Source organism: Ostreiculturibacter nitratireducens (genome assembly GCF_032670585.1).
Taxonomy (GTDB): Bacteria; Pseudomonadota; Alphaproteobacteria; order Rhodobacterales; family Rhodobacteraceae; genus Ostreiculturibacter; species Ostreiculturibacter nitratireducens.
Genome location: NZ_JAVQHL010000002.1, coordinates 388,294 through 444,645, shown reverse-complemented (window position 1 = coordinate 444,645; position 56,352 = coordinate 388,294). Strand labels below are relative to the sequence as shown.

The window sequence follows — 56,352 nt, the reverse complement described above, 5'->3', positions numbered from 1 at the left end:
AAGGACGCGATCGCGCTTCTCTACCTCGACAATGCGATCAGCCCCGAGATCGTGAAGAAACTGGAGGCGACGGGCCTGTTCAGCCAGGTCCGGCCGCTGAAGTTCGACGTGGCCTGAGCCCAGCCAAAACTGCACGAATGCTCCTGCAGCCCCCGCCGGCGATCCGGCGGGGGTTTTCTTGGCGGCTCCGCCTGAAAAACGACCATTCCCGGTCGCGGATGGCACAGCCCGCCTGACCGCCAGGGAAAATGCTGCGTTCGTCTACCTTCGCTGAAAGGACGCCGCCGATGTATCCGCCCGCCTTCGACGCGCTGCTCGCGGCGCTTGCCGATATCTACCGCACGGAAGGGCGCGAGGCGGCCGACCGGACGGCGCAGGCCCTGACCACTACGCCCGCACCAGAGAGCTTTCTGCCGCAGCCGCCCTGCGAACTCGACGCGATGATGCGCGCCCTACTCGTCACGTCCCCTCACCCGGCTGCCGGCGCGATCCTCGCCGCCCAGGAGTTCATCCCCTGGGGCACGAACCCGGTCGCCGACCGGATGAGCGAGGCCGCCGCCGCGATCTGCGCCGTGACGACGCTGATGAGCCCGGAGGGCCCGATCCCCGCGCCCGACCTGCGCCTCGGTCTCTTCTACCAGAGGCCGGACAGCTACTATGCGCTCCACAACCACGACGCGGACGAAACCTATGTCATCCTCGCGGGCGAGGCGCTCTGGACCGCGGGCGACGACACGCGGATCCGCCGCCCGGGAGACATGATCCACCATCCGAGCCTCATGCCGCATGCCTTCCGCACCGGGCCGGAAGGGCTCCTCGCGCTCTGGCGGTGGAGCGGGGACGTCAACACCCATTCCTACGCCTTCCTCGACGATCCGCAGGCCATCGCCGTCTGACGCAAACGCGATCCGCGCCCCCTGTCGCAAGCCCCCCCGGGGAGTATAGGGTGCGCCCGAATCTCCCTGGGGGCCCATTCATGCGCAGCTACGCCATCGGCGACATTCACGGCCATCTCGACAAGCTCCGCGCGGCGCATGACCTTGTCGCGGCCGACCGCCGCGCCGTGGGCGACGACACGGCGCCGGTCGTGCATGTGGGCGACCTCGTCGACCGCGGGCCGGATGCCTGCGGGGTGATCGAACATCTGATCGGGGGGATTGCCTCGGGGCTGAACTGGGTCGTCCTCAAGGGCAACCATGACCGCATGTTCAGCCTCTTCCTCGATGAGGAGCCGCGCCACGATACCGGCCTCCGCGCCGGGCTCGCCTGGCTCGACCCGCGCCTCGGCGGGGGCATTACGCTTGCGTCCTACGGCGTGACCAGCGCGGACGAACGCCCGATCGCGGAGGTTCACGCCGAAGCCCGCGCCCGGGTGCCGAAGGGCCACGCCGACTTCCTGGCAAACCTGCCCGCCTGGCACCTCGTTGGTGAGGCTCTCTTCGTCCACGCCGGTATCCGGCCAGGCGTCGACCTCTGCCACCAGAGCGAGGACGACCTTCTCTGGATCCGCGGTGATTTTCTCGACGACCCGCACGACCACGGCCCGCTCGTCGTTCACGGCCACACGCCGGTTTCCGCCGTCACGCATTACGGCAACCGCCTGAACATCGACACCGGCGCGGCCTACGGTGGCCCGCTCTCCGCCGTAGTGATCGAAGGGCGCGCGGTCTGGCTGCTGACCGACGCCGGCCGCGTTCCGATCCTGCCCGCGGCCTAGCCCTTCCCCTTACGGGCCAGCATCAGCGCCTCGTCGAGCACCTCCCGATCGCCGATATGGTTGGCGAGGATCAGGATCAGTTCCGCATCGAGCGCGAGGCTCTGCGCCTCGGTCAGGCCACGATGCGCGGCCAGAAGCGCGGCATAGAACCCGTCGGCGTCAGCGATGTTGGGCTTGGTGTTCAGGCTCATGGCTTTCCCTCCCACATGGCGGCGATGGCGTCCGACACCTCCCCGGCTTCGGGGTCGACCCAGCGCGCGGCCACGACCTGGTCGGGCCGGATCAGGTAGAGCGCCCGCTCCGCCCGGCCCAGGTATCTACTGCGTAGCGTATCCGTCATTTCGGGCGCGACAACCTTCGCCGCCACGCCCTCCGGCGCATGGAGGCCCAGCGCCAGCAGCACCGGCTCGCGGCCGAGCGCGTTCAGGAGCCAACCGTCATCCAAGGGCGCATCGGGCGCCACGGCGCCGGGGCGCGAGACCTTCGGCAGTCTCTCGTCGTCCGCGCCCGAGCTCGGGTAGACGCAGGGCACCGAAAGCCGCCCGCCGTTCACCATCCCCCGCGCGAATTCCGTCTTCCCGGCAAGCGACAGGACCGCGTCGCGGAACCGCCGCTCCATCCCCGCCGCAGGCGTCATGAAACGCGTGGTGCGCGACGAGTTCAGGATGTTCTCGTCCGCCGCGAAGGTCCTTTCGCGGTCGTAGGCCGCGAGAAGGTTATCACCACCGCGCCCTTCGAGCACTGCCGCGAGCCGCCAGCCCAGCGCATCGACGTCCTGCAGCCCGCTGTTGCCGCCCCGCGCGCCGAAGGGCGACACGACATGCGCGCTGTCGCCGGCGAAGATCACCCGCCCATGCAGGAAACGCTCGAGCCTCCGGCACTGGAATGTGTAGATCGACACCCAGTCCAGCCGGAAATCCTTGTGCCCCACGACCCGCTCGATCCGGGGGATGACCTTCTCGGGCTTCCTCTCCTCCTCCGGGTCCGCCTCCCAGCCGAGCTGAAGATCGATGCGGTAGATGTTGTCGGGCTGCTTGTGCAGCAGCGCCGACTGGCCGGGATGGAAGGTGGGTTCGAACCAGAACCGCCGTTCGGCCGGGAAATCCGCCTCCATCTCGATATCGGCGATGAGAAACCGCTCTTCGAAAAGCTCGCCCTCGAAGTCGAGGCCCAGCATCGCGCGCGTGTCCGATTTCGCCCCGTCGCAGGCGATCAGGTATTCGGCCGTCAGCGTATAGTCGCCATCCGGCGTCTCAACCGTGATGAACACGGCGTCATCCGCCTGCTCCAGCGCCTTGACCTGGTTGCGGAACCGCAGGTCCACCAGCGGATGTTCCAGCGCCTTCGCCGCGAGCATCTCCTCGATATGGTATTGCTGGAGGTTCACGAAGGCCGGCATCTTGTGACCCTTCTCGGGCAACAGGTCGAAGCTGAAGACCTCCCTGTCGCGGTGGAAGGTGCGCCCGACCTTCCAGGTCACGCCCATCTCCACCGCCTTCTCGCCCAGCCCGATACGGTCGAGAACCTCAAGCGCCCGCTTCGACCAGCAGATCGCGCGCGAACCGACCGAGACGACGTTGTTGTCGTCCAGCACGACGGAGGCGACGCCGTAGTTGGCAAGCTCCAGCGCGGCGGCGAGCCCGATCGGCCCCGCGCCGACGATGATCACCTTGTGACGCGGCTCCGTTTCCGTCAGCCCCGGCGGCTTGATGTAGGGGAAGGGCTTGTATTCATAAGGCATGGTGTCCTCCCCTCACTCCTGCAGCGCATCCCACATCTGCCGGTCGCGTTCGGCCGTCCAGACGCGGGGCGTGTCGATGCCCATCGCCTCGTCATAGGCGCGCGAGACGTTGAAGGGCAGGCAATGTTCGTAGATCGCGTAGTCCGAGAATTTCGGATCGCATTCCGCGCGGACGGCGTTCCAGGCCTCCTTCAGCGTCCCGCCCCGCGCCGCGACGCGGGCTGCCGGTCGGTAGGTGCTTTCGAGGAAGTCCGCCGTCGAGGCCAAGGCCTTCGCCACCATTTCCCGCCCCTGCAGCGCGTCTCCGCGCCCCGGCGCGATCGCCACCGGATCGAAGGCCGCGATGTTGGAAAGCGTCTCGCCCCAATCCGCGAAATGGCCGTCGCCGCAGTAGCAGGCCGAGCGGTATTCGACGATGTCGCCCGTGAACATCACCTCCGCATCCGGCACCCAGACCACCGCGTCGCCGGCCGTGTGCGCCCTGCCTAGGTGCATGATCTCCACCCGCCGCTTGCCGAGGTAGACGGTCATGCTGTCGGAGAAGGTCGTCGTGGGCCAGGTCAGGCCGGGAATTTCCTCGTGCCCCTGGAAGAGCCGGGGAAAACGCGCGAATTCGCTGTCCCAGTCCTCCTTGCCGCGCTCGGCCACCATGCCGCGCGCCGCGTCGGACATGATGACCTGCGGCGCGCCGTAGGCCGAGGCGCCGAGAACGCGGACGGCGTGGTAATGCGTCAGCACCAGATGCGTGATCGGCTTGTCGGTGACCTCGCGGACGCAGTCGATCACCTTCCGGGCGAGCCTCGGCGTCGCCTGCGCCTCCACCACCATCACCCCGTCATCGCCGATGATGACGCCCGAGTTGGGGTCCCCCTCGGCGGTGAAGGCGTAAAGCCCGTCGCCGATCTCGGTGAAGCTCGTCTTCTTTTCCGTCAGGTCGCCCGCCGACGCGAAAGCCTTGGCCATCCTCTTCCCCCTCAAATCGCTGGACGCACATGGCGCCCCATGATTCCATCCACGCCATGTTTTCGAAACGCGCCATTGCGTACTGGCTTACCGCCGCAGTCGTGTCCGTCCAGGCCATCTACCTCCTCTGGGCCGGGCGCGAGCCCTACTGCAAGTGCGGCTACGTGAAGCTCTGGCACGGAGACAACTGGAGCCCGGAGAACTCGCAGCACATCTCGGACTGGTACACGCCCTCGCACATCCTGCATGGCCTGATCTTCTACGCAGCTATCTGGCTGATCCTGCCGCGCCTGGCCTTCGGCTGGCGCCTTGCGCTCGGCACGGCCGTCGAGGCCGCCTGGGAGATGATCGAGAACTCCAACGCGGTGATCGAGCGCTACCGCGAAGTGACCATCTCGCTCGACTACTACGGCGACTCGGTCCTGAATTCGGTTTGCGACACGCTCGCGATGGTCGCGGGCTTCTACCTCGCGCGCGTCATCCCGGTCTGGGCAAGCGTGGCGATCATCGTCGGGTTCGAAGCCCTGACGACCTACCTGATCCGCGACGGGCTCGCGCTCAACATCATCATGCTGCTCTGGCCGAGCCAGGCGATCCTCGACTGGCAGTCGGCCATCTACAGCGGGCCCTGACCTCATCGCCCGGCCCCCACCGGGTCCTTGTGGGCGGGCAGGATCTTGCCCGCGCATTCGCCGAAGCCCACGCGGAACCCGTCGCCCTGCGCGTGGCCCCGCAGCGTCAGGGTGTCACCATCCTCGAGGAAGCTCCGCGTCGCGCCGTCCGGAAGCGACAGAGGCTCCTTCCCGCCCCAGGAGAGTTCCAGAAGGCTCCCCCGGCTCTCCTTCGCCGCGCCGGAGATCGTGCCCGATCCCAGAAGGTCCCCCACGTTCATCGGGCATCCGGAGGTCGTGTGGTGGCACAACTGCTGGGCCGCCGAATAATACATCTCGCTGTAGTTGGTGCGGGTGAGGACGGCCTCCTCCCCGCCCTCGGGCCTGAGAGACGCGGTCAGGTCGATCTCGTAGAGCATCGGCCCCGGCTCTTCGAGATACGGCAGAAGCGGCCGCTCCCGTTCGGGCGTGGGCACCCGGAACGGCTCAAGTGCCGCCCTGGTGACGATCCAGGGGCTGATCGTCGTCGCCGTGGCCTTGGCCTGGAAGGGTCCGAGCGGCTGGTATTCCCAGCCCTGGATGTCCCGCGCCGACCAGTCGTTCAGAAGGACATAGCCGAAGATCATCTCGTCGGCCTCCGCCACGCCGACCATGCCCTCGGAGGCCCGGCCCACGATCGCGCCCATTTCCAGTTCGAAGTCGAACCGCCGGCAGGGCGCGAAATGCGGCAGCTCGGCGTCGGCGGGCTTGAGCTGCCCCCAGGGCCGGCGCACCGGCGAGCCCGAGACGACGACGGAGGACGCGCGTCCGTTGTAGCCGATCGGGATCGACAGCCAGTTCGGCGGAAGCGCGTTTTCCGGCCCGCGGAACATCGAGCCCACGTTGAATGCGTGGTTCTTGCCCGCGTAGAAGTCGGTGTATTCCGAGATCAGGATCGGCAGGTGCAGCTCCGCATGCGCCATTGGCACGAGAAACGGCTCCACGGCCTGCCGGTGCAGCGAACCCTCGTCCAGCAGTTCGACAAGGCGTTCCCGGAACGGACCCCAGGCCGCCGGCCCGAGTTCCATGAACTCGTTCCAGAAGGGCACGTCGAACACCGGGTCGGCCGCAGGCGCCACGAGCCCCGCCTCCTCGGCCGCCATCAGGTCGAGGATCATGTCCCCGATCGCCACGCCGCAGCGCGGCTCCTCGCCTTCGGTCGAGAAGACGCCACAGGGCAGGTTGTTCAGCGGAAAGTCCGTGGTCGCGGTATTGGCGCTGGCCACCCAGCTTCTCATCAGGGGCATTCTCTGTCCTCTTGCCGGCGGTACGTGGGCTCACGCCGCCTTCGAATGGTTTGCGTCCGGGCGGCCGGGTCAATCGCCGACGTTCGGCCCCGCCCCACTGGGCCACATGCCCGCGTTGCCGCGGTTCGGGTCCGGCGGCGTGTCGGGGACTTCGTCATCCTCCGACGCCTTCGGCGGATTGCGCCATACCGCCCAGCCCACGATGCCGAGAAGAAACAGAAGGGCAAGTGCCGTCTTCATCTCACTTGGTGCCCGGCGTGCCGTCGAACTTCTTCTCGAGGTCCTTCCAGCAGTCGATGTAGTCGTCCTGCAGGGGCGCCTCCTGGGCGGCGAAGCGGGTGAGGTGCTGCGGAAAGCGGGTCTCGAACATGAAGGACATGGTATTGTCGAGCTTCTCCGGCTCAAGCTCCATGTTCGACGCGCCTTCGAAGGCGTTCCGGTCCGGCCCGTGCGGCAGCATCATGTTGTGGAGCGACAGCCCGCCGGGGATGAAGCCCTTCGGCTTCGCGTCGTAGATCCCGTAGATGTTGCCCATCAGCTCCGACATGATGTTCCGGTGATACCATGGCGGGCGGAACGTGTGCTCGGCCACCATCCAGCGTTCGCGGAAGAGGACGAAGTCGATGTTCGCCGTGCCTTCCACGCCCGAGGGCGCGGTGAGGACGGTGAAGATCGACGGGTCCGGGTGGTCGAAAAGGATCGCCCCGACGGGGCAATAGGTGCGCATATCGTATTTGCATGGCGCGTAGTTGCCGTGCCAGGCGACGACGTCGAGCGGCGAATGCCCGATCTTCGTCTCATGGAACTCCCCGCACCACTTGACCGTCAGGGTCGAGGGCACCTCGCGGTCCTCGAAGGCGGCGACCGGCGTCTTGAAGTCGCGCCGGTTCGCCATGCAGTTCGCGCCGATCGGGCCCCTGCCCGGAAGCTGGAACTTCTGCCCGTAGTTCTCGCAGACGAAGCCGCGGCACGGGCCCTCCAGCACCTCGACACGGTAGACGAGCCCGCGCGGCAGGATCGCGATCTCCTTCGGTTCGAGGTCGATGATCCCGAGTTCCGTGCAGAACCTCAGCCGCCCTTCCTGCGGCACGACCAGAAGCTCGGAGTCCGCCGAGAAGAAGTATTCGTCACGCATGTTATCGGTGACGAGGTAGATGTGGCTGGCCATCCCGACCTGCGTGTTCACATCCCCCGCCGTGGTCATCGTGCGCATCCCCGAAAGCCAGGTCAGGGGCTTTTCGGAGTGCGGCACAGGGTCCCACCTGTATTGACCGAGGGAGATCACGTCGCGCTCCACGTTCGGCGCGGTCTTCCAGTAGGGAAGGTCGATCTTCGTGAAGCGGTGCGTGTGCTTCACCGAGGGGCGGATTCGGTAGCACCAGGTGCGTTCGTTCTGATGCGAGGGCGCGGTGAAGGCGGTGCCGGAAAGTTGTTCGCCATAAAGGCCGTAGTTGCATTTCTGCGGGCTGTTCTGCCCCTGCGGCAGGGCGTCCGGCAGCGCCTCGGTTTCGAAGTCGTTCCCGAAGCCCGGCATGTAGCCTTCATGCGTCCCGACGGTGGACGGGGCGCGGATCATTCCTTTCGGCAGTTCGTGGCGGGTCATTGCGTTTCCTCCTGTCGGCCGCGACGCGAAACGGTATCGTTGCATTTGCAACGATGTCAAGCTGGCCCTTGTGTGGCGGGCGTGACACCATATCTCCACTGAGGAATGTGGGACGAGGAGTGTGACGTGGGCGGGTTCGACCTTGCGAAGTTTCTACCATACCGGATTTCGGTGGCTGCCGCCCGGGTCAGCCGTGGGTTTGCGAAACGCTACCGGACGGAATTCGGTATCTCGATCCCCGAATGGCGCGTACTGGCGCACCTTTCCGCCGCAGGCGGTCCGGTGAGCGTGCGCGAGGTTCACGCCCGCGTGGACATGGACAAATCGAAGGTCAGCCGTGCGGCGGCGCGTCTCGAACAGGCGGGATACGTGGCAAAGGCTGAGAACTCCGACGACCGGCGCCTCGTGCAGCTCACGCTGACCGAGGCGGGCCGCGATCTCGTGGCGCGGATCGTTCCCGTCGCGCGTTCCTATCACGCCGAGCTCCTGGCCCGGCTTGGACCCGAAGCCGACAGCTTCCGCCGCGCGCTCGAGCGGCTCGCGACCGAGGAGGAAGAGGACAGGCTTCCAGAAAAAGAGGCATTCGTGCATGACGATTGAGCAGCGGCGGTCATTTTCCAGGGCGGTGACGATGGGCTCGCGCGCCCATCTCCAGCATCACCACGTGCAAAGCCCGCGCTGGACGGGACCCAAGCTCTCCGTCGCGGTGCTGAGCGACTTCCACGTCTGCAAGCCCTGGGTGACACTCGGGTCGCTCGGCCGGATCATCGAAAAGACGAACGCGCTCGGCGCGGACATGATCCTGCTCGCCGGGGATTTCATCCCGTCGCGGCAGATGCCCGGCCTGCGCGAGGAGATCCCGGGGATCGCCCGCACGCTTGCCCGGCTCGAAGCGCCGCTCGGGGTCCACGCCGTCCTCGGCAACCATGACTGGTGGGACTGCGCCCATGCCCGCGCGAACGATTTCACCGAGAACCTCATCGGCCCGGCATTGGTCGATGCGGGCATCTCGCTCCTGTCGAACCGGTCCCTCTCACTCTCGCATGGCGGCAGCGACTTCTGGCTCGTCGGGATGGACAGCCAATGGGCGCTGCGCTCGCTGCGCAAGCCGGGTTTCCACGACCCCGAGGCTGCCTTCGCCGAGGTCCCCGAGGACGCGCCCGCGATTCTTCTTGCGCACGAACCCGACTACTTCTCCGAGGGCGATCACCGCGCCTTCCTCCAGATCAGCGGCCATACCCACGGCGGGCAGATGAACCTGGGCGGCTGGCGGCCCCTGACGCCGTCGCATTACGGCGGGCGCTATGCCTGGGGTCACCTGCACGAGGATGGGCGACACCTCGTCGTCTCCGGCGGTATCGGCTATTCCGGCCTGCCGCTCCGCGTCTTCCAGCCGCCCGAGATCACGGTCGTCACCGTCAGCGCGGCCTGATACGCACGCTGGCGCGCGGCGAAACCCGGCGCTAGGCTCGTCCCGAGATTTCCAGGGGAGCTTTCCATGACCGACGACATCGTCATCCTTTCCGGCGCGCGCACTGCCATCGGCACTTTCGGCGGAAGCCTTTCGGGCATCGCGCCCATCGACCTCGGCGCCATCGCCGCGAAGGCCGCGCTCGAGCGGGCCGGGGTCGAGGGGGGCCGGATCGGCCATGTCGTCTTCGGCCATGTCATCAACACCGAGCCCCGCGACATGTACCTCTCCCGCGTCGCCGCGATGCAGGCGGGCGTGCCGGACACGACGCCGGCGATGAACGTCAACCGTCTCTGCGGCTCGGGCGCGCAGGCGATCGTTTCTGCCGTGCAGGCTCTCGCCCTCCGCGACGCGGACTTCGCGCTCGCCGGCGGGGCCGAGAACATGAGCCGCTCGCCCTACGCGCTCGCCACCGCGCGCTGGGGCCAGAAGATGGGCGACACCAAGGCGATGGACATGATGACCGGAGCGCTGAGCTGCCCCTTCGGCACCGGGCACATGGGCGTAACGGCGGAGAACGTGGCGAAGGAGCACGGGATCACACGCGAGGCCCAGGACGCCTTCGCGCTCGAAAGCCAGACCCGCGCCGCCCGCGCGATCGCCGAGGGGCTTTTCAAGGACCAGATCGTCCCGGTCGAAGTTCCTTCGCGGAAGGGCCCCGTGACCTTCGACACGGACGAGCACCCGAAGGCGACCTCGGTCGAGGCTCTCGCGGGGCTCAAGGCCGTCTTCCAGAAGGACGGCACCGTGACCGCCGGCAACGCCAGCGGCATCAACGACGGCGCCGCGGCACTGGTCCTCGCCCGTGCCGATGCGGCGGAGAAGGCGGGGCTGAAGCCCCGCGCCCGCGTCCTCGGCTACGCCCACGCGGGCGTGCGGCCCGAGGTCATGGGCATCGGCCCGGTGCCCGCCGTCGAAGCGCTTCTGGCCCGCACCGGGCTGAAGGTCGCCGACTTCGACGTGATCGAGTCGAACGAGGCCTTCGCGGCGCAGGCGCTCGCGGTCAACAAGGGCCTCGGCCTCGACCCGGCGAAGGTGAACCCCAACGGCGGCGCCATTGCGCTCGGCCACCCTGTCGGCGCGACCGGCGCGATCCTGACGGTGAAGGCTCTCCACGAACTCGAGCGCATCGGGGGGAGCCGTGCCCTCATCACCATGTGCATCGGTGGCGGCCAGGGCATCGCGCTCGCCATCGAGCGCATCTGACCGGCCGGGGGCACGCGCGGCAGCGCCGGACGGGCGGGCTCGATGCCCGGCCGGACGGCACCCCGGCTCAGCGCAGGACGACCGAGACCGCGGCCGACCGCCCCGCCGCGTCGATCACCGACAGCGTGACGTAACCCGGCCCGGCGACGGGCAGTTCTTCCTCCCGCGCGCGGGACGCGACCGCCACGGGTGCGCCATTCGCGAGCCAGGTGAAGGGCGCGGCCCCGCCCCGGACCTTCACCACCAGCGCACCGTCGCGCGTTTCCACCTCGGCGCCGTCGGGCGGAAAGGCAACCTCGGGGGCGCCGGGGACGGCGTCGGAGAACACCGCGTCGCGCGGGCGGAAACGCTGCAAGGGCTGCGGCAGGCGGGCGTTCGGCAGGATCAGCGTCCCCGGCGGCGGCGGGGGCAGCGGGTCGAGCGCGGGCTTCAGCCGCCCGAAGACCTGGAACAGGACCGGCGCGGCCAGATCGCCCCCGAAGGCGCCCGGGACGGAGGACCCGTCCGCCCGCCCCATCCAGACGCCAGCGACGTGCCGCCCGTCAAAACCGATCGCCCAGGCGTCGCGGTGGCCATAGCTCGTGCCGGTCTTGTAGGCGAGCCGGTTCCGTGGCGCCCCGGGCGGCGGCGCGAGGCCCGAGAGGATATCGGCCACCGACCAGGCAGCCTCGGACCGGAACAGGCGCTGCGGCAGCGCATCAGCCTCACCCGGCCGTTCCGACAGCCGCACCGGCGCGCCGAGCCGCGCGAGCGCCGCGTAGGCCTGCACGAGTTCGCGCAGCGACAGCCCCACACCCCCCAGCGCCACCGCGAGTCCCGGCGGACCGTCAAGTTCCGGCGCCGCCCCCGCGCGCCGCAGCGCCGCCATCACCCGTGCGGGCCCCAGCGCCTCGGTCAGGCTCACCACCGGGATGTTCAGCGACAACTGCAACGCTTCGCGCACCGGCAGCGTGCCCCGGAACGCCCGGTCGAAGTTCTGCGGCGCATAGGTGCCGAAGGCCACCGGCCGGTCCTCGACCAGCGTCTCGGGATGGGCGAGACCCTCGTCGAAGGCGAGCCCGTAGACGAAGGGTTTCAGAAGCGAGCCGGGCGACCGCCGCGCGGCGGTCATGTCGATGAAGCCCGCGCGCGCCTCGTCCGTCCATTCCGCCGCGCCCACCGAGGCCAGGATCTCTCCCGTCCGGTGATCGGCGACGAGGATCGCGACCGAGAGCCTCTCGCCATGCCGCGCCACCGCGCGGGCCGCGAGCGATTCAAGCGCCGCCTGAAGTCCCGCGTCGATCGTCGTGGCGTGCTGCTGCACGAGCGGTTCCGCCGCGCGCAGGGCCTCCGCGAGATGCGGGGCGAGCGCGGGGAAAGCGCGCCGCGCTTTCGGCACCGGCTCCGTCAACGCCGCCCGCACCCGGTCCGGCGCCAACACCCCGGCGTCTTCCATCCGTGCCAGCACACGGGCCCGCGCCACTTCGGCCGCCTTGGGCGCCCGGTCGGGCCTGCGCGCCTCCGGCGCCTGCGGCAGCGCGACCAGAAGAGCCGCCTCCGCCGGCGTGAGCCTTCGCGGCTCCTTCCCGAAATAGGCGAGCGACGCCGCGCGCACGCCTTCGAGGTTCCCGCCATAGGGCGCCAGGCGCAGGTAGAGCCCGAGGATTTCCTCCTTCGACAGCCGATGCTCCAGCGCCAGCGCGACGCGTATCTGCCGGAGCTTGCCGGAAAGCCGCCCCGTCCCCGTCTCCTCCAGAAGCCGCGCGACCTGCATCGTCAGCGTCGAGCCGCCGGACACGACGCGTCCGTTCCACGCCGCCTGCGCCACGGCGCGCGCCATCGCGCGCAGGTCCACCCCGGAATGCGATCGGAACCGCTTGTCCTCGTAGGCGATGAGCATGTTCGCAAACAAGGGATCGACCGGCCCCGGCTCCATCCGCCAGCGCCCGTCTGCCACCGTGAAGGCCCGCAGAAGCGTCCCGTCCCGCGCCGTCACCTCGACCGAGGTTTCGGAGATGAGAGGCGGCACCACCGTTGCCGCCACCCAGCGGTCAAACCCATCCCGCACCAGCGCCACCGCGAAGAGCAGCGCGACGAGCAGGAAGGGGACCGCGCGGCGCATGTCACTCGGCGACCGCTACCCGACCCGTCGCGGTCCAGGCACGGAAGTCGGGGCGATACATGTCCTCGACACTCGCCGCCGGGTGCCGGAACGTCCCGGGCGACACCGCACGGACGATGTAGGCCAGCCGGAACGGATCGTCCGACCGCCAGTCCACCGCGGCAAGGAACCTTTCCTGCCGGAACTCGGACATGCGCGTGAATTCGACCGTGTCGAGCCAGTCGAGCGCCGCGATGTCGCCGCCCCGAATGAGGTTCGGGTTGTCGATCTCGAAGCCGGCCGGCAGCGGGTCGTCCACGATCAGCCGCGCCTCGCCCTCGGCATGGGGCGTGATTTCCAGCACCGTCACCAGCCGCGCACCCTGCGCGACGCGAGCCGGATCGACCGGAACGCCCTCCATGTCGTAATAGCTCCGCGTGATCGTGTAGCCCTTGCCGCCCGCGGGCTCCGCCACCTCCGGTACGCCGAGCGTGGTGAGCGTCAGCGTGGCCTCCCGCGCCGAGCCGTTGGCGACCGCCAGCGCCGCCCCCGCCGTCTCGTCGTCGAGAACGCGCACCAGGGGCCCATCGACGGGCTGGCCGTTCACCGTGAATCCCTCGGCACCCGGCCGGTCGATCAGCGCATGCGTCGCCAGAAGCGCCCATGTCGCCTCCTGCGTCGACATCCGCCGCCCAGCCATGCTCGCCGCCACCGACTCGCCCAAGGCCTCCGGCGAGACCACGGCCGACCCCGCCTCCGCCGCCAGAGCCAGCACCGCGGCACGGTCGCGCAGGTTCGTGCCGTAGTCCGACCGCCAGATCTGCGCGTCGTCGCCTGTCGGCAGCGCGGACATCAGCCGCGCGGCGCGCGCGAACATCGCGTCCGCCCGCGTCTGGTCGCCGTAGGACCCCAGCGCCGCCCCAAGCTGCGCCGCCGCGATCGGCGTGTCGAAGGCGTCGCCCTTCACGTCCGCGTAGTAGCGGAGGTCGCCCACCGCCGCCGCGCCCTCGCGCGCCAGCACCATCAGCGCGTAGGCCAGCTCCCCGCCGCCCTTGTCGAAGTCGGGGGCGTAGTTGACCTGGTTGCGCAAGTTGTCGAGCGCGTTGCGGAAGGCGACGTCCGGCACCTCGAAGCCCTGCGCGCGCGCCCGGCTCAGGAAATCCGTCACGTAGGCATCAAGCCAGAAGTCCCCGGCTTCCGCATACCAGAGCCCGAAGGCCCCGTTCGACGCCTGGTTCAGCAGCACCCGCGAGATCGACTGATCGATCCGGGTGCGAATGTCCGTCTCACGGTCAAGCCCCATCACCCGCGCCACCTCCTCGAAATAGAGAAGCGGCAGCGCCTTCGAGGTGATCTGTTCCGTGCAGCCATAGGGATAGGCGTCGAGCGACGCCAGAAGTCCCGGCGCGTCGAAGCGCGCGATCGGCCCCACGGCCAGCGTCACCCGGCCTGTCCCCGGGATGATCCCGTCAAAGACGTTGTCGTCCAGCGTGAAGGTCTGCCCCGAGGCCAGCGTGAACCGGCTCGTCCGCGACACGGGCGGGTCGTTCACCTGCACCGGTATGGTCAGATCCTTCACCAGCTGCCGCCCGTCCGGCGTCGTCAGCGCGACGCGGATCTGGCCGATCCCCTCCGCCTCCGGCGCCCGGATCGGCAACGTCAGCACCGCCTTGCCCTTCTCCGCAAGGTCCACGCCGGTCTGCATCGCCTCGGGCAGCGCGAAGTCGGCGGAACTCACGTCGAGCCCCATCCGCCCGGACGGCCCGGTGGCGTGCACGATCTCGAGCAGCATGCGGCTGTCGTCGCCCGGCGCCATGAAACGCGGCACGGTAGCGGCGACCACGACCGGGTCGCGCACCAGAACCTCGGCCTCGGACTGCCCGATCCCGGTCTTCGACCAGGCGACCGCCATCAGCCGCACCGTGCCGTTGAACGACGGCAGCCGGAACTCCGTCCGCGCATAGCCGTCCGCCCCGACCTCGATGGGGCCGGAGAAATAGGCGACCAGCTCCTCCGTCGGCGGTGGTGCCTGCATCCGCATCCCGGCACCCGCGTCGCCGCCGGACCGAACCCGGCCCTCCGCGCCCGTCCGCCCGTCGATGAGGCGGCCATAGATGTCGCGGATACCGATGCCGAGCTTCCGCTGGCCGAAGTAATGCCCTTCCGGGTCGGGCGAGGTGAAGGCCGTCAGGTTCAGGATACCCACGTCCACCGCGGCAATCGTGGCATATGCCGTCTCACCCGGCTCCACGCCTTCGACCTTCAGCGCGACGGGCAGGGTTCCCCGCGGGTCTGCCTCGGCCGCCACCTCGAAATCCGCCGACAACCGCCGCTTTCCGGGATCGACCGCAGCATAGGACAGGCCCAGCGCCCGCGCCGGGGCGCGGCCAGCCTCGACGTTCAGCGGCCGGATCACCGAGGCAGTGACATAGGCACCCGCGCCCCAGTCGTCGGTCACGGGCAGCGCCACGACGTTCTCGCCCTCCGTCACCGCGATCGCCTTCATGTCGATCAGCCGGTTCGACACGACCGTCACCAGCGCCACGCCCGCCGCCCGCGGCACGAGCCTGAGCGTCGCCGTCTCGCCGGGCAGATAGGCGGGCTTGTCGAGCGACAATTCCAGCGTGTCGGGCGTCGCTGCCGCGTCCGCCGGCGCATACCAGCCCGCGTAGAACTCGACCGATGAGGCGGCATAGGCCCCGCCCGTCGATTCCACGACCAGCTCGTAATTGCCCCAGTCCACCGGCGCAGCGATCTCCACCGCGCCCGAGGGCGTCAGCATCACGTCGCCTTCCGCCACCCGCGTGCGCGAGGTCGTCACCTCCCAGTTCCAGGAGCCGTAGAGCGAATACCACTGGTAGCGATGCTCCAGCCGATTCAGCGTCCAGCGCACCTCCATCCCCGCAGGCGCCATGTCGGGGCCGAGCGCCAGGACGCGGAACCGCGCCTCCGCGCCCTCCGCCGCGACGTCCTCGAACAGGGGATCGATCCCGATCACCGGCGTCGCCGGCATTATGGTGCGTTCGATCCGCCGCTCCACCGGGCGGCCGGAGCCTTCCGCCACCCGCACGTTGATCCGCGCGGTCAGGGGGCGCGCCTCGCCCCGGTCCCCGGGCAGCGGCAGGAAGAGGCTCGTTCGGCCGTCGGAATCGGTGGGCTCGCCGAAGAAGCTGTCGCCGTAGGTGTCGAACGGTTCGTCATGGCGGCCGAAGCTGTAGCCCTCGAACCCCTCGATCCCGGTCGCGGCGGACAGGCGCAGGTCGCCCTCCACCTGCAACCCCGCGCCCGGCGCGCCGAAAAGGTAACGCGCGGTCACGGTCAGTTCCGGGCTCGTCCCGAGCCTGAGCGCGCCATCGGGCAGGGACAGGTCGAAGTCGATCCGCTCCGGCAGGAAGTCCTCGACCAGCACGTCCGTGGAGGCGAGAGCCGGGGCGTCCGGATCGACGAAGGCTTCAAGCCGCCAGGTCCCGCGCGGCGCGGTGCCGGCGAGCGGCAGGTCGAACACATGGCCGCCCGCCGCCGTGCCATCCGAAAGCGCGCGGGTGAACTCCACCCCGTCGGGGCGCATGAGCCGCAGGGAAAGGGGCATCCCCTCGATCGCCTCGGCCTTCGCGTCCCGCGCCAGCGCGGTCGCGTGGATCACCTCGCCCGCCCGGTAGGCACCCCGGTCCGTCGTCAGGAACACGTCGATCGGCGGCGCCGCTTCGCGTCCCGCGACGCCCCGGTCGGAGAGGTCGAATTCCGGCTCTGTCAGCGCGACGAAGGCGATGTCCTCGGCCCCGTCCTCCACCGTCACCAGCGCGGGCGACGCCCCGCCCCGGCCCGAGGTCAGCCCGGCCGGGAAATGCGCGTAGCCTTCGGCATCCGTCTCGACCGTGCCGAGGACCGCGTTCGACCGCGACACGAGCGTCGCTTTCACGCCGGCCTTCGGCGTGGCATCGGCCAAAGAGCGGACGAAGACATGCAACCCGTCCGTCCCCGACATCGTCGTCATCCCGAGGTCCGAGATCACGAACCACTGCGTCGCGGCGGGCCTGTCGTAAAGGTTCTGTCCCTTCGCGCTCGCCTGGAGCGCGTAGATCCCGGCGGGCAGGCCCCCGATGACCTCGTCGAGCGGCAACCGCGTGGTCATGTCGCGGTTCACCTCCATCGTCACCTCGCCTGTGCCGCGCCAGACTTCCTCCGCCACTTCCGCGTTGAAATACTCCGCCTGCCAGTAGTCGAGCGAGCGCGCGAAATAGTCGCTCTGCAGCGCCCGCACGAGGTTCCGGTCCGAGATGCGCATCAGCATCAACTCGACCTCGGTCAGGTTCACCGTCTCGACCGGGATCCCCGCGCCGTCCGTCCTGGGCAGGACGTAGGCGCGCCCCGGGAACCGGACCGAAGGCGCCCGGTCACGGACGTAGATGTTGAGCTGCGTATCCTTCGCGAGTTCCTCGCCCGACGCGGCGGGCAGCCCTTCCCGGAAAGTGAGCGTGTAGCGCTTGCCATGCGTCACCCCCGCCACGCACAGCGTATCGGCCGAGGCTTCGACCGAAAGCCCCGGCTCGGGAAGCTGCACGAAGGGCGTGTAGTCCTGCCCCGCGCGCACCAGTTCCTCGTTGAAGACCGCGCAGATGCGGGGATTGGCGCTGTCGCTTTCGACCCGATGCTCGGCGATGCGGAAGCCATACTTGCCGATCGCGTCCTCCAGCGCCGCCGCCGCGTCGTCGCGCGGCTGGGTGGCCTGGGCGAGCCTGAGCGCGGGGATCATGTCGCGCCCGCGCCCATTCGCCTCCAGCGCCTCGGCCATGACGCCCAGCGCATTGGCGCGGAGGGCCGCCCGGTCGGCACGCAGGTAGCCGTTCACCGACGCCGACAGCGCGCGCTCGCGGTAGCCGCGCAGCGTGTTGCCGCTGCCCCCGCGGATCGCCAGTAACAGCCGCGCGTATTCCACCCACTGGTCCGCCGCATCCGTCAGGTTCAGCGCCGCGCCCTGGAACTTGGACGCTGCAAGAAAGTTCCCCGCGCCCCGTTCCCGGTCCACCGCGGCCAGAAGGTCCGCCGCGGTCCAGCTGCCGGTGATGTGCAGGTTGGCGAGGCCCTTCGCCTGCTCGTAGGCCCGCGCGAAGTCCTGCGGCTCGAGGAAATCGAGTTCCTCCGCCCTGAGCTCCGCCCGCGCCTCGGCTCCGGGCGCCGCGTTGCGGACCCAGCCGGAAATGGCGCCGTCGTAGGGCTGCTGTTCGCTTACCCTGCTCTTCGGGAAACAGGAGTTGGACCGGGCATTGAAGGTGAAGGCCTGGCACCTGTCGTCCGACAGGCAGGCCGCCTCGCAGGCCTCGAGCGTCGTGTCGAAGATCGACGACAGGTCCGAGCCGTAGAAATCGAGGTTCTCGGTCAGGACCATGCGCCGCTCGGGAACCAGTGGGGTGTCCTGGGCGAACGCGGGAACCGTGGCGAGGCTGCCAACGAGAATCAGGGTCCGGGTCAACAGACGCATCGAAATCTCCTTCGCTCGGCAATCCCCGGATGCTGACATGGCGGCCCCGCGATTGGCAAGGAGCGCGCGGAACCCGCCGCCGCCCGACCCGCCGTCATTAAGCCTAAGTTCACCTTGCCTGCCCACTCTGTCTCCTGTCCGGGGCGAGCCTTGAAGGCACCCCGGGACTGCGCGGAGGACTGGCATGGACATCGCTGAGAAGCTCGCGAGCGAGAGGCGCGCGCGCCTGGCGGCGGAGCGGCTTCTGGAACACAAGAAACGCGAGCTTTTCGCGGCGAACCAGAAGCTCGCCATGCATGCCAGGGCGCTGTCGGACCAGATCGTCGAACAGCGCCAGGGCCTCGAACGCGCGATCAGCGAGGCCGAATCGCTGAAGGGCGAAAACAGCCGCGTGCTGGGCGATCTCGAACGCGCCCATTCCGCCGCGCAGATCGCCCAGCGGCGGCTCTGGCAGGCGCTGGAGACGATCCGCGACGGGTTCGCCGTCTTCGACCCGGAACTCAGGCTCATCATCGCCAACCGCGCCTGGCTTTCCGTCTTCGACGGGGTGGAGGGCGTGACACCCGGCATCACCTATTTCGACCTTCTGCGCCTTGCCGCCGAATCCGGCGTCGTCGATCTCGAGGGCCGCGACATCCACGACTGGCTGCATGAAATGGCTGCGCGGATCATGCACCGGGTGATCCATCCCCGCGTCGTGAAACTGACCCGGGGCCGGCACCTGAAACTCATCGACCGGCGCGCCGAGGACGGCGACCTCGTCTGCCTCGCGCAGGACATCACCCAGATGATCTCCCGCGAGGAGGAGCTTCGCGAGGCGCGCGAGAAGGCAGAGGCCGCGAACCGCGCCAAGTCCGCCTTCCTCGCCAACATGAGCCACGAGATCCGCACGCCGATGAACGGTGTCGTCGGCATGGCGGAGCTTCTCTGCGACACCGCGCTCGACGAGGATCAGCGGCTCTTCGTGGAAACCATCAAATCCTCGGGCGAGGCGCTTCTGGTCATCATCAACGACGTCCTAGACTATTCGAAGATCGAGGCGGAGAAGCTGAAACTCTACCCCGAGCCCTTCGATCTCGAACGCTGCATCCACGAAGTGATGATGCTTCTCCAGCCCACCGCCAAGGACAAGGGACTGAAGCTGCTCGTGGACTACGACCTGTTCCTGCCCACGCGCTTCGTCGGGGACCCCGGGCGCGTTCGGCAGATCCTCACGAACCTCGTCGGCAACGCGGTCAAGTTCACGCCGAAGGGCCACGTCATGGTCCGCGTCGTCGGGCTCGAACGTCCGGACGGCACGCAGGAGTTGCACCTGACGGTCGAGGATACGGGGATCGGCATCGCGCCCGAGCATGTCGAGCACATCTTCGGAGAGTTCAACCAGGTCGACGATCAGTCCAACCGCAAGTTCGAGGGCACGGGGCTCGGCCTCGCGATCACGCGCCAGCTGGTGCAGCTGATGGGAGGCGCGGTCTGGGTGGACAGCGAGCCGGGCGCCGGTTCGGTCTTCGGCTTCCGCGTGACGCTCCCCGTGGCGGAGCCGCGCGACGAAGACCGGCCGTCGGGGCCGATCCGTCTCAGCTGCGCGCTCGTCGTCGACGACCTCCTGATCAACCGGGTGATCCTCGAGCGGCAGCTCCAGACCTACGGGATCGAGGTCACGCTCTGCCGCTCGGCGGAGGAGGCGCTGCGCGCCGTCGATGGCGGCACCGCGTTCGACGTGGTTCTGACCGATCATGAGATGCCCGAGATGAACGGGCTCGAATTCGCCGCGAAGCTGCGCGAGAGGGGGCTGGACCTGCCGGTCCTCCTTCTCAGTTCCAACCCCGAGGAAGCGCGCGCCGGCAGCGCGGCGGGCCTGCTTACGGGAATGCTCCAGAAGCCGATCCTCAGAAGCGAGCTCTTCGAGATCCTGCAGGCGATATCCAACCCCGGCGGGATCACGGACCCCGAGCGGAAGATGTTCCATCCGGCCTCGACGCCGCCGCCAGCCGCCGCGGACGAACTGCGGCGGATGCGCGTTCTCGCGGCCGAGGACAACCGCACGAACCAGCTCGTCTTCCGCAAGATGGTGAAGGATTTCGACATCGACCTCAGCTTCGCCAGCAACGGTCGCGAGGCTGTGGATATGTGGCGGCAGTTCCAGCCCGACCTCGTCTTCATGGACATCTCGATGCCCGAGATGGACGGACGCGAGGCGACGCGCGCCATCCGCGAGATCGAGGCCGCGCGGCGGCTGCCCCGTACGCCCATCGTCGCGCTGACCGCCCACGCGATGGAAGGCGACGCCGCAGCGATCCTCGCCGCCGGCATCGACCGTTACCTGACCAAGCCCCTGAAGAAATCCGCGATCTCGGAAGAGATCCGGGCCCACTGTCCTCACGACGCTCGTCCCCCCGCGCCCCATTCGGACGCCGAGGTGGAGGAGGCGCCTGCCTGAAACCTGCGACAGCCTGCGCCGGGCGGTTGTGGCGACCTCAGGCGTCCGAAAGGATTTCCAGGAATGCCTTTCCGAACCGGTCGAGCTTCTGTTCTCCAAGCCCGCCGATCCGGTCAAGGTCCGAAAGGGTCTTCGGCCGCGTTTCGGCGATCCGTCGCAGCGTCGTATGCGTGCAGGAAAGGTACTTCCCCGTCCCGTCCGGCCCGCGCACGAGCCCGCGCTGCACTTCCTCCAGCCGGTCGAACAGGCTTCCTTCTTCCGTTCCGGCCAGCTTCCTCCGCGCCGGATGCATCTCCACCCGCGCGCCGGTGATGACCTGGAGAAAGGCCGCGCCGTAACTTTCGAGCTTCTTCGCGCCCACCCCGCTGACCCGCGCCATCTCGTCGAGCGTCCCGGGCCGCGCCTCGGCCATCTCGATCAGCGTGCGGTCGGGGAAGATGACGTAGGCGGGCACCCGCGCCGCCTCGGCCAGCGCCCGGCGTTTCGCCTTGAGTGCGGAGAGAAGCGGCGCGTCCTCCTCGGACACCAGCGTCTTCACCGCAGTCTTCGGCGCGGTCCGAACCGCGTCCTTGCGCAGTTCGATTCGCGTCTCGCCCTTCAGCACCGGCAGGGCCGTCTCCGTCAGGCGCAGTGCGCCATGGCGTTCCGCGTCGGGGCGGATCAGGTCCTGCCCGGTGATCTGGCGGAACACGCCCTGCCAGGCGCCGCGCGACAGTTCGCGCCCGACCCCGAAGGTGGGAAGCTGGTCATGGCCCCGGTCGCGGACCTTGTTCGTGAGCGTGCCGGTCAGGATATCGATCAGGTGGCCCGAACCGTAGTTTTCGCCCGTCCGGAGGATTGCGGAGAGGGCCTTCCGCACCGCCTCCGTCGCGTCGAAGACCTCGGCCGGGTTTTCGCAGAGATCGCAGTTGCCGCAGGGCTCCGCCGTTTCCCCGAAATAGGCCAGAAGCTTCTGCCTACGGCAGGACAACGCCTCGGCGAGCCCCAGGAGCGCGTTGAGGCGGGCGTGATCCGCCGCCTTGCGTTCGGGCGGCGCGAGCCCCTCGTCGATCTGCGCGCGCCGTAGCCTTATGTCCTCAGGTCCGTAAAGCGTCAGCGTCTCGGCCGGGGCGCCGTCGCGCCCCGCCCTGCCGATCTCCTGGTAATAGGCCTCGATCGACTTCGGCAGGTCTGCGTGCGCCACCCAGCGGATGTCGGGCTTGTCGATCCCCATCCCGAACGCGACCGTCGCGACGACGATCAGCCCGTCCTCGCGCTGGAACCGCGTTTCCGCGAGCCGGCGGTCGTCGGCCTCCATCCCGGCGTGATAGGCGATCGCGGTGTGCCCAGCCTCGCGCAAGGCGGCAGCGAGCGCATCGGTCTTCGCCCGCGTCGCGCAGTAGACGATCCCCGAAAGCCCCTTCCGCGCGGCGGCGAAATTCAGGATCTGGCGCCGAGGCTGGTCCTTGGCGGCGAAGGCGAGATGGATGTTCGGCCGGTCGAAACCCTTCAGGAAAGTCGCGGGCGTCCGCCCGCCGAAGAGCCGCGCGACGATCTCTTCCCGTGTCTCGGCGTCGGCCGTGGCGGTGAATGCGGCCAGAGGCACGCCCAGCGCTTTCCTCAGGTCACCGATCCGAAGGTAATCGGGGCGGAAATCATGGCCCCACTGACTGACGCAATGCGCCTCGTCCACCGCGATGAGCCGCGTCCCGATCCGGCGCAGAAGCGGCAGCGTCGCGGAGGATCCGAGCCGTTCGGGCGCCATGTAGAGAAGCTTCAGCCGGCCCGCGTCGAGGGCGGCGAATACTTCCTCCGTCTCCTCCTCGGTATTGCCGGAGGTCAGCGCCCCTGCCTCCACCCCCGCCGCGCGGAGCCCCCGAACCTGGTCGCGCATCAGCGCGATGAGCGGCGAGATGACGACTGTCACGCCCTCCCGGCAGAGAGCGGGTAACTGGTAGCAGAGTGACTTGCCGCCGCCCGTGGGCATGATGGCGAGGGTATCGCGTCCCTCCAGGACTGCACGAACGATCTCTTCCTGGCCAGGCCGGAAGGCAGAAAAACCGAAAACGGTGGAGAGGAGCGCCTCGGGCTCGGGGCTCGGCATGGGCCTGTCTTCTTGTTCTGCTCGGATGGCGGCGACCATCCCACAGCGGGCCCCGGCGAGCAAGGCCCGTCAGTAGCCGTAGAAGAAGCCCGCGTTGTTCCTGAGGATGTTCTGCAGGATGATGATCACGATGAACGCGACCAGGGGTGCGAGGTCCAGCCCCGGCGTGTGCGGCAGGATCCGCCGGATCGGACCGTAGACCGGCTCCAGAAGGCGGCTCAGCCCGTGCCAGATCTGCGCAACCATCTGCTGGCGCAGGTTCAGAACCTGGAAGCTGATCAGCCAGGACATGATGATGTGCGCGATCATGATGAACCACGCCACGTCGAGGATCAGATTCAGCGCCTGGTAGAGCGAAACCATCGGGGACTCCATGAAACGTCAGGTCGAAGAGGTAAGGTGCCGGGGCCCGCTCCGCAACCCGATAACGGACGCGCACTGACGTCGCGTCAAACCCCGCGCCATCGGTTGACGCCGCCTGCCCGAGGGGGCAGGCAGTCCGCGCAGGGGAGAGAAGCGCATGTATCCGTTCGTCCGGCTATTCAAGGTTACGCGCGCGGCGCGGCGCGCGGCGCCTTTGCCGCCCGGCGGCACGCATGTCTCGCATCATATCTGCTGGCCCTGGGATCTCGATCCCTGGCGGGAGCTGAACAACGGCCGGACGCTCACGCTTTTCGACCTCGGACGCCTGCCGCTCGCGATCCGCACGGGGCTCATCGGCGCGGCGAAACGGCAGGGCTGGGCGATCGCGGTGGCTGGCGGCAGCATCCGCTACCGCCGCCGGGTCCATGCCTTCGAGCGGCTCGAGATGCGAAGCCGCCTGCTCGGCTGGGACAGGCGCTTCCTCTATGTCGAGCAGTCGACCTGGAAGCGCGGAGAATGCGCGAGCCACGTCCTTCTGCGGCTCGCCGTAACTGGCACCGCGGGGATCGTGAACCCCTCGGAGGTTCTCGCGGCGATGGGTCATCCGGCGGCAAGCCCATCACTGCCCGCATGGGTCGAAGCCTGGATCGCGGCAGAGGCGCAAAGGCCCTGGCCGCCCGAACGGTAACCGCCGCCCATTGCACCCCCAGAGGAATTCGGGCTTGATCCTGCCAAGGGGACGAGGGGCGCGCGGCATGGTTTCGGCACGGAAACGTATCTGGGGCTGGTATTTCTTCGATTGGGCCAGCCAGCCCTACAACACGCTCCTGCTCACCTTCATCTTCGGCCCCTACTTCGCCAAGGTCGCCGCAGCCCATTACATGGGCGAGGGCCTCGCCGAGGAGGTCGCCGAGGCGCAGGCCCAGGCGCTCTGGGGCTTCGGGCTCACGATCGCGGGGATATCGATCGCCATCCTGTCCCCGATCCTCGGGGCGATCGCGGACGGCTCGGGCCGGCGCATGGCCTGGATCTGGGTCTTTTCCGGCTTCTACGTCCTTGGCGCGGCGGGGCTCTGGACGATCACGCCGGACAGCCCCGCCCTCGTCCAGGCGGTCGTGTTCTTCGGCATCGGCTTCCTCGGAATGGAATTCGCCACGACCTTCTCGAACGCGCTCCTGCCATCGCTGACGGCCGACAACCGCATCGGGTCGGTCTCGGGCTCCGGCTTCGCCTTCGGCTACGTTGGCGGCCTCGTCGCGCTGATCCTGATGCTCCTGTTCTTCGCCGAGAATGGCGACACGGGCAAAACGCTCGTCGGCCTCGACCCGCTCTTCGGCCTGGATCCGGATCAGAGGGAGGGGACGCGCTTCGTCGGCCCCTTCACCGCGATCTGGTACGCGGTGTTCATGATCCCCTTTTTCCTCTGGGTTAAGGAGCCGAAACGCGACCCGGGCATGATCCTCGCCACGCGCGAAGCGCTCCGCGGTCTCTGGCGGTCGATCCGCGGACTTGTGAAGCGCAAGAGCCTCGCGACCTATCTCGGCTCCTCGATGTTCTACCGCGATGCGCTGAACGGCCTTTACGGCTTCGGCGGGGTCTATGCTGCGGGCGTCCTCGGCTGGTCGGTGACACAGGTCGGCGTCTTCGGCATCCTCGGGGCGGTCACCGCCGCCCTCGCCAGCTGGCTCGGCGGCTTCGCAGACCGCCGCTACGGTCCGAAACCGGTCATCAGCTGGTCGATCGTCGTCCTGATCGCGGTCTGCATCGTCGTCGTGGGCATGTCGCGCGAAACGCTCTTCGGCGTGCCCCTTGCGGAGGGCTCCAGACTTCCCGACGTGGTCTTCTACATCTGCGGCGGCCTGATCGGCGCGGCCGGCGGCACGGTGCAGGCCGCGAGCCGGACGCTGATGTGCCGCCACACCACGCCCGAACAGGCGGCCGAGGCTTTCGGCCTCTTCGCGCTCTCGGGCAAGGCCACCTCATTCATCGCCCCCGCGATGATCGCTTCCGTCTCGGCACTTACCGACAACCAGAGGATCGGCATAACGCCGCTCATCGGGCTGTTCCTTGCCGGCCTGATCCTGCTAGTCTGGGTAAAACCGGCGGGTGAACGAGCAGCCTGATGTTGCGCATGGCAGCAATCCTGATCCTCGCACTCGGGGCCCCTGCGGCTGCCGAGCCACTGGCGCGTGAACTCTTCGGCGCGATGGCGAAGCCCTCGGCGCAGGCGCCGGAAGCGATCGGCACCTATGCCCGTGGCTGCGCGGCGGGGCTTGAGGAACTTCCCGAGTCCGGCCCGACCTGGCAGGCGATGCGGCTTTCGCGGAACCGCAACTGGGGCCACCCAGAGATGATCCGCTTCCTCAAGGATCTCTCGCTGACCGCCCGGCAGCTTGGCTGGGCAGGTCTCTACGTCGGCGACATCGCGCAGCCGCGCGGCGGGCCGATGACCGGCGGTCATGCCAGCCACCAGATCGGGCTGGACGCCGACATCTGGATGCTGCCCCCGAGCCGGGTGAACCTGTCCCGGGCCGAACGCGAGAAGATCTCCTCGATCTCCGTCAGGACCGAGGACCAGACCTCCATCAACGGCAACTGGACGCGCTCCCATCACGCGCTTCTGAAGGCGGCCGCCTCCGACCCCCGCGTCGACCGCATCTTCGTCGCGGCGGCCGTCAAGGTAGAGATGTGCCGGACCGCGAAGCGCGCCGACAAGGCCTGGCTTCAGAAGATCCGGCCTCTCTACGGTCACAACACGCATTTCCACGTGCGTCTGAAGTGCCCGCAGGGGTCGCCGTCCTGCCAGACGCAGAAGCCCACCGTCGCCCAGCTTTCGAACGGTGGCGACGGTTGCGACGAGACCTTGCAGTGGTGGGTGACCGACTATCTCGAAGAACTCAGGAACCCGCCCAAGAGGAAGAAACCCGACGGGCCGCCGCCCAAGTCGGCCAAGACCTACGTGATGTCCGACCTGCCCCGCCAATGCGCCGCCGTTCTCTCCTCGCGCTGATTGTCGCGCTCGTCGCGCTGAACGTTCCGCACGGCTCGGCAATGATGGCGGAGCGGACGGAATACCTGGGCAGTTTCACCTGGTCCGTTGCAGGGCTGTCCTTCGGCGGGTTCTCGGGGATCGAGCTTGACGCCCAAGGCAAGGGCTTCGTCGCGATCACGGACCGGGGATCGGTCTACACCGGGCAGATCGAACGCGGCGACCGCGGGGCCGTGACCGGCGTCTCCTCCCTCTCGGGGCCCGTCGCGCTCCGCGACATGAATGGCCGGCCCCTCAAGAAGCGAGACAGCGATGCCGAAGGGCTCGCGGTCGGCGCGGATGGGGCGCTGTATGTCAGTTTCGAGAACAACCACCGCGTCGCGCGCTACGCCCATGCCGGTTCCCCCTCGGAACTCCTGCCACGGCCCGCCGCGTTTTCCGGGTTCCAGCTGAATTCCGGGCTCGAGCCACTGGCGATCGACGCGGATGGCACGATCTACACGATGCCCGAGCGCTCCGGCGCGAAGGATCTCGACTTCCCGGTCTTCCGCTTCCGCGACGGCCACTGGGACCAGCCCTTCGCGGTCCCCCGAGACGGAGACTGGCTACCCGTCGGGGCGGATTTCGGACCCGACGGCAGGCTCTACCTCCTCGAACGCGACTTCGCCGGGATCTTCGGCTTCCTGAGCCGGGTGCGGCGCTTCGAAATCTTTGGCGAAACGCTCGGCCCGGGCGAGGTGCTGTTCGCGACCCGGGCGGGCCGCCACGACAACCTCGAGGGCATCGCCGTCTGGCGCGACGAGGCGGGAGCGACCCGCCTCACCCTGATCTCGGACGACAATTTCCGCGCCTTCCAGCGCACCGAGATCGTCGATTACCGGATCAAGGAGTGACTTGACCCCGCCAAGGCCAAGGAATAAAGGCCCCGCGTCCCCACCGACCTACCGGAGACCGGGGACCAAGTCTCCGCCACCTTGCCAAAACGGACAAGTCATGACCCGCAAACTGATCCCCGGCATCCTTGCCATGGCCGCCATCGTCGTGGCCGCGAACATCCTCGTCCAATACGTGATCGAGGGCTGGTTCCTCACCTGGGGTGCCTTCACCTATCCCTTCACCTTCCTCGTCACCGACCTCACGAACCGCTTCCACGGCCCCGCGGCTGCCCGCAAGGTCGTCCTGTCCGGCTTCGTCGTCGGCGTGATCTGCTCGCTGATCGGCACGCAGATCATGGGCGAATTCGGCCCGCTCGTGACGCTCCGCATCGCGGTCGGCTCCGGCCTCGCCTTCCTCGTCGCGCAGCTTCTCGACGTGACGATCTTCGACCGTCTGCGCAAGCGCGTCTGGTGGGAGGCGCCCTTTGTCTCTTCGCTGATCGGCTCGGCGGTCGATACGGCGATCTTCTTCAGCATCGCGTTTTCGGCCAGCCTGACCTTCTTCGGTCCTGCCGAGACCGCTGCCGCAGCCTGGGCCGCCGAGCAGATCCCGCTTCTTGGGCAAGGCCCGGTGGCGCCTCTCTGGGTGTCGCTCGCGGTCGCGGACTGGGCCGTCAAGCTGACCCTCGCGCTCGTTGCACTGGTACCCTTCCGCGTCATTGCCGGAAAAATGACCACAAAGGTTGCGTGAAATCTTTTGACAAACACAAAATCTGTGTCAGCCTCCTATTAACGGCAACCAGAGCGAAAGGAGGTGGTCCAGTGTCTAGAGTGATATTGGAGAGAGGTGTCGGGACAGTCAGAGGTGCCGTGGCCTGAGGGCAATCCCAAAGGTTCAGAACTCTGGCTGGGTTAGGCCCTAACTGGCCCATCTCCGTAGATCTCGGAGGGCCGTTCCAACTCTGGAGCGGCCCTTTCCGTTTGTGAAAGGCCACGTGGATTCACACTCCCCGCCCGCCTTTGGGCCATTCATGCCAGAACAAGGGGGCTTGCGGTTCCGAGGGGAAATCCGGCTAGGTTCCGACCATGCTGAGGATCACCGAGACCATCTCCATCGCCGACTGGGAGCTGACGGAGCAGTTCGTCCGCGCCTCGGGGCCGGGCGGGCAGAACGTCAACAAGGTGTCGACGGCTGTGGAGCTGCGGTTCGAGGCGGAGCGATCGCCGAACCTGCCGCCCGACGTGAAGGCGCGGCTCCGGCGGCTCGCCGGCCGGCGCTGGACGCAGGACGGGGCGCTCGTGATCCAGGTGGACGAGACGCGCAGCCAGGCGCGCAACCGCGAGATCGCGCGGGAAAGACTCGCGGAGTTGGTGCGCAAGGCGCTCGTCGCACCGAAGAAACGGGTGCCGACGCGGCCGACACTCGGCAGCCAGCGGCGGCGGTTGAAGGCGAAGGCGGAGCGCGGCGCGGTCAAGGCGCTGAGGGGTAAGGTGGATGGAGAAGACTGATCTTCTGGCGCGGCGGCGCGCGCTTCTGGGCCCGAACGTGCCGATTTTCTACGACGACCCGGTACATGTCGTGCGCGGCGAGGGCGTGTGGCTCTGGGATGCCGATGGGCGGCGCTATCTCGACTGCTACAACAACGTCCCCCATGTCGGACACTGCCACCCGAGGGTGACGGAAGCGATCTGCCGGCAGGCGGGGATCCTGAACACCCACACGCGCTACCTGCACGAGGCGATCCTCGACTATGCCGAGCGGCTGACGGCGAAGTTCGGACACGACCTGTCGCAGGTCATCATGGTCTGCACGGGCTCCGAGGCGAACGACATCGCGCTCAGGATGGCGCAGGCGGCAACGGGCAAGACCGGGATCATCGCGACCGACAATACGTATCACGGCAACACCCTTGCCGTGTCGCAGCTTTCGGCGCGGCGTCCGCCGATCGGGGGCTATCCGCCGAATGTGCGGCTGGTGCCGGCGCCCGATTCCATGGCGCCCCTTGGCGGAAGCCTCGCCGCGCAGCCGGACGCCTTCGCCGCGAACGTCGCCCGCGCGATCGGGGAACTCGAGGCTGCGGGGCATGGCTTCGCGGGGCTCATGCTCTGCCCGATCTTCGCAAACGAAGGGCTGCCGGAGACGGGGGCGGGCTTTCTCGACCCCACGGTCGAGGTGATCCGCGAGGCTGGGGGGCTGATCCTCTGCGACGAGGTGCAGCCGGGCTTCGGCAGGGTCGGAAGCCACTGGTGGGGGCACGAGTGGCTGGGCTTCGCGCCGGACGTCGTGACGCTCGGCAAGCCGATGGGCAACGGACACCCCGTCGGCGCTGTGGTGGCGCGGCCAGATGTGATGGCCGCCTTCCGCGAGGCCTTCGGTTATTTCAACACTTTCGGCGGCAACCCCGTGTCCTGCGCGGCGGCGCTCGCCACTCTCGACGTGATCGAGGAGGAGGGCCTCGTCGAGAACGCCCGCGACGTCGGCGGATACACGGTTTCCCTGATGCGCGAGCTTTCCCATCCGCTCATCGCGGATGTGCGCGGCGGGGGCCTTTTCTTCGGGATCGAACTCATGCGCGATGGCAGGCCCGCGACGGAGGATGCACGCCGGATCGTCGAGGGCATGCGGGAGCGGGGCGTCCTGATGGGCCGGATCGGGCGCGCGCAGCATATCCTGAAGCTGCGCCCGCCGATGCCGTTCTCGCGCGAGAACGCAGATCTCGCAGTTGGAACGCTTGCCGAGGTTCTGGCAGGGGTCCCGGCGTGACCGGGGCGGTTTCCCCCGATGCCGCGCTGGCGCTCGCGCGCGAGGCGCTGGAGCATTGGGGCGGCGCGAGGGACGAGCCGTGCTTCGTGAAGCTGCGCGAGAACCTCGTCTTCGACGTGACGCTTACCGACGGCACCCGCGCCGCGCTCCGGCTCCACCGCCCCGGCTACCAGAGCCGCGCCGCGATCGGGGCGGAGCTCGACTGGACCGGGCGTCTTGCCGTTGCCGGCCTGCGGGTGCCGCGCCCCGTGCCGACCCGCTCGGGCTCGTTCACGGCGGAGGCGGGCGGGCGCGTGGCGAGTGCCGTGAGCTGGCTCGAGGGCACGGCGTTGGGTGCGGCAGGGGAGCCTTTGGGCGGCACCGCTTCGGACCAGGCGCGAACGATGCGTGCCCTTGGCGCGCTCCTCGCCCGGCTCCATTCGGCGACCGACAGGCTGGAGTTGCCTGACGGCTTCCCGCGCCCCGCGTGGGACGAGGAGGGACTTCTTGGCGAGGCCCCTCTCTGGGGACGGTTCTGGGAAAATCCGGCCCTGTCCATGACCGAACGCGGAATCCTCGCAGAGGCACGTGACAAGGCACGGAATGAGCTTGAAGCCTTTCGGATAGAAGGAGCGGATTTCGGCCTCATCCATGCCGACGTGCTGCGGGAGAACGTTCTTTCCGGTCCCTCCGGCCTCTCGCTCATCGACTTCGACGATTCCGGGCATGGGTTCCGGATGTACGACCTCGGCACGGCACTCGTGCAGAACCTCGAAGAAACCGCGCTTCCGCAATTGGCCGCCGCTCTGATCGCGGGCTACCGGGCGGAACGCCCGCTGCCGGAACACGCGGCGCGGCGGCTGCCGCTTTTCACCGCCCTCCGAGCCTTTGCCTCGGCGGGCTGGATCGTCACGCGGATGCCACCCGGCGACCCGCGCCAGCGCTTCTACGCGGAACGCGCGCTGAGGATGGCGCGCATCGTCCTCGAGCGCGGCCCGGACTGGGACCCGGACTGGGAACTGGAACCGTAAGACCGTTGTTCTTCGGGCGTGGACAGGCTATCCGGGCGGGAACCTAAAGCAACGGGTCCAGACGATGTCCGATAAATCGGTGAACCAGTGGAAGACGCTTGACAAGGACCTCGGGCGGATCTGGCGCCTTGAACAGGCAACCCAGCTGATCGGCCGTCCCCTCGTCGCGCCGGGCATCGCCTTGGCCTTCATCGTTCTCGCAACCGTCGCGTCGGCGCTGTTGCTGGGCGCGTCCTTCTCCGTGATCGTCATCGCCGCGGCTGCGGTCGGGGCCTACATGGCGCTGAACATCGGCGCGAATGATGTTGCGAACAACATGGGTCCGGCTGTCGGCGCCAACGCCCTGACGCTCGGCGGCGCGCTCGTGATCGCCGCGATCTGTGAAACCGCCGGCGCGCTGATCGCGGGCGGAGACGTGGTGGGCACGATCTCTTCGGGCATCGTCGCGCCGGACGCGGTGGCGGATGCGGCAACCTTCGTCTGGGTGATGATGGCGGCGCTGCTGTCCGCCGCGCTCTGGATCAACCTCGCCACCGTTCTGGGGGCGCCGGTTTCCACCACGCATTCGGTCGTCGGCGGCGTCGTCGGCTCCGGCATCGTGGCGGCCGGCTTCACGGCGGTGAACTGGGCCTCGATGGGCAAGATCGCGGCGAGCTGGGTCATCTCTCCGGTCATGGGCGGCGTCATCGCCGCCGTGTTCCTCGCGTTCATCAAGTCCCGGATCCTCTACCGCGACGACAAGATCGCCGCCGCACGCCGCTGGGTGCCGGTGCTAATCGGGATCATGTCGGGCACCTTTGCGACCTATGTCGCGATCAAGGGCCTCAAGAAGATCGTCAACGTCGATCTTGGCGCCGCCGTGCTGATCGGCCTCGCCGTTGGCGTCGTGACCTGGGCCATCGTAATGCCCCTGATCCGCCGCCAGTCCGAGGGGATGGAAAACCGCAAGAAATCGGTGAAGAAACTCTTCGGGATTCCCCTCGTGATCTCTGCCGGCCTCCTGTCCTTCGCGCATGGGGCAAACGACGTGGCGAACGCCGTTGGCCCTCTCGCCGCGATCGTCCACACGGTCGAAGCGGGGGATGTGGCAGCCAAGGTCGCGATCCCGGCCTGGGTCATGGTGATCGGTGCGCTCGGCATTTCCGTTGGCCTGGTCCTCTTCGGACCGAAGCTCATCCGCATGGTCGGAAGCGAAATCACGAAGCTCAACCCGATGCGTGCCTACTGCGTCGCGCTTTCGGCCGCGATCACCGTCATCGTTGCATCGTGGCTCGGGCTTCCGGTTTCATCGACCCATATCGCGGTGGGCGCGGTATTCGGCGTGGGTTTCTTCCGGGAATGGCACTCGGAACGGCGGACGCGGGCGCTTGGCATCCGGAAGGGCAAGGTCGTCGCGCCGGATGAACGGAAGCGCCGGAAACTCGTCCGCCGCAATCATTTCCTCACCATCGCCGCGGCCTGGGTCATCACCGTCCCGGCGTCGGCCCTGCTTTCCGCGCTGATCTACGTCATCCTGAACGCGATCGCCTGAGGCATATCTCCGATCAGGGGCCTTCGCGGTCCATGACCTGCGGCAAAGCTTCACCCGCGCTCCTTGCCAAGATCGCGTGACACGGGAGTATTACACGAGAAGCCGCGCGATCCCATTGGCGGCCCTCGGCCTTCTCCCCATCTCGGTCGTGACCCGGACGGACCGGTCGGGACGGCGGGCACCCAACCGCCCCTCGGTTCCATCAATGGCCTGGGCGAGGTCGAGGGATTCGAGAGGCGCCCTGGGGCTGCCGATTGGGAAGTCTCGCAGGGCGGCCGCTGACCGCCCGCGCCGCCGGGCTCAGACGATGACCTCCATCGCCTTCTGCGCGCCGACGCCGAAGATCCGCTTGTAACGCGCGATCTCCTCGTCGGGTCCCGTGGCCTTGTTCGGGTTGTCCGAGAGTTTCACCGTCGGCCGGCCTTCCGCGCTCACCGCCTTGCAGACGAGGCTGAAGGGCGCCAGCGCGTCGTGGGGAACGAGTCCGCGGAAATCGTTGGTCAGAAGGGTCCCCCAGCCATAGGCCACCTTCACCCGGCCCTTGAAACAGGCATGGAGTTGCTCGATCAGGTCGACGTCCAGCCCGTCGGAGAAGATCACCAGTTTCTCCCGCGGGTCCTCGCCGCGTGACTCCCACCACTTGATGGCGATCTCGGCCCCCTCGAACGGGTCGCCCGAATCGACCCGCACCCCGGTCCAGGTGGTCAGCCAGTCGGGCGCATTGTCGAAGAAGACCTGCGAGGTGTAGGTGTCGGGCAGCATGATCCGGAGATTTCCGTCATAGTCCCGGTGCCAGTCCGCCAGCACGTCGTAGGGCGCCTTCTTCAGATCCTCCTCGTTGTCGGCCAGCGCGCAATAGACCATCGGCAATTCGTGCGCGTTGGTTCCGATCGCCTCGATGTCGCGGCGCATCGCGATCAGGCAGTTCGAGGTTCCGACGAACTTGTCCTCGCCTAGCCCCTCCATCATCGCCTGAACGCACCAGTCCTGCCACAGGAAGGAATGCCGCCGCCGCGTCCCGAAGTCGGCGACCTTGAGCCCGTCGAGCTGTCTCAGCCGCTCGATCTTTTCCCACAGCTTCGTCATCGCGCGGGCATAGAGGACCTGAAGCTCGAACTTTCCCATGCGTTCGAGGACCGCGCGGCTGCGAAGCTCCATGATCGTCGCCAGCGCGGGGATTTCCCACATCATCACCTCGGGCCATTTGCCCTCGAAGGTCAGTTCATACTGCCCGTCGCGCTTTTCGAGGTGATAGGGCGGCAGCTTCAGCGCCTCGAACCATTCCATGAACTCGGGCGTGAACATCTGGCGTTTACCGTAGAAGGTATTGCCCCGAAGCCAGGTCGATTCCCCGCGCGTCAGCGACAGCGAACGGATGTTGTCCAGCTGCTCCCTCAGTTCGCCCTCGTCGATCAGATCGGCCAGCCGGATCTCCGTGGTCCGGTTGATGAGCGAGAAGGTGACGTTCGTGTCCGGCTTGTTGCGGAACACCGAGTGGCACATCAGCAGCTTGTAGAAGTCCGTATCAATCAGCGAGCGGACGATCGGGTCGATCTTCCATTTGTGGTTATAGACCCGCGTGGCGATGTCGAGCATGTCAGGGCTCCAGCCGGACGCCCGCGTCGGCCATCCCCTGCAGCGCATCCTCAAGCGAACCGTTGAGGTCGATAGCCCGGCAGGCGCCTTCCAGCACCGTCACGCCATATCCCAGCTTGGCCGCGTCGATCGCCGAATAGGCCACGCAGAAATCCGTGGCGAGACCGACGAGGGTAAGCTCCCGCGCCCCGCGCGTCCGCAGGTAGCCGTCAAGTCCCGTGGGCGTTTCGTGGTCGTTCTCGAAGAAGGCCGAGTAGCTGTCGATCGCGGCACGGAATCCCTTGCGGATGATGACGTCGGCGGGGTCGGTCAGCAGGCCCTTGTGAAAGGCCGCGCCCGCCGTGCCCTGCACGCAGTGCTTCGGCCACAGCACCTGCGGCCCGTAGGGCATTTCCGTCACGGAAAACTCCTCCGCATCCGGGTGGTTCGCCGCGAAGGAAGAATGGTCCGCCGGGTGCCAGTCCTGCGTCAGGACCTTCACCTGGAATTCCGCCATCAGCTCATTGATCCGCGGGATGATCGAGTCGCCATCGGCGACCGCGAGTGCGCCGCCGGGGCAGAAATCGTTCTGAACGTCTATGACGATCAGGGCTTCATGGGCTCCGCGCATGTCACCTCCCGAGTTTCTTTCCGTGCTAAGTCCCGCTCGCGCGCACGTCAATGGCCGCGGCCTTGCGGTCGGTGGGCGGATTGCCCTATCTCCCGCCCATGCTGACCGTCGCCGCGCTCTACAAGTTCACGCCCTTCCCCGACGCCGCCGCACTCCGAGCGCCGCTTCTTGCCGCCTGCGAAGAGGCGGGGGTGAAGGGCACGCTGCTTCTCGCCGCCGAGGGGATCAACGGCACCATTGCCGGCAGCCGCGCGGGAATCGACGCCGTGCTGGCGCATATCCGCTCTCTCCCCGGCTGTGCGGACCTCGACTGGAAGGAGAGCGGGGCCGAAACCATGCCCTTCGGCCGCATGAAGGTGCGTCTGAAGCGCGAGATCGTGACGATGGGCGTACCCTCGGCCGATCCCACCGCCGCCGTCGGGCATTATGTCGAGCCTTCCGCCTGGAACGAACTCATCTCCGCGCCGGACGTGGCGGTCATCGATACCCGCAACGACTACGAGGTCGCCATCGGCACGTTCGAAGGCGCCGTCGATCCCGGCACCAGGAGCTTCCGCGACTTCCCCGCCTGGTGGCGCGAGAGCGCGCACCGCTTCCACAACAAACGGATCGCGATGTTCTGCACCGGCGGTATCCGTTGCGAGAAGTCGACAAATTTCCTGTTGTCCGAGGGCGTCGAGGACGTATTCCACCTCAGGGGCGGGATCCTGAAGTACCTCGAGGAAGTGCCGGAGGACGAAAGCCTCTGGCTCGGTCAGTGCTTTGTCTTCGACCAGCGCGTGAGCCTCGGCCACGGGTTGAAGCCCGGCGGGCTCGAAACCTGCGCCGCCTGCCGGCGGCCGATCACGGCCGCGGACAAGGCCCACCCCGCCTACGAGGAAGGCGCCTCGTGCCCGCATTGTGTCGCGGAAAACTCGGACGCCGACCGGGACCGTTTCCGGGAACGCCACCGGCAGATGCTGCTTGCCGCAAGCAGGGGCGAACGCCACCTCGGCCCATCCTGAGCGCACGCCTGCGCGGGTTGGCGGGGCGCCGTTCCGAAGGACCCCTGAGAATCAGAAATCGAGGTTTTCCACCGAAAGCGCGTTCTGCTGGATGAATTCGCGCCGCGGTTCCACCACGTCGCCCATGAGCTTGGTGAAGATGTCGTCCGCTTCGGCGAGGTCGTCGATCTTCACCTGCACCAGCGTCCGCGCGCCGGGGTCGAGCGTGGTTTCCCAAAGCTGTTCCGGGTTCATTTCGCCCAGCCCCTTGTAGCGCTGAAGCGTCAGGCCCTTCTCGCCCTCTTCCAGAATCGCCCGGAGGAGTTCGAGCGGCCCGTGAATCGGCTGTTCCCGGTCCCGCCGGACGAGAACGGCTGCCCCGCCATAGACCTCCTGCAGCGCCTCGGTATGCGTCGCCAGACGCCGCGACTCACCCGACCGGAGAACCGGACCGTCGAGAGTGCGGACTTCCTCCACCCCGCGCAGCGAGCGCGAGAAGCGAAGCCCGTGATCCTGCGTCGGCCGGCCCGACCAGCCGCGCTCGTATTCCACCGCAACGTCATCGAGCCGACGCGCCACGCGGTTGGCGACGCCTTGCGCATCGGCGTCGATGCGGCCGGGGACCAAGGCACCCGCGATCGCCGCCTGTTCCAGGATGTGCTGCGGATAATGCGTCGGGAATGCCTGAAGGATCCGCCGCACGACACGCGCCTCGTCCACGACGCGCGCGAGGTCCGCACCGGTGATCTCCTCGCCCGAAGCGAGCCGCAGCACCGCGCCGTCGACGCCCTGCTGGATGAGATAGTCCTCCAGCGCGGCCTGGTCCTTGAGATACACCTCCGACTTCCCGCGCGCGACTTTGTAAAGCGGCGGCTCGGCGATGTAGAGGTGCCCGTGCTCGATGAGCTCCGGCATCTGCCGGAAGAAGAACGTCAGAAGGAGCGTCCGGATATGGGCGCCGTCGACGTCAGCATCCGTCATGATGATGATCTTGTGGTAGCGCAACTTGGCGAGGTTGAACTCGTCCCGCCCGATCCCCGTGCCGAGCGCCGTGATCAGCGTCCCGATCTGGTCGGAGGACAGCATCCGGTCGAACCGCGCCCTTTCCACGTTCAGGATCTTGCCGCGAAGGGGCAGAACCGCCTGGTTCTTCCGCTCGCGCCCCTGCTTCGCCGAACCTCCGGCCGAGTCGCCCTCGACGAGGAACAGTTCCGACAGCGCGGGGTCCTTTTCCTGGCAGTCGGCGAGCTTGCCAGGCAGTGAGGCGACGTCCATCGCCGTCTTCCGGCGCGTCAGTTCGCGCGCTTTCCGCGCCGCCTCGCGCGCAAGCGCCGCCTCGATGATCTTGCCGACGATGGTCTTGGCTTCCGTCGGGTGCTCCTCGAACCACTCGCCCAGTTTCTCGTTCACGAGGTTCTCGACCGCCGGCCGGACCTCGGACGACACGAGCTTGTCCTTCGTCTGGGACGAGAACTTCGGGTCCGGCACCTTGACCGACAGGACGCAGGTCAGACCTTCGCGCGCGTCGTCGCCGGTGAAATCGACCTTCTCCCGCTTCGCGATCCCCGAGGACTGCGCGTAGCTGTTGATCGTCCGCGTCAGCGCGGCGCGGAAGCCCGCGAGGTGCGTGCCGCCATCGCGCTGGGGGATGTTGTTGGTGAACGGCAGGACCGTCTCGTGGTAGCTGTCGTTCCACCACATCGCGACCTCGACGCCGATGCCGGCGCGCTCGCCGGTGATGAAGATCGGGTCGGGCATGGCCGGCGTCTTGTGCCGGTCGAGGTATTTCACGAACTCCCGCACGCCGCCTTCGTAGAACAGCTCGCTTCGCTGAAGTTCCGCGCCGCGGTTGTCCTCGAGGATGATCTTCACCCCGGAGTTCAGGAAAGCGAGTTCGCGAAGCCGCGTTTCCAGCGTCTTGAAGCTGAAGTCGAGGTTGGAGAAGGTCCCGCTCGGGTCGTTCGTCTTGGAGGAGGCGAGGAAGCGCACTTCCGTCCCCTTTTCGCCCGGCCCGGCGTCACCCACAACGCGCAGAGGCTCGACGGTCTCGCCCTTCTCGAAGCGGGCGTAATGTTCCTTGCCGTTCCGCCAGATGCGCAGCTCCAGCCAGTCTGACAGCGCGTTCACCACCGAAACACCGACGCCGTGCAGGCCGCCCGAGACCTTGTAGCTGTTCTGGTCGAACTTACCGCCCGCGTGCAATTGGGTCATGATGACCTCGGCGGCCGAAACGCCTTCGGTCGGGTGCATGTCGGTCGGAATCCCACGCCCGTTGTCGCGGACCGAGACGGAATCGTCGGCGTGGATCCGGACCCTCACGAAGTCCGCGTGACCGGCCAGAGCCTCGTCGATCCCGTTGTCGACAACCTCGTAGACCATGTGGTGCAGGCCCGACCCGTCATCGGTATCGCCGATATACATGCCCGGACGCTTGCGGACGGCCTCCAAGCCCTTGAGAACCTTGATGGATTCCGCGCCGTATTCAGCCGGTTTCTGGGTATCTTCGGTCATGCCTGCTCGTCTCGCCTTTTGACCCGCGATTTATAGTTGTTTTGGGGGGGAATGTCACGCGCGGGACACAATATTTAGGGTCTCGAGGTGGCTTATTCCATCCCTCGTACGGGCCCCCGTCCGCCCGCGCCCCTGCACGCTTCAGCTCAGGGCGATCACGATCCCGACGCCGATCAGCAATACGCCGGAAATGACGTTCAGCCGGTGCAGGCGTTCCGCCGAGGCCAGAAGCCGCCGCGCCCGGTCGATCGAGAGCGCGAGGCCAAGGTTTCCCAGCATCGGCACCAACGCCGAAACCGCGAGGATCGCGGCAATGTCAGTGCCGCCAACGTGGCTCAGGTCGAAGAAGCCCGGCAGCACGCCCATGTAGAACAGGATCGCCTTCGGGTTCCCGATAACGGCGGCAACGCCCGTCAGGAAGCCCGCCCACCTGCCGGGCCTCGTCAGGCGGCTGTCGGCGCCCGCTATCCCGCCCGCCTTCCGGATCAGGAGCGTCCCCATGACGGCGAAGGTCGCAGCCGCCACCCAGCGCAAGACGCTCAGGAAATCGCCGTAGATCGACAGGACCCAGGCAAGGCCGAAGATCGCCGCCAGAGGCCAGATCAGGTCGCCCAGCGCCACGCCCACGGCGAGCGGCCAGGCCGAGGGAAAACCGCCCGAGAGCGACCGCGCCGTCAGCGCGACCCAGACCGGGCCGGGGACCGCCCAGAGCAGGAACATGCCGCCCGCGTAGAGCGCCAGTTCAGGAAGGGTGACGGTCATTTCTTGCTCCGGGGAGGGTGGGACCGCAAACTCTTACATCATCATCCGTATCCGCGGAATAGGTCCCGAAGGGTCCGCGCGACGGGTGCCGCTCACGCCTTCTCGGCGACCGAGGACACCCCGTCCGTCTCGCTCACCTCGAAGAACTGCGCGCGCCCCTCCAGCCCCTCGAAAAGCTCCGCGCCCGTGCCCGTCATCCAGGCCTGCGCACCAAGCGCGCAAATCTCGTCGTAGAGCGCCGCCCGGCGCCCCGCATCCAGATGGGCCGCCACCTCGTCCAGAAGAAGGATCGGCGCCGCGCCGAAATCATCGGCGAGTGCCCGACCGTTCGCGAGGATCAGCGAGATCAGGAGTGCCTTCTGCTCTCCGGTCGAACACTGCGCGGCCGGCACGCCCTTCGCCGTGTAGACTGCGCCGAGGTCCGCGCGGTGGGGGCCGACAAGTGTCCGCCCCGCCGCCATGTCCTTGGGGCGCCCCTCGGCGAAAGCCGCCTTGAGCGCGTCCTCGCCCCAGGGTTCCTCCTCCCCGTCCGGTCCGGCCAGCGCGAGAGCCGCCGCCGGAAAAGCCGTCTCCGCGCCCTCCTGCGCCGCCTGAAGCCGAACGATGGCATCCGCCCGCTTCGTCTGGATCGCTGCCCCCGCCTCCGCCATCTGCGCTTCCAGCGCCCCGTACCAGCCCGCGTCGCGCACGCCGTCCTTCAGAAGACGGTTCCGTTCACGCATGGATTTCTCGTAGGAGAGCACTGCCTCGCCGTGCCCCGGCTCGAAGCTGAGCGTCATGCGGTCAAGGAACCGCCGCCGGCCTTCTGCGCCCTCGATCCAGAGCCGGTCCATGGCCGGCACGAGCCAGAGAACCCGCGCGATTCTTCCCAACGCCGTCTGGGTCGCGGCCTTGCCGTCGATCATGACGGTCCGCGCGCCGCCTGGCTCCGCGAAGGTCTCAACCTCGTGAATCTGGTGCAGGCTGCGCAAGACGGCCGAGATCTTCCAGCCCAGCGCCTCCGGCCGCCGCGCGATCTCGTCCGGGGATGCCCGCCGCAGGCCCCGCCCGGGGGAGAGGAGCGACACCGCTTCCAGGATGTTCGTCTTGCCGGCCCCGTTCGGACCGAAGATGGCAATCGGCCGGCCGTCGAGTTCCATCCGCGCACGGACATGCGAACGGAAATGCGATAGCGTCAGGTCGGTCAGAAACAGGCCGGGCATGCGCCTGCCGATCATCTGTTGAGGAGAGCCCCCTCCGGTGGAGGGGCTTGTCGACTCGGCGCTCACACCCGCATCGGCATGACGACGTAGACCGCCGAGGTGTCCCCGCCCTCGCGCATCAGCGTCGGATCTCCCGAGGAGTTGAACAGGAACACGGCGTTCTCGCGGTCCACCTGGCTCGCGATTTCAAGGAGATACTTGGCGTTGAAGCCGATCTCCAGCCGGTCGTCGCCATAGGCCACGGCAAGCTCCTCCTCCGCCGCGCCGGCGTCGGGAGCGTTCACGGAAAGAACCAGCCGGTCCTCGTCGAGCGCGAGTTTCACCGCGCGCGACCGTTCGGACGACACCGTTGCCACCCGATCCACGGCGCGCGCGAATTCCGCCGCGTCCACTTCCAGCTTGCGGGTGTTGCCGGTCGGGATGACGCGAGAATAATCGGGGAAGGTCCCGTCGATGACCTTGGAGGTCAGCGTGATGTCGGGCGTCGCGAACCGGACCTTGGTTTCCGACACGGAGACCGCGATCTGCATCTCGTCATCGTCCAGAAGCTTGCGAAGTTCGCCCACGGTCTTGCGCGGAACGATCACGCCCGGCATCTTTTCCGCGCCCTCGGGGAGCGGCGCGTCGATGCGCGCCAGCCGGTGCCCATCGGTCGCGACACAGCGAAGGACCCTGCCCTCCTCGCCGTCAGCGACATGCATGTAGACGCCGTTCAGGTAATAGCGCGTCTCCTCGGTGGAAATCGCGAACTTCGACTTGTCGAAGAGCCGCCGCAGAACCGGCGCCGGGGCCGAGAAATTGGCCGCGTATTCCGACGAGGCCATGATCGGGAAATCTTCCTTCGGCAGCGTCGCGAGCGAGAAGGTCGAGCGCCCGGCCTGCACGGTCAGGCGACCGGCGGCCGCATCGTCGGTCAGCTGGACCAGCGCGCCGTCGGGAAGCTTGCGGACGATCTCGTGCAGCGTGACGGCCGAAACGGTCGTCGCGCCGGGACGGTCCACGACGGCGGCGGTCCGGTCGAGCACCTCGATATCAAGATCGGTCGCCCGGAAGGTGACCTTGTCGCCCTCGGCCTCGATCAGAACGTTGGCGAGGATCGGGATCGTGTTGCGGCGCTCGACGACCGACTGCGCCTGACCCACCGCCTTCAGAAGGGCGGCCCGCTCGATACTGATCTTCATTGCTTCCCCCATGCTGCCGGGACGGGAAAACTAGCCGATATTCCCGCCGGCACAAGACTTTTCAGGACTGTCGGACGTAATGCGGGAAGCGTCAAGACCGCTCCCCGTGGGGTCGGGTGGCGTCAGCCCTCCAGGAGCCTGCGCAGGAGGTCGAGATCCTCGCGCAGCTGGGCGTCGGACTGCATCAGTTCCTCGATCTTTCGGATCCCGTGCATGATCGTCGTGTGATCGCGCCCGCCGAAGCGGCGGCCGATTTCCGGAAGGGAACGGCTGGTCAGCTGCTTGCAGAGATACATCGCGACCTGCCGCGGCCGGGCGATCGTGCGGTTCCGCTTTGGCCCGATCATGTCGGAAAGGCGGATGCTGTAATGCTCGCTGACCTTCCGCTGGATCTCCTCGATCGAAACCTTGCGGTCCGAGGCGCGCAGGATGTCCGCGAGGCAGTCCTGCGCGAGGTCGAGCGTGATTTCGCGCCCGACGAGCGAGGCGAAGGCGAAGAGCCGCGTGAGCGCGCCCTCGAGGACCCGGACGTTGGTCGTGATCCGGTGCGCCAGGAATTCCAGCACGCCGTCGGCAAGCCGCAGGCCCTGGTACTGGTTCTTGTAGAAGTCGGCCTTCTGCTGAAGGATCCCGAGACGCAGTTCGTAGTCCGTCGGGTGCAGATCGACGACGAGGCCGCACTGGAGGCGGCTGCGGATCCGCTCCTCGAGGTCCTTGATCTCGCCCGGCGCGCGGTCGGCGGAGATGACGATCTGCTTGTGCTGATCGACCAGGGCGTTGAACGTATGGAAGAATTCCTCCTGCGTGGAATCCTTCCCGGCGATGAACTGAACATCATCGACCATCAGGACATCGACCGAGCGGAAGATTTCCTTGAAGCCCATGATCTCCTTGTCGCGGAGCGCCTGGACGAAGCGGTACATGAACTGCTCGGCCGAGAGGTAAAGGACGCGCAGGTTGGGCTGACGGGTGCGGAGTTCATGCGCGATCGCGTGCATGAGGTGCGTCTTGCCGAGGCCGACGCCGCCGTAGAGGAACAGAGGATTGAACGTGACCTGGCCGCCTTCGGCCACGCGGCGGGCCGCGGCGTGGGCAAGCTCGTTCGGTTTGCCGACCACGAAGCTGTCGAAGGTGAAGCGCGAATCGAGCGGCGCGCCGGGCAGAGACCCCTCTTCCTTCTCGCGGGCGGGCTCCGCCTTGGCCTTCGGCGCCTTCGCCGGGCGCTCCGTCAGGTCCTTGAGCGGAACCGGGCGCGACTTGGGCGTGTAGAATTCCAGCCGGTCGACGGGCTGGCCTGCCTTCTTGAAGAGCTGGCGGATCTGGTCGCCGAAATTCCGGGAAACCCATTCGCCGAGGAAGCTCGTCGGGGCTTCGATCCGGGCGATGCCTTCCTTCAGCTCGGCAAGTTTCAGCGGCTCGATCCAGGTAAGGAAGTTGTTCTTGCCGATTGATTTGAGGAGTTCATCACGCACCTGCCCCCAAGAGTCTTCGGTCATTCTTTTTCGCCCAATCTGTCCACTCTGCACCGCGCCATCCCTGGCCGCGGCCTTCACGACTGCCTGCGCCTCCCCGTTCTACGCGCCACGCAGACGAACACGACCGATCCGGGAAAAGGTGTTTCCCCGGTGCCGGCCGCTTCCCGCGGGAAGCGTGGGTCCTGGACATCCAACATGTGCCGCAGAGAGAGGACGGGCCCCACTCACGTCAGCACATCCGATCGGAACGCTCGGCGGATCTTCCCCCCAACGACCGACAAACGTAACCCTCTCCGCCAGAGCGGATTCGGCAGCGTGGTTTAGCGGTAACAATTGTACCCTCACCACCCAGGGATACGTCATGCCCCCCAAGACGATGTGAATCGCCCTTGGACGCTAGCAACAAGGTCCGAGCCGCCGCAACAGAACTTCGCTCTTGACTCACACTTTGCCCGGACGAATCCGCGAAGCCGTGCAGCAGCGCCACAAAGGGGTATTTTTCTTGGCCAAACGCAAAAAGGACGCGGAGACTGTCCGCGTCCTTAATACGTTCCCGAGTCGTTCGGGTATCAGGCGGCGAGCGCTTTCACGCGGGCCGAAAGGCGCGACAGCTTGCGCGCCACGGTGTTCTTGTGCATCACGCCTTTCGTCACGCCACGAGCCAGTTCAGGCTGCGCTTCGCGAAGAGCGGCGGCGGCAGCGTCCTGGTTCCCGGAGGCGATCGCTTCTTCCACCTTGCGGAGGAAGGTGCGGATGCGCGACCGGCGCGCCTTGTTCACGGCGTAGCGGCGCTCATTCTGACGGGCGCGCTTCTTGGACTGGGGCGTATTGGCCATGTGTCGGTTCCGATTTCGCTTCGGGTAAATCTGAAGCCGCGCTTCTATGCGCGACTCGGGGTCCTGTCAACCGGGCTGGACCCGGTTTTTCCGCTTATCTGTCGCGGAACTGCGCTTCGCGCTTCTCGAGGAAGGCATTCATGCCCTCCTTCTGGTCTTCGGTGGCGAAAAGTGCGTGGAAAAGGCGGCGTTCGAAAAGCACGCCTTCGCGAAGCGTCGTCTCGTAGCTGCGGTTCACCGCCTCCTTCACCGCCATCGCGGCGAGGGCGGATTTCTCGGCGATCTTCTTCGCCGCCGCGAGCGCCTCGGGAACCAGCTTCGCGGCCGGCACCACGCGCGAGACGAGCCCCGAACGTTCCGCCTCGGCCGCGTCCATGAAGCGGCCGGTCAGGTGCATGTCCATCGCCTTCGACTTGCCGACGAAGCGGGTCAGGCGCTGGGTGCCGCCGATCCCGGCCACCACGCCGAGGTTGATCTCGGGCTGGCCGAACTTGGCGGTGTCGGCTGCGATGATGAAGTCGCAGAGCATCGCGAGCTCGCAACCGCCGCCGAGGGCGTAGCCCGCCACCGCGGCGATGATCGGCTTGCGGCACCGTTCGATCGCGGCGGCCTCGGAGGCGAAGAGGTCGTCCGAGAAGACCTCGACGAAGGTCTTTTCGGACATTTCCTTGATGTCCGCCCCGGCCGCGAAGGCCTTGTCGGAACCGGTGATGACGATGCAGCGCACCTTGTCGTTCGCGTCGGCGCTTTTCACCGCGTCCGACAATTCGCCAAGGAGCTGGGAGTTCAGCGCGTTGAGGGCGTCTGGGCGGTTCAGGCGGATGAGGGCGACATAGTCCTCGATCTCGACGATCAGCGTCTCGTAAGCCATTTGGCCTTGCCTTTCCTTCGGTGCGGGCACGAGTCCATAACAGTCCCGCAGGCGGGATCAAGTCATCTTTGGCACACGGGGCAGTAGAACGAGGACCGGCCGGACTGAACGATTCGCGCAATCGTTCCCGTGCAGCCTTCGCTCTGGCAGGGTTCGCCCTCCCGGTCATAGACGCGGAACGTATGCTGGAAGTACCCGAGTTCGCCATCCGCCCGGCGATAGTCGCGCAGCGACGACCCGCCGGCCTCGATCGCTTCGGACAGGACCTCGCGGATGATCGGGACAAGACCCGCGACGCGGGCCGCCGAAATCGTGCCCGCCTTCCGGCGCGGGTGGATGCCCGCACGGTGCAGGACCTCGCAGACATAGATGTTGCCCAGCCCCGCGACCACGCGCTGGTCCAGAAGCGCGGCCTTGATCGGCGTCGCCCGGCCCTTGAGGCGCGCGACAAGGTATTCCTCGTGGAAATCGTTGCCGAAGGGTTCCGGACCGAGCCCGGCGAGGAGCCAGTGATCGTCGGCCGCGCCCGTCGGCATCAGGTCCATCGCACCGAAGCGGCGGGCATCGTTGAATGTGACGCGCGCGCCGCCTTCCATCTCGAGCACGACATGGTCGTGCTTCTGCGGCGCCGGATGGTCGTGGTGAAACTCGCCCAGCATCTTTCCCGAGATGAGCATCCGGCCCGACATGCCGAGGTGGATGAGAAGCGTCTCGCCGGTCGAAAGATCCGCGAGGATGTATTTCGACCGGCGGCGCAGCATGTCCACGCGCGCACCCGTCAACCGCTCCGACATCCGATCCGGGAACCGCCAGCGGAGATCGGGCCGCCGGACCTCGGCGGAGAGGATGCGGCGCCCCTCCATGACCGGCAGGAGGCCACGGCGGACGGTTTCGACCTCGGGCAGTTCTGGCATCTCTATCCTCTTGTCGCATTGTCACTGCGCGCAAGGCTTCTATAAGAAGGGCGAGTTCGGGAAAACGGCAAGGCACGATGCGCGAAGACGACCGAAAGACGACCCACTTCGGGTTCCAGACCGTGGACGAGGCCGAGAAGGCCGGGATGGTGCATGGAGTCTTCACGCGCGTCGCGAACCGCTACGACGTGATGAACGACCTGATGTCGGGGGGTGTCCACCGGCTCTGGAAGGACGCGATGATGGACTGGCTGGCGCCCCGCTCCGGCCAGAGGCTTCTGGACGTCGCAGGCGGAACCGGTGACATCGCGTTCCGGTTCCTCCGCCGCGCACCGGGGGCGGAGGCCGTCGTCTGCGACATGACCGAATCCATGCTGGTCGAGGGGCAGAAGCGCGCGGAGGCGGAACGGCTGGGCGACCGGCTCGACTGGGTCGTGGGCGACGCGATGGCGCTTCCCTTCGAGGACGAGACCTTCGACGTCTACACGATCAGCTTCGGCATCCGGAACGTGACCCGCATCGAGGACGCGCTCTCCGAGGCCTACCGGGTGCTGAAGCCCGGCGGACGGATCATGGTGCTGGAGTTCAGCCAGCTGCCCAATCCAGCGATGCAATGGGCCTATGACCGCTATTCCTTCAACGTCATCCCGCTGATGGGCCAGATCGTGGCGCGCGACCGCGAGAGCTATCAGTACCTCGTCGAATCGATCCGGAAGTTCCCGGACCAGGAGACCTTCGCCGCGATGATCCGGAAGGCCGGCTTCGAACAGGTCAAGTACCGCAACCTCACGATGGGCGTCGCGGCGCTCCATTCCGGCTGGAAGGTCTGATCTTGCGCGGGCCTCACAACATCTGGCGGCTGGTTCGGACCGGCGCGACGCTCGAGCGCACCGGCGCGATGCATGCGGTTCTCGAGGCGTTCAATGCGCCGCCGCGTCTGCGCGTCGCTGCGCGCGTCCTGGGCTGGCCGTTCAAGTGGCTCGGGCTCAAGGGCGACCCGAAGCTGCCACCGGCCACGCGGGCGCTGACGGCGCTGGGGCCGGCCTACATCAAGTTCGGCCAGATCCTTTCCACGCGACCCGACATCGTTGGCGCGGAGCTGGCGAGGCAGCTTCAATACCTTCAGGACAAGCTGCCGCCCTTCCCCAAGGACATCGCCAAGCGAACCTTCGAGGAGGAGCTTGAGCTTCCCGTCGACCAGGTTTTCTCCGAGTTCTCCGAACCCGTTGCCGCCGCCTCGATCGCGCAGGTCCACCGCGCGCGTCTCATGGAGAACGGGCAGGAGGTCGCCGTCAAGGTGCTGAGGCCGGGGATCGAACGCGCCTTCCGCAAGGATATCGACGCGTTCTACTTCGCCGCAGGCATCATCGAAGCGATGTCGCCCTCATCCCGCCGGCTTCGCCCGAGGGACGTGATCGCTCATTTCGAGGGCGTGGTGATGGGGGAACTCGATCTCCGCCTCGAAAGCGCGGCGGCGTCCGAATTCCGCGCCAACACCGAAAAGGACGCGGGCTTCTGCGTGCCGGAACCCGTCTGGTATCTTTCCGGCCGGCGCGTCATGACACTCGGATGGGCCGAGGGCATATCTTTCGGCGACCTGGATGCGCTCGCCGCCGCCGGTCACGACATGCGCGCGCTCAGCGAGCGGGTGCTTCAGCTCTTCCTCAGCCACGCGCTGCGCGACGGATATTTCCACGCCGACCTGCACCAGGGGAACCTGAAGGTCGCGCCGAACGGCGACATCATCGCCTATGATTTCGGGATCATGGGGCGGATCGACGACTATACCCGCCGCGTCTACGCAGAGATCCTGATGGGCTTCATCCGGCGCGACTACCGCCGGGTGGCCGAGGTCCATTTCGAAGCCGGCTACGTGCCCCGCGACCGGGACATCGACGATTTCGCCCGGGCGCTCAGGGCCGTGGGCGAGCCGATCTTCGGCATGGACGCCTCCCGCATCTCGATGGCGCGGCTCCTGGCCTATCTTTTCGAGGTGACCGAACGCTTCGGGATGCAGACGCGAACAGAGCTGATCCTTCTCCAGCGCACGATGGTGGTGGTCGAGGGCGTCGCGCGGTCGCTGAACCCGCATATCAACATCTGGGAAGTCGCGCAGCCGATCGTCGAAAGCTACATCCGGGAAAACCTCGGCCCACGCGCGGCGATCCGTGACCTCCTCAGGACCGCACGCGTCGTGGCCCGGTTCGGACCCCGCCTGCCGCAGCTGACCGAAGCGGCGCTGACACGCCAGGCGGAAGCGCCCAGGCCGCAGCCCCAGACCTCTCGCTGGCATTCCGCGACGCTCCTGCTGACGGGGGCAGGTCTGACCAGCCTCGGCTTCCTCCTCGCGGGGCTTTTCTGACGCGGGATCAGCCCGACCGCGGTTTTCTGAGGGCTGTCACATCGTTCGCGGAGATGCGCGCGCCGCCCTCGAGGACAAGGACCGTGCCGCCATTCTCCCCTCGCGCCTCGACGATCGGGGAATAGACCTCGACCCTGTCGTTCGCGATGATCGCGCCGTTGAGGTAGCTTTCCAGGCGGAAGCCGTAGAGGCCGTTCGGAAGCACGGTTCCGCTTTCCGTCAGGCCGTTCCACGTGACAGGGTCCGATGACACGGTGACCGGTCTGCGCGACACTTCCGCACCCGTTTCGTCATGGACGACGAGCACGGCTTCGTCGGCCGCCGCCGCCGGGTTCGGGGCAAGCGTGACGGGACCGCCGTCGAACCAGGCGGGCGCGGCGGCGCGCGCCTCCATTCCGACCCAACCGGCCATCTGAGCCATCCCCATGAGCCCCATCTGGGACACGAGATTCTCAAGGAGGTCGTTGGATTTCACCTGCTGCTCCACGCCGGAAAACGTGGCCAACTGCACCGCGTAGTCCGAAGATTCGATCGGATTGAGGGGATCCTGGTTCTGCATTTGCGTGGTCAGCATCACGAGGAAGGTCTGGAAATCCGATTCGATCAGCGCGCCCTTGCCGGTGGCGCCGGTGGAAGCAGCGGATGCGGTGGTCGCGGATACGGCGGCGACATCCATGGTCATTCGTCCTTTCAGATACGCAGATCGAGGCCAGAGGCGGGCGCGTCGAGGGCGCCGGCCGCGACATTTTTCGTGGGAGCCACGGGGCGAAACACGGCGTCGGTTTCGACCGCCGCCAGTTCGGTCGGGGATTGCGGTCTGCGGTTCGAGCCGTCCTGCCCTTGGCCGAAGTTGAAGGTCAGGTTGGCGAATCCGAGGTCCCGGAAATCCCGGGACAGCTGATCGATATGCCGCCGCATCAGGTCCAGCGTCTCCGGCCGCTCGGCGACGATCCCCATCGTGAGGCCGGACTCCGTCGCATGCAGCGTCAGCCGGACCCTGCCCAGTTCCTCGGGCGCGAGAGCGACCTCGACGGAACGATCCGAAGTCTTCGCGATCGCCTCGGCAAGTTGCGCAGCGACTCCCCGCGCGGCTTCGGCCGCGCCGGGGCCGAGGGCCGCGCCGGATGCTCGCTCGATGTTCGCGGTTTGCACGGCACGCTCGGCCGGCGGCATGAAATCAGGCAGACTGCCACCCGGGTCCGGTTCGGCCACGGCCGTTTCTCCGTGATCGTCGATGGCCGCATCTGGCAAGTCCTGCGTTGCCGCTGACTGCGGCCCGAGAGCAGCCTCGATGACCGACCGAACCGCGGCAGTGTCGACCAGACGGGTACGGCCCTGCGGGGCAGATTCCCCCGCGCTCACTTCGGCTTGGCCTGCGGGAACGAAACGGAGTGAAAGGTCGAGACCCGGGCTTGGCTTGTTGGCTTGACGAGATCCGTCTGTAACCGACGAGGGGAAGGACGGCGCATCCTTCGATGCAGGCAAAGGCGTGTCTCCGCGGCCTTCCGCAACGGTGGCGGTGGCAAAGGGACGCTTCGGATGTTCTTGATCAGGCACGGACCGATCGGCCGCGCGGGACCGCCAACCATCCGCGACGGCGCGCGCTGCGGAGCGCAAAGGGCTCGACATCAGGTCTTCGGGCACGGTTCCGAGGGGACCCGAACCCTGATTCCCCCGGTTCGGCACTTCGGAAACGGTCGCTCCGATCCCCGGAGGGAGCGGGCCGCTGAGTGTATCTCCGGCCGTTCGGTCTTCCACCTCGGGAAGAACTCCCGGGTGTCCCGAAATGGCAATCGCTCCGTCGCTGACGGTTCTCCGGCCATTCGACAGGGCGAATTCTGGAGAAGGCGGATATTCGACGCTTGCAGAATCCGACGAACGAGGTTCCGAAGTTCGCCCCCTATCGTCAGCCGATGTGCCTTGAACGGGCGTGGATTGCGCCGGAATGGGTTCGCGGATCCCCAGCGATGAAGCGCCGGTGGCGGACATCTCGCGACAATGTCCCGGGGTCCGCGCTGTATCACGTTCTCCGAACCGGCTTGCGTCGGTCCCCCACGGTGTCGTCAGGGCTGCTCCAGACCACTCCGGAGCGTCAGCGCGCTTCACCAGCCCAGCCTCCGGCGCTTGCCTGGCCTTCATGCCGTCGACAGAAGCCGTTTCCGCCGAATTCCCGCACCGGGCTGCGGAAACGGGTGCGAGGTCCCTGCCGGCGTCCGCGACCGCCAGCGGGATGGCATCGCCGGCCAGGCACGCGCCGCCTTCCTCTTGTCTGGGTCGTCGGGAGAGCCTCACTGGTGGGGCATCGGGGGAACGATCATCGGTTTCGGCGCAGCGGTCCGGCAGCTGGCGCGAAAGATCGGACGGCTCCTCAGCGACCCGCCCGCCGGTCGAATGACCGTCAGCGAAGGACGCGCCGCCAAACGCCACGGGCATTAGAATCGCCGCGACACCCGCAGCGGCCGAAGACAGGCGCGGATGCTTCGGCATGTCCGGCGCAAGAGCGCCAACAGCGAATTCCCTCGGCTGCCCTATGCCCTCTACCGCCGTGTCAGGGTCGAATGCCACGTCGATCGCAAAGAGGGCTCCGCCCCCAAGCGCCTGGGGCACAACGGTGTCCGGGAGATCACGCCCCGATCCCGGCGAAGCGTTGCCGTCTGTTCTGATGATGGGAAACATTTCAGCCACGACTTCTGCCGCCAATGGGTGAACCATGACAGGCCGAAGTTACCGGTTCTTTACTCCGAACCACCAATAGTCGGGGGAATTCACGCAATTGGAGGCATCGCCGATGGCCGAGTTTGCTCAAGTCGTCACGACAACGCCCGGGCAATCCCCTCGCGCGCCAGCGACTCGCGCGATCCGGGAGCCAGAAGAGGAACGCCTGTGGGCGGCAGCGCAGAGCCTCGAGGCGAGCTTTCTGGCCGAGATGTTGAAGAACGCAGGCTTCGGCGCCGCGCGGGAAGGTTTCGGAGGGGGCAGCGGAGAGGAACAGTTCACGTCCTTCCTGCGCGAGCGACAGGCGGAGGACATGGTCAGGCACGGTGGCATCGGCCTCGCCGAAAGCCTGTTCGAAGCCCTGAAGGAACGTGCCGATGCCGCGCAATGAGGTATCGGGCGTGATTTCCGCACTGGAGGAGATGCTCGACGCGGAACGCCACGCGATTCGGAACGCGGAATTCGACGGGCTCGGCAAACTGGCGGCGCGACAGGCCGAGCTTCTCGACCGGTTGGTCGCGTCCGTGGACAGCCCGGACGCGACGGCCCTTTTGCGACTGAAGGCCAGCGCGGACGCGAACCAACGGCTTCTTTCGGCCGCTCTAAAGGGTGTGCAGGCCGCTAAGCGGCGCCTCGAGATGATCCGCGCCGCCAGCCGGAGCATCAACAGCTACGACGGACGCGGCCGCGCGCAGACGATCAGCTGCGGGAACAGCACGGTCGAGCGCCGGGCCTGAAGCCCCAGTTTGATGCGAATTTTGTCTAAATGTCAGACACTTGGCCTGTCAGACTTAGCGAACTCTTAGAGATTGCCCGCCAAGGTCGGAACCGCATCCCTGAACGGGGTGTGGCGGACCGGCTCCAGGCCATCCGCGACGGTCAGAACGCCACGAAGTCCGCCCGAGCGGGCGGTGAGTGAAACCCCGGCGCAAAGCGCCGACCGATGAAGGAACAGCACATGTCGAGCATTCTGACGAATACCAGCGCCATGGTCGCGCTGCAGACGCTCAAGGGCATCAACTCCAACCTGTCCAAAACCCAGGACGAGATCTCGACCGGCAAGTCGGTTTCCTCGGCCAAGGACAACGCCGCGGTCTGGGCGATCTCGAAGGTGATGGAGGCGGATGTGAAGGGCTTCAAGGGTATCTCGGACAGCCTGTCCCTGGGCGAGTCCACTGTCGCCGTGGCACGCCAGGCATCCGAAACGATCACGGACCTCCTTACCGAGATCAAGGGCAAGATCGTCGCCGCGCAGGAGGACAACGTCGACCGCGCCAAGATCCAGACCGACATCGACGCGCTTCGCGACCAGATCAAGACGGTGGTCGGGGCTGCGCAGTTCAACGGCCTCAACCTCGTGAACGGATCGCAATCCACGGTGGACGTGCTCGCCTCGCTCGACCGTGACAGCGCCGGCAACGTGACGACCTCGTCGATCACGGTCGCCGCGCAGGACCTCTCGATCGGTGGCTATTCGACGAAGGCGGCCTTCACCGGCACGACCGGCGCGTCGACGGCGGCGGACAGCGCCGTGATGACGCTCGCCACGGCCGACGCCACGGGTGTCAGTCTCGTCCTCGACGACGCGATCACCTACGCCGCCGGCGACAGCGTCTCGGTGCGCCTCGGCGACCAGAAGGTGAGTTATACCGTTACGGCCGAGGATGCGGCGCAAGGCGCCGCCGCGGTGACGAACATCATCGCTGCTGGTCTGAAATCCGCGGCGGATTCGTTGGGTATCACCGACCTTCGCATCGACTACGCCGCCAACGACGGCACGAACGATGCGAAACTGACCTTCAAGGTCGCGGACACGAACGGCGACGGCACCTCCGGGATATCCCAGGACATGACGATCGTGGCGCAGTTCGAGAATGCCGGGGCGGGCGGACTTGGCCTCCTGTCCGGCGTAGACGTCTCGACTGCGGCCGGCGCGTCGGCCTCGCTCAGCGCCATCGAGGGCATGATCCAGACCTCGATCGACGCCGCGGCATCCTTCGGTTCGGTGGAAAAGCGGATCGGCATCCAGAACACCTTCGTCGGAAAGCTGACCGATGCCCTGAAGACCGGCATCGGCGCGATGGTGGACGCAGACATGGAGGAGGCCTCCGCGCGTCTCCAGGCGCTTCAGGTTCAGCAGCAGCTGGGTGTCCAGTCCCTCTCGATCGCCAACCAGGCGCCGCAGAACATTCTGTCGCTCTTCCGCTGACGTGACGGCCCCGGGGCGTCGGGCCGGCGCCCCGGGCATTCGCGGAAAATCCGCAGCCTGATCCGCATCACCCCTGGAAGGTATCCAAGTGAACGCTCACAGCATGGCCAAGACGGCCTATTCCTCACCCGGCCAGCCGATCCGCACGCTGCGCGGCACCGAGTACGATCTCTTCGCCCGCATCACGCACCGCCTCAGGACCGCAATCGCCCTCGACAAGTCGGGCTTCCCGACCTTGGCACGAGCCCTCCATGAGAACCGCCGGCTTTGGACGGCACTGGCGGCGGACGTGGCCGACCATGACAACGCCCTGCCTCCCAGCTTGCGCGCGCGGATCTTCTACCTCTCCCAATTCACGCAGCTACACACGAGCCGAGTCCTTGCCGGCGAGGCCAACGCCGACGTGCTGGTCGACATCAACACCGCCGTGATGCGTGGACTCCGCAACGAAGGAGAAGCGCCATGACCGGCCTGGTACTCAAACTCGCCCCCCACGAGAGGGTGCTGATCAACGGTGCCGTCATCGAGAACGGAGAGCGGCGTTCCCGGCTCGCGATCATGACGCCCAATGCGCACATCCTGCGACTGCGCGATGCGATCCACCCTGAAGAGGTGAACACTCCGGTCCGCCGGGTCTGCTACATCGCCCAGCTGGTCCTGTCCGGGGATGCCGACCCGGGCCAGGCGCGGATGCAGCTCCTGCGGGGGATCGAACAGCTGAGCCAGGTTCTGACGGATCACGACAGCCGCACACAGCTCACCCTCGCGACCGCTGCGGTTCTGGAGGACCAGCATTATCAGGCGTTGAAAGCCCTGCGCAGCCTGTTGCCGCGCGAGGAGCGGCTTCTGGCTGTCCGGACGACATGAGTTACACTCCGGTCGTGCCGGTCGGCGGCTACGCGGGGTGGAAGTTCCTGAGCCGCACGCGGGCCGCGCAGGCGACCGCCTTCACGGGCTCGCCATCGGTGCAGCGCGAAGAGTCGTATTTCCGCACGAAAATCGGATCAGTCAGGACCGCCAACGAGCTTGTGTCAGACCGCCGGCTCCTCTCCGTTGCACTCCGCGCCTTCGGCCTGGAGGGTGACATCGAGAACAAGGCCTTCATTCGCAAGGTGCTTTCGGATGGCACGCTGGATCCCAAAGCCCTGGCACATCGCCTCGCCGACAAGCGGTATCTCGAACTGTCCAAGGCTTTCGGTTTCGGAGATTTCAGCACTCCAAGAACGCAGCTTTCCGACTTCGCCGACAAGATCCTCGCCGCATACGAGACCCGCAGCTTCGAGGCGGCCGTCGGCGAGCGGAACGGCGACATGCGCCTGGCCCTCAACGCGCAACGCGAATTGGCGACGCTCGCGGGGAGATCCACTTCTGCGGACACGAAATGGTTTGCAATCATGGGGTCGCCTCCCCTTCGCAAGGTGTTCGAGACCGCCTTCGGTCTGCCTTCGCGCTTTGCCGCGATCGACATCGACCAGCAGCTAACCGTGTTCAAGGACCGGGCGCAGCGCTTCCTTGGAACCTCGGATCCGGCCGCGCTCGCGGATCCGCAAAAGGTCGAGGATCTCGTCCGGCTTTTCCTGCTGCGGTCCGAGTCAACCTCGAGTGCAACATCGACCGGAACAGGCGCCACGGCGCTGGCGCTCCTTCAGCCGGCAACCGGGTCCTCGGCGCGGCTCCTGCAGTCTCTCGCGAAGTGAGGCCTGGCACAGCGTTCGGGAGTTGGGACAGTGCCGGGCAGGAATGACCGCACCGGCCCTGGATCCTGGCCTTGTGGACGCCCGCCGGAATCATCTGCGCGCACCTGCGGGGTCCGCGGCGGCTGCGACAATCGCCGCAAGGCGCGAAAAACTTGCCGCCACACCCTCCGGTGCGTCCTCGGCTAGAAACGCGTCAAGGTCCGGCCAGACACGGATCGCACGGTCGACGAGAGAGTCCGAACCGGAGACGTAGAGCCCCGCGCGGATCATCATTTCGGCTCGGTCATAGGCCCCAAGGAGCCGCCTTGCCTCCCCTATCAGCGCATTCTCCGCCTCTGTCGCAGCGGTGGGCAACGAACGGGACACCGATCGCAAGAGGTCGATTGCCGGGTAGCGGCCACGTTCCGCTATACTCCGGTCAAGCACGACATGGCCGTCGAGAACGCCGCGCAGGATGTCCGCGACCGGCTCCTCCATATCCGACCCGGCTACCAGAACGCTGAAGACGGCGGTGATGTCGCCCGAGCCCTCGGCGCCGGGCCCGGCACGTTCGGCCAGCGCCATGATCTGATGCGAAGTCGAAGGGGGAAACCCCCGGAGCGTCGGCGGCTCGCCCCCCGCCAGCGCGACCTCGCGATGGGCCTCGGCGAAGCGCGTGATCGAATCCGCCAGCAGAAGAACATGGAGCCCCCGGTCACGGAAATGCTCGGCGACCGTCATCGCCGCCCACGCACAGCGGCGGCGCACCAATGGCGATTGATCCGACGTCGCCGCAACCACCACCGAGCGCGCCATGCCTTCGGGTCCCATCGCGTGCTCGACGAATTCCCGAAGCTCGCGCCCGCGCTCACCGATCAGCGCCACGACGACGACATCCGCGGCAACGCCCCGCGCGAATTTCCCCATAAGCGAGGATTTCCCGACGCCGGAGCCGGCAAACAGTCCGACCCGCTGACCGCGGACGAGAGGAAGGAGCGTGTTGAATACTGCCACGCCGGTATCCAGCCGCTCCCCGAGCCGCCTCCGCCCCGCCGCCTGCGGCGGGCCGTCGCGCAGGCCGCGCGGAATCGTGCCCCGGAGGATCGGACGACCGTCGAGCGGTTTGCCGAAGGGGTCGATCACACGGCCGATCCAGCTGTCATCCGGGGCGAGTCCGATTTGGCCAAGGTTTTCGACGCGTGCGCCAAGCGCGATCCCTTCGGGGGACGAATCCGGCAACACCGTCACCCTTCCCGGCGAAAGGGAAAGGATCTCTCCATCCAGGCTGCGGCCGTTCGAGGCCAGGACGCGAACGCGGTCGCCAAGCGCGACCTTCTGATCCAGCCCCGCGACCTCCAGCGTTCCCCGCTCGATCGAGACGACACTGCCCACGCGGTGCACGGCATCGACCATACCGATTTCTCCGAGCAATCCGTCAAATGCCGCGAATGCCATTCTGGCCTCCTCCGTCTTCCGCAAACGGTTTCTAAAGGAATCGGAGTTAAGGCTTGATTGAAAGCTCGGAGGAGAAGCCCCGATGTTCGACAAGCTCGAGATTCTGCAAATGGCCCAGGCGATGGCGACCCACGCTGCCGCACGGCAAGGCGCCATCGCGGAAAACGTCGCAAACGCCGACACACCGGGCTACAGGGCCCGCGATCTCGCCTCCTTCGCCGAAACCTACAGGGCCGGAAACGGCGCACCGATGCGCGCCACGCGGAACGGCCATCTGGATGAGCTGGTGGAGCACCGCGAACCGGAACCCCTCGCGCGCGCCCGCCCCGGATCGGAATCGCCCAACGGCAATACCGTGTCGCTGGAACTGGAGATGGTGGCCGCGGCCGACGTGAAGCGGGAACACGATCTGGCGCTCGCCATCTACCAGACGTCGATGGGCATCCTGCGCACTGGCCTGGGACGCAGAGCTTGAGGGCCGAGGCATGAACGACTTCGCCACTTCGCTCTCGCGCTCGGCCAGCGGCATGCAGGCACAGGCAATGCGGCTCCGCTTCACGTCCGAGAACATCGCGAACGCCGACACGCCCGGCTACCACCGCAAGACGTCCTCCTTCGAAGAGGTCGTCGAAAGCGGCCGCCCGACCGGGCAAGTGCGGCTCGGGCCGGTCGAGCTCGACCGACGCGAACTCACGCGCGTCTACGATCCCGGCCACCCGATGGCCGACGAGAACGGCTACTACGACGGCTCGAATGTCGATCTGGTGGTTGAAATCGCTGAC

Annotated in this window: 51 protein-coding genes (2 of these 51 cut by a window edge); 28 read left to right on the top strand and 23 right to left on the bottom strand. The window is 67.2% G+C overall.

Annotated elements, in window-relative coordinates; genetic code table 11:
- From serA to ABCN56_RS09425, 3 genes are all read left to right on the top strand, one after another.
- Positions 1-117: the final stretch of a phosphoglycerate dehydrogenase gene (gene serA, locus ABCN56_RS09435; protein ID WP_343080555.1), read on the top strand. The gene continues 1,479 nt to the left of window position 1, outside the view; only the last 117 of its 1,596 coding nucleotides appear in the window; its start codon lies beyond the left edge, outside the window; it ends in the stop codon at positions 115-117.
- Between the two features lie 170 nt (positions 118-287).
- Positions 288-896, top strand: a complete 609-nt coding sequence (locus ABCN56_RS09430; RefSeq protein WP_343080554.1) for a dimethylsulfonioproprionate lyase family protein — start codon at positions 288-290, stop codon at positions 894-896.
- An 80-nt stretch (positions 897-976) separates the two neighbouring features.
- Entirely contained in the window at positions 977-1,717 is a 741-nt protein-coding gene (locus ABCN56_RS09425) for a metallophosphoesterase (RefSeq protein ID WP_343080553.1), read from the top strand.
- Here ABCN56_RS09425 and ABCN56_RS09420 read toward each other — a convergent pair.
- Genes ABCN56_RS09420 through ABCN56_RS09410 form a run of 3 tightly spaced genes read right to left on the bottom strand, consistent with a single transcriptional unit; the run spans position 1,714 to position 4,421 of the window.
- Entirely contained in the window at positions 1,714-1,908 is a 195-nt protein-coding gene (locus tag ABCN56_RS09420; RefSeq protein WP_343080552.1) for a DUF2783 domain-containing protein, read from the bottom strand. The two genes, ABCN56_RS09425 and ABCN56_RS09420, sit on opposite strands and share 4 nt — an antisense overlap.
- Positions 1,905-3,458 (bottom strand): FAD-dependent oxidoreductase, encoded by a 1,554-nt coding sequence (locus ABCN56_RS09415; protein ID WP_343080551.1) that lies wholly within the window; start codon positions 3,456-3,458, stop codon positions 1,905-1,907. The genes ABCN56_RS09420 and ABCN56_RS09415 overlap by 4 nt, the downstream gene beginning before the upstream one ends.
- A 12-nt stretch (positions 3,459-3,470) precedes the next feature.
- A complete protein-coding gene (locus ABCN56_RS09410; RefSeq protein WP_343080550.1) occupies positions 3,471-4,421 on the bottom strand; it encodes an MBL fold metallo-hydrolase in 951 nt (316 codons plus the stop codon).
- A gap of 29 nt (positions 4,422-4,450) precedes the next feature.
- On the opposite strand from ABCN56_RS09410, the gene ABCN56_RS09405 reads away from it, so the two are divergent.
- Entirely contained in the window at positions 4,451-5,053 is a 603-nt protein-coding gene (locus ABCN56_RS09405; protein ID WP_343080549.1) for a DUF2585 domain-containing protein, read from the top strand.
- A gap of 2 nt (positions 5,054-5,055) precedes the next feature.
- On the opposite strand, the gene fahA is transcribed toward ABCN56_RS09405, so the two are convergent.
- From fahA to hmgA, 3 genes are all read right to left on the bottom strand, one after another.
- On the bottom strand, positions 5,056-6,318 hold the full coding sequence (gene fahA / locus ABCN56_RS09400; protein ID WP_343080548.1) for a fumarylacetoacetase: 1,263 nt from the start codon (positions 6,316-6,318) through the stop codon (positions 5,056-5,058).
- A 69-nt stretch (positions 6,319-6,387) separates the two neighbouring features.
- Positions 6,388-6,558, bottom strand: a complete 171-nt coding sequence (locus ABCN56_RS09395; protein WP_343080547.1) for a hypothetical protein — start codon at positions 6,556-6,558, stop codon at positions 6,388-6,390.
- Between the two features lies 1 nt (position 6,559).
- Complete coding sequence (hmgA, locus tag ABCN56_RS09390; protein WP_343080546.1) at positions 6,560-7,921, bottom strand: homogentisate 1,2-dioxygenase; 1,362 nt, start codon at positions 7,919-7,921, stop codon at positions 6,560-6,562.
- A gap of 105 nt (positions 7,922-8,026) precedes the next feature.
- On the opposite strand from hmgA, the gene ABCN56_RS09385 reads away from it, so the two are divergent.
- The 3 genes from ABCN56_RS09385 (at position 8,027) to ABCN56_RS09375 (ending at position 10,598) form a co-directional block, all read left to right on the top strand.
- Positions 8,027-8,521: a MarR family winged helix-turn-helix transcriptional regulator gene (locus ABCN56_RS09385; RefSeq protein WP_343080545.1), complete on the top strand. Its 495-nt coding sequence runs from the start codon at positions 8,027-8,029 to the stop codon at positions 8,519-8,521.
- A complete protein-coding gene (locus tag ABCN56_RS09380) occupies positions 8,511-9,353 on the top strand; it encodes a metallophosphoesterase (RefSeq protein ID WP_343080544.1) in 843 nt (280 codons plus the stop codon). Before ABCN56_RS09385 ends, ABCN56_RS09380 begins: the two co-directional genes overlap by 11 nt.
- A gap of 66 nt (positions 9,354-9,419) precedes the next feature.
- Positions 9,420-10,598: an acetyl-CoA C-acyltransferase family protein gene (locus tag ABCN56_RS09375; RefSeq protein WP_343080543.1), complete on the top strand. Its 1,179-nt coding sequence runs from the start codon at positions 9,420-9,422 to the stop codon at positions 10,596-10,598.
- Between the two features lie 67 nt (positions 10,599-10,665).
- Here the strand turns inward: ABCN56_RS09375 and pbpC are convergent, their stop codons facing one another.
- Positions 10,666-12,699, bottom strand: coding sequence for a penicillin-binding protein 1C (gene pbpC, locus ABCN56_RS09370; protein ID WP_343080542.1), 2,034 nt, complete (start codon positions 12,697-12,699; stop codon positions 10,666-10,668).
- A gap of 1 nt (position 12,700) precedes the next feature.
- Positions 12,701-18,157 carry an alpha-2-macroglobulin family protein gene (locus ABCN56_RS09365; protein ID WP_343080541.1) on the bottom strand — a complete coding sequence of 1,819 codons (5,457 nt, stop codon included), beginning with the start codon at positions 18,155-18,157 and terminating at the stop codon, positions 12,701-12,703.
- Positions 18,158-18,341: 184 nt separating this feature from the next.
- Between ABCN56_RS09365 and ABCN56_RS09360 the strand changes: the two genes are divergently transcribed.
- Positions 18,342-20,597, top strand: coding sequence for a response regulator (locus tag ABCN56_RS09360; protein ID WP_343080540.1), 2,256 nt, complete (start codon positions 18,342-18,344; stop codon positions 20,595-20,597).
- Between the two features lie 37 nt (positions 20,598-20,634).
- Here ABCN56_RS09360 and recQ read toward each other — a convergent pair whose 3' ends face one another.
- Together recQ and ABCN56_RS09350 are read right to left on the bottom strand one after the other, a co-directional pair.
- Positions 20,635-22,680 carry a DNA helicase RecQ gene (recQ, locus tag ABCN56_RS09355; protein ID WP_343080539.1) on the bottom strand — a complete coding sequence of 682 codons (2,046 nt, stop codon included), beginning with the start codon at positions 22,678-22,680 and terminating at the stop codon, positions 20,635-20,637.
- Between the two features lie 69 nt (positions 22,681-22,749).
- Positions 22,750-23,043: a YggT family protein gene (locus ABCN56_RS09350; RefSeq protein WP_343080538.1), complete on the bottom strand. Its 294-nt coding sequence runs from the start codon at positions 23,041-23,043 to the stop codon at positions 22,750-22,752.
- Between the two features lie 157 nt (positions 23,044-23,200).
- On the opposite strand from ABCN56_RS09350, the gene ABCN56_RS09345 reads away from it, so the two are divergent.
- The 9 genes from ABCN56_RS09345 (at position 23,201) to ABCN56_RS09305 (ending at position 32,212) form a co-directional block, all read left to right on the top strand.
- Entirely contained in the window at positions 23,201-23,731 is a 531-nt protein-coding gene (locus ABCN56_RS09345; protein WP_343080537.1) for an acyl-CoA thioesterase, read from the top strand.
- 67 nt (positions 23,732-23,798) lie between these two features.
- Positions 23,799-25,166, top strand: a complete 1,368-nt coding sequence (locus tag ABCN56_RS09340) for an MFS transporter (protein ID WP_425466090.1) — start codon at positions 23,799-23,801, stop codon at positions 25,164-25,166.
- On the top strand, positions 25,166-26,053 hold the full coding sequence (mepA, locus tag ABCN56_RS09335; protein WP_343080536.1) for a penicillin-insensitive murein endopeptidase: 888 nt from the start codon (positions 25,166-25,168) through the stop codon (positions 26,051-26,053). Before ABCN56_RS09340 ends, mepA begins: the two co-directional genes overlap by 1 nt.
- Positions 26,026-26,925 carry an esterase-like activity of phytase family protein gene (locus ABCN56_RS09330; protein WP_343080535.1) on the top strand — a complete coding sequence of 300 codons (900 nt, stop codon included), beginning with the start codon at positions 26,026-26,028 and terminating at the stop codon, positions 26,923-26,925. The genes mepA and ABCN56_RS09330 overlap by 28 nt, the downstream gene beginning before the upstream one ends.
- 100 nt (positions 26,926-27,025) lie before the next feature.
- Entirely contained in the window at positions 27,026-27,658 is a 633-nt protein-coding gene (locus tag ABCN56_RS09325) for a queuosine precursor transporter (protein ID WP_343080534.1), read from the top strand.
- Positions 27,659-27,993: 335 nt separating this feature from the next.
- Positions 27,994-28,416 carry an alternative ribosome rescue aminoacyl-tRNA hydrolase ArfB gene (gene arfB, locus ABCN56_RS09320; protein WP_343080533.1) on the top strand — a complete coding sequence of 141 codons (423 nt, stop codon included), beginning with the start codon at positions 27,994-27,996 and terminating at the stop codon, positions 28,414-28,416.
- Positions 28,403-29,671 carry an aspartate aminotransferase family protein gene (locus ABCN56_RS09315; protein ID WP_343080532.1) on the top strand — a complete coding sequence of 423 codons (1,269 nt, stop codon included), beginning with the start codon at positions 28,403-28,405 and terminating at the stop codon, positions 29,669-29,671. The genes arfB and ABCN56_RS09315 overlap by 14 nt, the downstream gene beginning before the upstream one ends.
- Positions 29,668-30,681 (top strand): phosphotransferase enzyme family protein, encoded by a 1,014-nt coding sequence (locus ABCN56_RS09310; protein WP_343080531.1) that lies wholly within the window; start codon positions 29,668-29,670, stop codon positions 30,679-30,681. Before ABCN56_RS09315 ends, ABCN56_RS09310 begins: the two co-directional genes overlap by 4 nt.
- 64 nt (positions 30,682-30,745) lie before the next feature.
- Positions 30,746-32,212, top strand: a complete 1,467-nt coding sequence (locus ABCN56_RS09305; protein ID WP_343080530.1) for an inorganic phosphate transporter — start codon at positions 30,746-30,748, stop codon at positions 32,210-32,212.
- A gap of 300 nt (positions 32,213-32,512) precedes the next feature.
- Here ABCN56_RS09305 and pncB read toward each other — a convergent pair whose 3' ends face one another.
- Both pncB and pncA read right to left on the bottom strand, forming a co-directional pair.
- Positions 32,513-33,808: a nicotinate phosphoribosyltransferase gene (gene pncB / locus ABCN56_RS09300; RefSeq protein WP_343080529.1), complete on the bottom strand. Its 1,296-nt coding sequence runs from the start codon at positions 33,806-33,808 to the stop codon at positions 32,513-32,515.
- Between the two features lies 1 nt (position 33,809).
- Positions 33,810-34,418: a bifunctional nicotinamidase/pyrazinamidase gene (pncA, locus tag ABCN56_RS09295; protein ID WP_343080528.1), complete on the bottom strand. Its 609-nt coding sequence runs from the start codon at positions 34,416-34,418 to the stop codon at positions 33,810-33,812.
- A 98-nt stretch (positions 34,419-34,516) separates the two neighbouring features.
- Between pncA and trhO the strand changes: the two genes are divergently transcribed.
- Positions 34,517-35,422, top strand: a complete 906-nt coding sequence (gene trhO, locus ABCN56_RS09290; protein WP_343080527.1) for an oxygen-dependent tRNA uridine(34) hydroxylase TrhO — start codon at positions 34,517-34,519, stop codon at positions 35,420-35,422.
- Between the two features lie 51 nt (positions 35,423-35,473).
- Here trhO and gyrB read toward each other — a convergent pair whose 3' ends face one another.
- From gyrB to mutM, 8 genes are all read right to left on the bottom strand, one after another.
- Positions 35,474-37,912 carry a DNA topoisomerase (ATP-hydrolyzing) subunit B gene (gene gyrB / locus ABCN56_RS09285; RefSeq protein ID WP_343080526.1) on the bottom strand — a complete coding sequence of 813 codons (2,439 nt, stop codon included), beginning with the start codon at positions 37,910-37,912 and terminating at the stop codon, positions 35,474-35,476.
- Between the two features lie 141 nt (positions 37,913-38,053).
- Positions 38,054-38,674 (bottom strand): LysE family translocator, encoded by a 621-nt coding sequence (locus ABCN56_RS09280; RefSeq protein ID WP_343080525.1) that lies wholly within the window; start codon positions 38,672-38,674, stop codon positions 38,054-38,056.
- Positions 38,675-38,766: 92 nt separating this feature from the next.
- Positions 38,767-39,876 (bottom strand): DNA replication/repair protein RecF, encoded by a 1,110-nt coding sequence (gene recF, locus ABCN56_RS09275; protein ID WP_343081462.1) that lies wholly within the window; start codon positions 39,874-39,876, stop codon positions 38,767-38,769.
- Positions 39,877-39,938: 62 nt separating this feature from the next.
- Positions 39,939-41,057, bottom strand: a complete 1,119-nt coding sequence (gene dnaN, locus ABCN56_RS09270; protein WP_343080524.1) for a DNA polymerase III subunit beta — start codon at positions 41,055-41,057, stop codon at positions 39,939-39,941.
- A gap of 122 nt (positions 41,058-41,179) precedes the next feature.
- Positions 41,180-42,553, bottom strand: coding sequence for a chromosomal replication initiator protein DnaA (gene dnaA / locus ABCN56_RS09265; RefSeq protein WP_343080523.1), 1,374 nt, complete (start codon positions 42,551-42,553; stop codon positions 41,180-41,182).
- Between the two features lie 548 nt (positions 42,554-43,101).
- A complete protein-coding gene (rpsT, locus tag ABCN56_RS09260; protein WP_343080522.1) occupies positions 43,102-43,368 on the bottom strand; it encodes a 30S ribosomal protein S20 in 267 nt (88 codons plus the stop codon).
- Positions 43,369-43,462: 94 nt separating this feature from the next.
- Complete coding sequence (locus ABCN56_RS09255; protein ID WP_343080521.1) at positions 43,463-44,239, bottom strand: enoyl-CoA hydratase; 777 nt, start codon at positions 44,237-44,239, stop codon at positions 43,463-43,465.
- Positions 44,240-44,301: 62 nt separating this feature from the next.
- Positions 44,302-45,153 (bottom strand): bifunctional DNA-formamidopyrimidine glycosylase/DNA-(apurinic or apyrimidinic site) lyase, encoded by an 852-nt coding sequence (gene mutM / locus ABCN56_RS09250; RefSeq protein WP_343080520.1) that lies wholly within the window; start codon positions 45,151-45,153, stop codon positions 44,302-44,304.
- A gap of 77 nt (positions 45,154-45,230) precedes the next feature.
- On the opposite strand from mutM, the gene ubiE reads away from it, so the two are divergent.
- A complete protein-coding gene (ubiE, locus tag ABCN56_RS09245) occupies positions 45,231-45,983 on the top strand; it encodes a bifunctional demethylmenaquinone methyltransferase/2-methoxy-6-polyprenyl-1,4-benzoquinol methylase UbiE (RefSeq protein WP_343080519.1) in 753 nt (250 codons plus the stop codon).
- A gap of 2 nt (positions 45,984-45,985) precedes the next feature.
- Positions 45,986-47,515, top strand: a complete 1,530-nt coding sequence (gene ubiB / locus ABCN56_RS09240; RefSeq protein ID WP_343080518.1) for a 2-polyprenylphenol 6-hydroxylase — start codon at positions 45,986-45,988, stop codon at positions 47,513-47,515.
- A gap of 7 nt (positions 47,516-47,522) precedes the next feature.
- Here the strand turns inward: ubiB and ABCN56_RS09235 are convergent, their stop codons facing one another.
- Positions 47,523-48,197 carry a flagellar hook capping FlgD N-terminal domain-containing protein gene (locus ABCN56_RS09235; protein ID WP_343080517.1) on the bottom strand — a complete coding sequence of 225 codons (675 nt, stop codon included), beginning with the start codon at positions 48,195-48,197 and terminating at the stop codon, positions 47,523-47,525.
- Positions 48,198-48,205: 8 nt separating this feature from the next.
- On the bottom strand, positions 48,206-48,877 hold the full coding sequence (gene fliK / locus ABCN56_RS09230; protein ID WP_343080516.1) for a flagellar hook-length control protein FliK: 672 nt from the start codon (positions 48,875-48,877) through the stop codon (positions 48,206-48,208).
- 1,426 nt (positions 48,878-50,303) lie between these two features.
- On the opposite strand from fliK, the gene ABCN56_RS09225 reads away from it, so the two are divergent.
- The 6 genes from ABCN56_RS09225 to ABCN56_RS09200 all read left to right on the top strand — a co-directional run bounded on the left by ABCN56_RS09225 (position 50,304) and on the right by ABCN56_RS09200 (position 54,136).
- Positions 50,304-50,621: a rod-binding protein gene (locus ABCN56_RS09225; RefSeq protein WP_343080515.1), complete on the top strand. Its 318-nt coding sequence runs from the start codon at positions 50,304-50,306 to the stop codon at positions 50,619-50,621.
- A complete protein-coding gene (locus ABCN56_RS09220) occupies positions 50,608-50,967 on the top strand; it encodes a hypothetical protein (RefSeq protein ID WP_343080514.1) in 360 nt (119 codons plus the stop codon). Before ABCN56_RS09225 ends, ABCN56_RS09220 begins: the two co-directional genes overlap by 14 nt.
- 221 nt (positions 50,968-51,188) lie before the next feature.
- A complete protein-coding gene (locus ABCN56_RS09215) occupies positions 51,189-52,439 on the top strand; it encodes a flagellin N-terminal helical domain-containing protein (RefSeq protein WP_343080513.1) in 1,251 nt (416 codons plus the stop codon).
- A gap of 88 nt (positions 52,440-52,527) precedes the next feature.
- Positions 52,528-52,905, top strand: coding sequence for a flagellar biosynthesis regulator FlaF (gene flaF, locus ABCN56_RS09210; RefSeq protein ID WP_343080512.1), 378 nt, complete (start codon positions 52,528-52,530; stop codon positions 52,903-52,905).
- Positions 52,902-53,306 carry a flagellar biosynthesis repressor FlbT gene (flbT, locus tag ABCN56_RS09205; protein ID WP_343080511.1) on the top strand — a complete coding sequence of 135 codons (405 nt, stop codon included), beginning with the start codon at positions 52,902-52,904 and terminating at the stop codon, positions 53,304-53,306. The genes flaF and flbT overlap by 4 nt, the downstream gene beginning before the upstream one ends.
- Entirely contained in the window at positions 53,303-54,136 is an 834-nt protein-coding gene (locus ABCN56_RS09200; RefSeq protein WP_343080510.1) for a DUF1217 domain-containing protein, read from the top strand. The genes flbT and ABCN56_RS09200 overlap by 4 nt, the downstream gene beginning before the upstream one ends.
- Before the next feature lie 90 nt (positions 54,137-54,226).
- On the opposite strand, the gene ABCN56_RS09195 is transcribed toward ABCN56_RS09200, so the two are convergent.
- Entirely contained in the window at positions 54,227-55,570 is a 1,344-nt protein-coding gene (locus ABCN56_RS09195; protein WP_343080509.1) for a FliI/YscN family ATPase, read from the bottom strand.
- A gap of 82 nt (positions 55,571-55,652) precedes the next feature.
- On the opposite strand from ABCN56_RS09195, the gene ABCN56_RS09190 reads away from it, so the two are divergent.
- Entirely contained in the window at positions 55,653-56,045 is a 393-nt protein-coding gene (locus tag ABCN56_RS09190) for a FlgB family protein (protein ID WP_343080508.1), read from the top strand.
- A gap of 10 nt (positions 56,046-56,055) precedes the next feature.
- Positions 56,056-56,352, top strand: partial view of a flagellar basal body rod protein FlgC gene (gene flgC / locus ABCN56_RS09185; RefSeq protein ID WP_343080507.1) — the 5' portion only. 96 nt of this gene lie beyond the right edge of the window; only the first 297 of its 393 coding nucleotides appear in the window; the start codon lies at positions 56,056-56,058; its stop codon lies beyond the right edge, outside the window.

Coding starts and splice junctions, on each gene's coding strand:
- ABCN56_RS09325 (WP_343080534.1), top strand. CDS start 27,026: ATGACCCGCAAACTGATCCCCGGCATCCTTGCCATGGCCGCCATCGTC.
- ABCN56_RS09385 (WP_343080545.1), top strand. CDS start 8,027: ATGTGGGACGAGGAGTGTGACGTGGGCGGGTTCGACCTTGCGAAGTTT.
- ABCN56_RS09255 (WP_343080521.1), bottom strand. CDS start 44,239: ATGGCTTACGAGACGCTGATCGTCGAGATCGAGGACTATGTCGCCCTC.
- ABCN56_RS09220 (WP_343080514.1), top strand. CDS start 50,608: ATGCCGCGCAATGAGGTATCGGGCGTGATTTCCGCACTGGAGGAGATG.
- ABCN56_RS09345 (WP_343080537.1), top strand. CDS start 23,201: ATGTATCCGTTCGTCCGGCTATTCAAGGTTACGCGCGCGGCGCGGCGC.
- pncA (WP_343080528.1), bottom strand. CDS start 34,418: ATGCGCGGAGCCCATGAAGCCCTGATCGTCATAGACGTTCAGAACGAT.
- mutM (WP_343080520.1), bottom strand. CDS start 45,153: ATGCCAGAACTGCCCGAGGTCGAAACCGTCCGCCGTGGCCTCCTGCCG.
- trhO (WP_343080527.1), top strand. CDS start 34,517: ATGCTGACCGTCGCCGCGCTCTACAAGTTCACGCCCTTCCCCGACGCC.
- dnaA (WP_343080523.1), bottom strand. CDS start 42,553: ATGACCGAAGACTCTTGGGGGCAGGTGCGTGATGAACTCCTCAAATCA.
- ABCN56_RS09375 (WP_343080543.1), top strand. CDS start 9,420: ATGACCGACGACATCGTCATCCTTTCCGGCGCGCGCACTGCCATCGGC.
- pbpC (WP_343080542.1), bottom strand. CDS start 12,699: ATGCGCCGCGCGGTCCCCTTCCTGCTCGTCGCGCTGCTCTTCGCGGTG.
- flbT (WP_343080511.1), top strand. CDS start 52,902: ATGACCGGCCTGGTACTCAAACTCGCCCCCCACGAGAGGGTGCTGATC.
- ABCN56_RS09425 (WP_343080553.1), top strand. CDS start 977: ATGCGCAGCTACGCCATCGGCGACATTCACGGCCATCTCGACAAGCTC.
- ubiE (WP_343080519.1), top strand. CDS start 45,231: ATGCGCGAAGACGACCGAAAGACGACCCACTTCGGGTTCCAGACCGTG.
- ABCN56_RS09420 (WP_343080552.1), bottom strand. CDS start 1,908: ATGAGCCTGAACACCAAGCCCAACATCGCTGACGCCGACGGGTTCTAT.
- dnaN (WP_343080524.1), bottom strand. CDS start 41,057: ATGAAGATCAGTATCGAGCGGGCCGCCCTTCTGAAGGCGGTGGGTCAG.
- recQ (WP_343080539.1), bottom strand. CDS start 22,680: ATGCCGAGCCCCGAGCCCGAGGCGCTCCTCTCCACCGTTTTCGGTTTT.
- ABCN56_RS09215 (WP_343080513.1), top strand. CDS start 51,189: ATGTCGAGCATTCTGACGAATACCAGCGCCATGGTCGCGCTGCAGACG.
- ABCN56_RS09360 (WP_343080540.1), top strand. CDS start 18,342: ATGGACATCGCTGAGAAGCTCGCGAGCGAGAGGCGCGCGCGCCTGGCG.
- ABCN56_RS09365 (WP_343080541.1), bottom strand. CDS start 18,157: ATGCGTCTGTTGACCCGGACCCTGATTCTCGTTGGCAGCCTCGCCACG.
- ABCN56_RS09200 (WP_343080510.1), top strand. CDS start 53,303: ATGAGTTACACTCCGGTCGTGCCGGTCGGCGGCTACGCGGGGTGGAAG.
- ABCN56_RS09225 (WP_343080515.1), top strand. CDS start 50,304: ATGGCCGAGTTTGCTCAAGTCGTCACGACAACGCCCGGGCAATCCCCT.
- ABCN56_RS09235 (WP_343080517.1), bottom strand. CDS start 48,197: ATGACCATGGATGTCGCCGCCGTATCCGCGACCACCGCATCCGCTGCT.
- ABCN56_RS09280 (WP_343080525.1), bottom strand. CDS start 38,674: ATGACCGTCACCCTTCCTGAACTGGCGCTCTACGCGGGCGGCATGTTC.
- ABCN56_RS09190 (WP_343080508.1), top strand. CDS start 55,653: ATGTTCGACAAGCTCGAGATTCTGCAAATGGCCCAGGCGATGGCGACC.
- ABCN56_RS09410 (WP_343080550.1), bottom strand. CDS start 4,421: ATGGCCAAGGCTTTCGCGTCGGCGGGCGACCTGACGGAAAAGAAGACG.
- pncB (WP_343080529.1), bottom strand. CDS start 33,808: ATGCTCGACATCGCCACGCGGGTCTATAACCACAAATGGAAGATCGAC.
- ABCN56_RS09195 (WP_343080509.1), bottom strand. CDS start 55,570: ATGGCATTCGCGGCATTTGACGGATTGCTCGGAGAAATCGGTATGGTC.
- ABCN56_RS09305 (WP_343080530.1), top strand. CDS start 30,746: ATGTCCGATAAATCGGTGAACCAGTGGAAGACGCTTGACAAGGACCTC.
- rpsT (WP_343080522.1), bottom strand. CDS start 43,368: ATGGCCAATACGCCCCAGTCCAAGAAGCGCGCCCGTCAGAATGAGCGC.
- arfB (WP_343080533.1), top strand. CDS start 27,994: ATGCTGAGGATCACCGAGACCATCTCCATCGCCGACTGGGAGCTGACG.
- ABCN56_RS09380 (WP_343080544.1), top strand. CDS start 8,511: ATGACGATTGAGCAGCGGCGGTCATTTTCCAGGGCGGTGACGATGGGC.
- ABCN56_RS09405 (WP_343080549.1), top strand. CDS start 4,451: ATGGCGCCCCATGATTCCATCCACGCCATGTTTTCGAAACGCGCCATT.
- fahA (WP_343080548.1), bottom strand. CDS start 6,318: ATGCCCCTGATGAGAAGCTGGGTGGCCAGCGCCAATACCGCGACCACG.
- ABCN56_RS09315 (WP_343080532.1), top strand. CDS start 28,403: ATGGAGAAGACTGATCTTCTGGCGCGGCGGCGCGCGCTTCTGGGCCCG.
- gyrB (WP_343080526.1), bottom strand. CDS start 37,912: ATGACCGAAGATACCCAGAAACCGGCTGAATACGGCGCGGAATCCATC.
- ABCN56_RS09340 (WP_425466090.1), top strand. CDS start 23,799: ATGGTTTCGGCACGGAAACGTATCTGGGGCTGGTATTTCTTCGATTGG.
- ABCN56_RS09350 (WP_343080538.1), bottom strand. CDS start 23,043: ATGGTTTCGCTCTACCAGGCGCTGAATCTGATCCTCGACGTGGCGTGG.
- recF (WP_343081462.1), bottom strand. CDS start 39,876: ATGCCCGGCCTGTTTCTGACCGACCTGACGCTATCGCATTTCCGTTCG.
- ABCN56_RS09415 (WP_343080551.1), bottom strand. CDS start 3,458: ATGCCTTATGAATACAAGCCCTTCCCCTACATCAAGCCGCCGGGGCTG.
- ABCN56_RS09330 (WP_343080535.1), top strand. CDS start 26,026: ATGCGCCGCCGTTCTCTCCTCGCGCTGATTGTCGCGCTCGTCGCGCTG.
- ABCN56_RS09430 (WP_343080554.1), top strand. CDS start 288: ATGTATCCGCCCGCCTTCGACGCGCTGCTCGCGGCGCTTGCCGATATC.
- mepA (WP_343080536.1), top strand. CDS start 25,166: ATGTTGCGCATGGCAGCAATCCTGATCCTCGCACTCGGGGCCCCTGCG.
- hmgA (WP_343080546.1), bottom strand. CDS start 7,921: ATGACCCGCCACGAACTGCCGAAAGGAATGATCCGCGCCCCGTCCACC.
- ABCN56_RS09395 (WP_343080547.1), bottom strand. CDS start 6,558: ATGAAGACGGCACTTGCCCTTCTGTTTCTTCTCGGCATCGTGGGCTGG.